Origin of the sequence: Bradyrhizobium sp. AUGA SZCCT0177 (assembly GCF_018130125.1) — a bacterium.
Taxonomy (GTDB): domain Bacteria; phylum Pseudomonadota; class Alphaproteobacteria; order Rhizobiales; family Xanthobacteraceae; genus Bradyrhizobium.
In genome coordinates this window covers 1-51277 of sequence record NZ_JAFCMA010000045.1, presented here as the reverse complement: position 1 = coordinate 51277, position 51277 = coordinate 1, and the positions used below count along the sequence as shown (strand labels likewise).

General features: G+C 62.8%; 52 protein-coding genes and 2 pseudogenes. 24 read left to right on the top strand and 30 right to left on the bottom strand.

The window, feature by feature from the left end; translation table 11 throughout:
* Nucleotides 1-347 precede the first annotated feature (347 nt).
* From JQ597_RS34160 to JQ597_RS34115, 10 genes are all read right to left on the bottom strand, one after another.
* Nucleotides 348-2042, bottom strand: a complete 1695-nt coding sequence (locus JQ597_RS34160; protein WP_212269805.1) for a GMC family oxidoreductase — start codon at nt 2040-2042, stop codon at nt 348-350.
* Between the two features lie 103 nt (nt 2043-2145).
* A complete protein-coding gene (gene ccoS, locus JQ597_RS34155; protein WP_212269804.1) occupies nt 2146-2307 on the bottom strand; it encodes a cbb3-type cytochrome oxidase assembly protein CcoS in 162 nt (53 codons plus the stop codon).
* Nucleotides 2304-4583, bottom strand: a complete 2280-nt coding sequence (locus JQ597_RS34150) for a cation-translocating P-type ATPase (protein ID WP_212269803.1) — start codon at nt 4581-4583, stop codon at nt 2304-2306. The genes ccoS and JQ597_RS34150 overlap by 4 nt, the downstream gene beginning before the upstream one ends.
* A 22-nt stretch (nt 4584-4605) precedes the next feature.
* Nucleotides 4606-5397: a DUF2189 domain-containing protein gene (locus tag JQ597_RS34145; protein ID WP_212269802.1), complete on the bottom strand. Its 792-nt coding sequence runs from the start codon at nt 5395-5397 to the stop codon at nt 4606-4608.
* A 19-nt stretch (nt 5398-5416) separates the two neighbouring features.
* Nucleotides 5417-5635: a hypothetical protein gene (locus JQ597_RS34140; RefSeq protein WP_212269801.1), complete on the bottom strand. Its 219-nt coding sequence runs from the start codon at nt 5633-5635 to the stop codon at nt 5417-5419.
* Nucleotides 5632-6513 carry a cytochrome-c oxidase, cbb3-type subunit III gene (ccoP, locus tag JQ597_RS34135; protein WP_212269800.1) on the bottom strand — a complete coding sequence of 294 codons (882 nt, stop codon included), beginning with the start codon at nt 6511-6513 and terminating at the stop codon, nt 5632-5634. Before ccoP ends, JQ597_RS34140 begins: the two co-directional genes overlap by 4 nt.
* Entirely contained in the window at nt 6504-6683 is a 180-nt protein-coding gene (locus JQ597_RS34130) for a cbb3-type cytochrome oxidase subunit 3 (protein WP_409363322.1), read from the bottom strand. Before JQ597_RS34130 ends, ccoP begins: the two co-directional genes overlap by 10 nt.
* A gap of 2 nt (nt 6684-6685) precedes the next feature.
* Nucleotides 6686-7417: a cytochrome-c oxidase, cbb3-type subunit II gene (gene ccoO / locus JQ597_RS34125; protein ID WP_212269798.1), complete on the bottom strand. Its 732-nt coding sequence runs from the start codon at nt 7415-7417 to the stop codon at nt 6686-6688.
* A gap of 6 nt (nt 7418-7423) precedes the next feature.
* Nucleotides 7424-9082 carry a cytochrome-c oxidase, cbb3-type subunit I gene (gene ccoN / locus JQ597_RS34120; protein ID WP_212269797.1) on the bottom strand — a complete coding sequence of 553 codons (1659 nt, stop codon included), beginning with the start codon at nt 9080-9082 and terminating at the stop codon, nt 7424-7426.
* A gap of 206 nt (nt 9083-9288) precedes the next feature.
* A complete protein-coding gene (locus JQ597_RS34115) occupies nt 9289-9660 on the bottom strand; it encodes a hypothetical protein (protein WP_212269796.1) in 372 nt (123 codons plus the stop codon).
* Between the two features lie 39 nt (nt 9661-9699).
* Between JQ597_RS34115 and JQ597_RS34110 the strand changes: the two genes are divergently transcribed.
* The 3 genes from JQ597_RS34110 (at nt 9700) to JQ597_RS34100 (ending at nt 11655) form a co-directional block, all read left to right on the top strand.
* On the top strand, nt 9700-10206 hold the full coding sequence (locus JQ597_RS34110; RefSeq protein WP_212269795.1) for a hypothetical protein: 507 nt from the start codon (nt 9700-9702) through the stop codon (nt 10204-10206).
* Nucleotides 10207-10225: 19 nt separating this feature from the next.
* On the top strand, nt 10226-11044 hold the full coding sequence (gene ppk2 / locus JQ597_RS34105) for a polyphosphate kinase 2 (protein WP_212269794.1): 819 nt from the start codon (nt 10226-10228) through the stop codon (nt 11042-11044).
* Nucleotides 11045-11121: 77 nt separating this feature from the next.
* A complete protein-coding gene (locus JQ597_RS34100) occupies nt 11122-11655 on the top strand; it encodes a hypothetical protein (protein WP_212269793.1) in 534 nt (177 codons plus the stop codon).
* A gap of 732 nt (nt 11656-12387) precedes the next feature.
* Here JQ597_RS34100 and JQ597_RS34095 read toward each other — a convergent pair.
* From JQ597_RS34095 to JQ597_RS37905, 4 genes are all read right to left on the bottom strand, one after another.
* The gene (locus JQ597_RS34095) at nt 12388-12558 is read right to left on the bottom strand and encodes a hypothetical protein (protein WP_154070762.1); all 171 of its coding nucleotides are present in this window, start codon (nt 12556-12558) and stop codon (nt 12388-12390) included.
* Between the two features lie 25 nt (nt 12559-12583).
* Complete coding sequence (locus tag JQ597_RS34090; protein ID WP_212269792.1) at nt 12584-12784, bottom strand: hypothetical protein; 201 nt, start codon at nt 12782-12784, stop codon at nt 12584-12586.
* 247 nt (nt 12785-13031) lie between these two features.
* Nucleotides 13032-13202, bottom strand: a complete 171-nt coding sequence (locus tag JQ597_RS34085) for a hypothetical protein (protein WP_212269791.1) — start codon at nt 13200-13202, stop codon at nt 13032-13034.
* Between the two features lie 4 nt (nt 13203-13206).
* The gene (locus JQ597_RS37905) at nt 13207-13359 is read right to left on the bottom strand and encodes a response regulator (RefSeq protein WP_249133066.1); all 153 of its coding nucleotides are present in this window, start codon (nt 13357-13359) and stop codon (nt 13207-13209) included.
* A gap of 781 nt (nt 13360-14140) precedes the next feature.
* On the opposite strand from JQ597_RS37905, the gene JQ597_RS34075 reads away from it, so the two are divergent.
* Nucleotides 14141-14377 carry a DUF6894 family protein gene (locus JQ597_RS34075; protein ID WP_212269789.1) on the top strand — a complete coding sequence of 79 codons (237 nt, stop codon included), beginning with the start codon at nt 14141-14143 and terminating at the stop codon, nt 14375-14377.
* A gap of 863 nt (nt 14378-15240) precedes the next feature.
* On the opposite strand, the gene JQ597_RS34070 is transcribed toward JQ597_RS34075, so the two are convergent.
* Together JQ597_RS34070 and JQ597_RS34065 are read right to left on the bottom strand one after the other, a co-directional pair.
* Complete coding sequence (locus tag JQ597_RS34070; protein WP_212269788.1) at nt 15241-16779, bottom strand: phytoene desaturase family protein; 1539 nt, start codon at nt 16777-16779, stop codon at nt 15241-15243.
* Between the two features lie 169 nt (nt 16780-16948).
* Nucleotides 16949-18151 carry a hypothetical protein gene (locus JQ597_RS34065; protein WP_212269787.1) on the bottom strand — a complete coding sequence of 401 codons (1203 nt, stop codon included), beginning with the start codon at nt 18149-18151 and terminating at the stop codon, nt 16949-16951.
* 369 nt (nt 18152-18520) lie between these two features.
* On the opposite strand from JQ597_RS34065, the gene JQ597_RS34060 reads away from it, so the two are divergent.
* Nucleotides 18521-19984 (top strand): glycosyl hydrolase 108 family protein, encoded by a 1464-nt coding sequence (locus JQ597_RS34060; RefSeq protein WP_212269786.1) that lies wholly within the window; start codon nt 18521-18523, stop codon nt 19982-19984.
* A gap of 66 nt (nt 19985-20050) precedes the next feature.
* On the opposite strand, the gene groL is transcribed toward JQ597_RS34060, so the two are convergent.
* Together groL and JQ597_RS34050 are read right to left on the bottom strand one after the other, a co-directional pair.
* Nucleotides 20051-21697, bottom strand: a complete 1647-nt coding sequence (gene groL / locus JQ597_RS34055) for a chaperonin GroEL (protein WP_212269785.1) — start codon at nt 21695-21697, stop codon at nt 20051-20053.
* A gap of 133 nt (nt 21698-21830) precedes the next feature.
* Nucleotides 21831-22127, bottom strand: a complete 297-nt coding sequence (locus tag JQ597_RS34050) for a co-chaperone GroES (RefSeq protein WP_192738881.1) — start codon at nt 22125-22127, stop codon at nt 21831-21833.
* A gap of 354 nt (nt 22128-22481) precedes the next feature.
* Here JQ597_RS34050 and JQ597_RS34045 point away from each other — a divergent pair, with 354 nt between their 5' ends.
* The gene (locus tag JQ597_RS34045) at nt 22482-22997 is read left to right on the top strand and encodes a hypothetical protein (RefSeq protein ID WP_212269784.1); all 516 of its coding nucleotides are present in this window, start codon (nt 22482-22484) and stop codon (nt 22995-22997) included.
* Nucleotides 22998-23193: 196 nt separating this feature from the next.
* Here JQ597_RS34045 and JQ597_RS34040 read toward each other — a convergent pair whose 3' ends face one another.
* Nucleotides 23194-23979, bottom strand: a complete 786-nt coding sequence (locus JQ597_RS34040) for a protein phosphatase CheZ (protein WP_212209639.1) — start codon at nt 23977-23979, stop codon at nt 23194-23196.
* Nucleotides 23980-24288: 309 nt separating this feature from the next.
* Between JQ597_RS34040 and JQ597_RS34035 the strand changes: the two genes are divergently transcribed.
* Nucleotides 24289-25098 (top strand): L,D-transpeptidase, encoded by an 810-nt coding sequence (locus tag JQ597_RS34035; RefSeq protein ID WP_212269783.1) that lies wholly within the window; start codon nt 24289-24291, stop codon nt 25096-25098.
* 139 nt (nt 25099-25237) lie between these two features.
* On the opposite strand, the gene JQ597_RS34030 is transcribed toward JQ597_RS34035, so the two are convergent.
* The 6 genes from JQ597_RS34030 to JQ597_RS34005 form a co-directional block, all read right to left on the bottom strand.
* Complete coding sequence (locus tag JQ597_RS34030; protein WP_212269782.1) at nt 25238-26059, bottom strand: DUF2076 domain-containing protein; 822 nt, start codon at nt 26057-26059, stop codon at nt 25238-25240.
* A gap of 130 nt (nt 26060-26189) precedes the next feature.
* Nucleotides 26190-27035 (bottom strand): ChbG/HpnK family deacetylase, encoded by an 846-nt coding sequence (locus JQ597_RS34025; protein ID WP_212269781.1) that lies wholly within the window; start codon nt 27033-27035, stop codon nt 26190-26192.
* A complete protein-coding gene (locus JQ597_RS34020) occupies nt 27032-28078 on the bottom strand; it encodes a glycosyltransferase family 2 protein (RefSeq protein WP_212269780.1) in 1047 nt (348 codons plus the stop codon). The genes JQ597_RS34025 and JQ597_RS34020 overlap by 4 nt, the downstream gene beginning before the upstream one ends.
* Nucleotides 28079-28262: 184 nt before the next feature.
* Nucleotides 28263-29240: an ATP phosphoribosyltransferase gene (gene hisG / locus JQ597_RS34015; protein WP_212269779.1), complete on the bottom strand. Its 978-nt coding sequence runs from the start codon at nt 29238-29240 to the stop codon at nt 28263-28265.
* Entirely contained in the window at nt 29237-30397 is a 1161-nt protein-coding gene (locus JQ597_RS34010) for an ATP phosphoribosyltransferase regulatory subunit (protein ID WP_212269778.1), read from the bottom strand. The genes hisG and JQ597_RS34010 overlap by 4 nt, the downstream gene beginning before the upstream one ends.
* 120 nt (nt 30398-30517) lie before the next feature.
* On the bottom strand, nt 30518-31294 hold the full coding sequence (locus JQ597_RS34005) for a 16S rRNA (uracil(1498)-N(3))-methyltransferase (protein ID WP_212269777.1): 777 nt from the start codon (nt 31292-31294) through the stop codon (nt 30518-30520).
* Between the two features lie 208 nt (nt 31295-31502).
* On the opposite strand from JQ597_RS34005, the gene JQ597_RS34000 reads away from it, so the two are divergent.
* Complete coding sequence (locus JQ597_RS34000) at nt 31503-32177, top strand: hypothetical protein (protein WP_212269807.1); 675 nt, start codon at nt 31503-31505, stop codon at nt 32175-32177.
* Nucleotides 32178-32187: 10 nt separating this feature from the next.
* Complete coding sequence (ubiA, locus tag JQ597_RS33995; RefSeq protein WP_212269776.1) at nt 32188-33114, top strand: 4-hydroxybenzoate octaprenyltransferase; 927 nt, start codon at nt 32188-32190, stop codon at nt 33112-33114.
* Between the two features lie 96 nt (nt 33115-33210).
* Here ubiA and JQ597_RS33990 read toward each other — a convergent pair whose 3' ends face one another.
* The gene (locus JQ597_RS33990) at nt 33211-33735 is read right to left on the bottom strand and encodes a DUF6101 family protein (RefSeq protein WP_212269775.1); all 525 of its coding nucleotides are present in this window, start codon (nt 33733-33735) and stop codon (nt 33211-33213) included.
* Nucleotides 33736-34004: 269 nt separating this feature from the next.
* On the opposite strand from JQ597_RS33990, the gene JQ597_RS33985 reads away from it, so the two are divergent.
* The 6 genes from JQ597_RS33985 to lpxK all read left to right on the top strand — a co-directional run bounded on the left by JQ597_RS33985 (nt 34005) and on the right by lpxK (nt 39602).
* Nucleotides 34005-35411, top strand: a complete 1407-nt coding sequence (locus tag JQ597_RS33985; protein ID WP_212269774.1) for a TldD/PmbA family protein — start codon at nt 34005-34007, stop codon at nt 35409-35411.
* Nucleotides 35398-36207 (top strand): inositol monophosphatase family protein, encoded by an 810-nt coding sequence (locus JQ597_RS33980; protein WP_212269773.1) that lies wholly within the window; start codon nt 35398-35400, stop codon nt 36205-36207. Before JQ597_RS33985 ends, JQ597_RS33980 begins: the two co-directional genes overlap by 14 nt.
* Before the next feature lie 91 nt (nt 36208-36298).
* Nucleotides 36299-36559 carry a DUF4170 domain-containing protein gene (locus JQ597_RS33975; protein ID WP_192738867.1) on the top strand — a complete coding sequence of 87 codons (261 nt, stop codon included), beginning with the start codon at nt 36299-36301 and terminating at the stop codon, nt 36557-36559.
* Nucleotides 36556-37269 carry a lysophospholipid acyltransferase family protein gene (locus JQ597_RS33970; protein WP_212269772.1) on the top strand — a complete coding sequence of 238 codons (714 nt, stop codon included), beginning with the start codon at nt 36556-36558 and terminating at the stop codon, nt 37267-37269. The genes JQ597_RS33975 and JQ597_RS33970 overlap by 4 nt, the downstream gene beginning before the upstream one ends.
* On the top strand, nt 37232-38572 hold the full coding sequence (locus JQ597_RS33965; RefSeq protein ID WP_212269771.1) for a 3-deoxy-D-manno-octulosonic acid transferase: 1341 nt from the start codon (nt 37232-37234) through the stop codon (nt 38570-38572). Before JQ597_RS33970 ends, JQ597_RS33965 begins: the two co-directional genes overlap by 38 nt.
* Nucleotides 38565-39602 (top strand): tetraacyldisaccharide 4'-kinase, encoded by a 1038-nt coding sequence (lpxK, locus tag JQ597_RS33960; RefSeq protein ID WP_212269770.1) that lies wholly within the window; start codon nt 38565-38567, stop codon nt 39600-39602. The genes JQ597_RS33965 and lpxK overlap by 8 nt, the downstream gene beginning before the upstream one ends.
* A gap of 113 nt (nt 39603-39715) precedes the next feature.
* Here the strand turns inward: lpxK and JQ597_RS33955 are convergent, their stop codons facing one another.
* Nucleotides 39716-39943: a DUF2093 domain-containing protein gene (locus JQ597_RS33955; RefSeq protein WP_211993604.1), complete on the bottom strand. Its 228-nt coding sequence runs from the start codon at nt 39941-39943 to the stop codon at nt 39716-39718.
* Nucleotides 39944-40183: 240 nt separating this feature from the next.
* Here JQ597_RS33955 and JQ597_RS33950 point away from each other — a divergent pair, with 240 nt between their 5' ends.
* Complete coding sequence (locus JQ597_RS33950; protein ID WP_212269769.1) at nt 40184-41026, top strand: dienelactone hydrolase family protein; 843 nt, start codon at nt 40184-40186, stop codon at nt 41024-41026.
* 185 nt (nt 41027-41211) lie between these two features.
* Here the strand turns inward: JQ597_RS33950 and xseA are convergent, their stop codons facing one another.
* Nucleotides 41212-42834, bottom strand: coding sequence for an exodeoxyribonuclease VII large subunit (xseA, locus tag JQ597_RS33945; RefSeq protein WP_212269768.1), 1623 nt, complete (start codon nt 42832-42834; stop codon nt 41212-41214).
* Between the two features lie 137 nt (nt 42835-42971).
* On the opposite strand from xseA, the gene JQ597_RS33940 reads away from it, so the two are divergent.
* From JQ597_RS33940 to JQ597_RS33915, 6 genes are all read left to right on the top strand, one after another.
* Nucleotides 42972-43985, top strand: coding sequence for an alpha/beta hydrolase (locus tag JQ597_RS33940; protein WP_212269767.1), 1014 nt, complete (start codon nt 42972-42974; stop codon nt 43983-43985).
* Nucleotides 43986-44007: 22 nt separating this feature from the next.
* A complete protein-coding gene (locus JQ597_RS33935; protein ID WP_212269766.1) occupies nt 44008-44556 on the top strand; it encodes a hypothetical protein in 549 nt (182 codons plus the stop codon).
* Nucleotides 44557-44558: 2 nt separating this feature from the next.
* Nucleotides 44559-44861: a winged helix-turn-helix domain-containing protein gene (locus tag JQ597_RS33930; protein WP_212269765.1), complete on the top strand. Its 303-nt coding sequence runs from the start codon at nt 44559-44561 to the stop codon at nt 44859-44861.
* On the top strand, nt 44815-45390 hold the full coding sequence (locus JQ597_RS33925; protein ID WP_349628933.1) for a DUF6622 family protein: 576 nt from the start codon (nt 44815-44817) through the stop codon (nt 45388-45390). The genes JQ597_RS33930 and JQ597_RS33925 overlap by 47 nt, the downstream gene beginning before the upstream one ends.
* Nucleotides 45391-45471: 81 nt before the next feature.
* A complete protein-coding gene (gene purD, locus JQ597_RS33920; RefSeq protein WP_212269763.1) occupies nt 45472-46746 on the top strand; it encodes a phosphoribosylamine--glycine ligase in 1275 nt (424 codons plus the stop codon).
* A gap of 97 nt (nt 46747-46843) precedes the next feature.
* Nucleotides 46844-47686, top strand: coding sequence for an amidohydrolase family protein (locus JQ597_RS33915; protein ID WP_212269762.1), 843 nt, complete (start codon nt 46844-46846; stop codon nt 47684-47686).
* An 18-nt stretch (nt 47687-47704) separates the two neighbouring features.
* Here the strand turns inward: JQ597_RS33915 and JQ597_RS33910 are convergent, their stop codons facing one another.
* Nucleotides 47705-48379, bottom strand: coding sequence for an HAD hydrolase-like protein (locus tag JQ597_RS33910; protein WP_212269761.1), 675 nt, complete (start codon nt 48377-48379; stop codon nt 47705-47707).
* Nucleotides 48380-48483: 104 nt separating this feature from the next.
* On the bottom strand, nt 48484-49134 hold the full coding sequence (locus JQ597_RS33905) for a GNAT family N-acetyltransferase (protein ID WP_283813478.1): 651 nt from the start codon (nt 49132-49134) through the stop codon (nt 48484-48486).
* Between the two features lie 154 nt (nt 49135-49288).
* Between JQ597_RS33905 and JQ597_RS37900 the strand changes: the two are divergent.
* Both JQ597_RS37900 and JQ597_RS33900 read left to right on the top strand, forming a co-directional pair.
* A pseudogene (locus JQ597_RS37900) lies at nt 49289-49936 on the top strand (GAF domain-containing protein); the annotation flags it as partial.
* Between the two features lie 63 nt (nt 49937-49999).
* A pseudogene (locus JQ597_RS33900) lies at nt 50000-50797 on the top strand (sensor histidine kinase); the annotation flags it as partial.
* Between the last annotated feature and the right edge of the window lie 480 nt (nt 50798-51277).

Sequence of the window (51277 nt, the reverse complement as noted above, 5' to 3'; positions counted from 1 at the left end):
GCAATAGAGGCCGTCTCACCGGGGAGAGCGCGTTATAAGCCGTAAAGCCATTGCGCAGGGAATGTCGGATGTTCTCCACTGCCCTGTATGCTCATGTGCAGTGTTCTTTGCACTATTCGCACATGAGACCGCGGGTGCAGCGCGCATCCGGCATTCCCTGCTCCCTTGTTTTGGGGAGAAACAGCATCAACCACTCGGGCGCATCGCGCCGCGGGATCGCGAACTCGTATCTGGAATTTGGGCGCCGTCATTGCGAGCGAAGCGAAGCAATCCATCGCGCGGCATCAATAAAGCAAAGCATTGCTTCGCTGCGCTCGCAATGACGACCAAGCTGTTTGAAATTCAAATCACTGCATCGAGGCCGCAATCTTCTCCGCCGACATCAGGACCGGAAAATTGGTGTTGGCGCAGGGCACGACCGGGAAGATCGAGGCGTCGACCACGCGCAGGCCCTGCACGCCCTTGACGCGGCCCTCGGTGTCGACGACCGACATCGGGTCCTCCGGCCGGCCCATCCGGCACGAGCACGAGGCGTGCCACACGCCGATGGTCCCCTTGCGCACGAAGCTCTCCAGCGCCTCGTCGTCGTTGATCACGTCGTCGAACGAAAAACCTTCGACCACGAAATTGTCGATCATGTAATGGCGCAGCGCCGCCGGACCGTCCATCAGGGTGGCGGCGATCTTGGTGAGGATCCTGTTCTTGTTGTTGACCACGCCGATCTTGCGCACGCGGTCGGTATAGGAGGCAGGGAAGGGCTTGTCGGTGACCGCCCTGACGGCGTCACTCATTTGCACCGCCGCCATCTTGCGGAAACCGCTCATCAGGCGATCGAGGTCGCGCCGGTCGGACAACAGGTTGAACTCGACGATCGGTTCAGCCGCCGGGTCGCGCGAGGCGAGCTTGACCTGTCCGGTTTCGGAATAGGTCTTGTTGACGAAGGTCAGCGCCGAGCCGATTTGCTCGCCGACCGCATGCCAGGCCGATTTGCTGAGCACCACGACGAACATGTCGCCCTGCGGCACGCCGGGCAGTCCGGACGAATAACGCAAACCGACCTGCATGTGACGCCTGGTATGCCCGTTCATGCGCGCGCCGCGGCGGACAAAGGAGGATAGCGAAATCGAGGGATGATCCATCAGGCGCTGGCCGACACCTTCAAGCCCCATCAGCACGGGAATGCCCATGTCCTTGAGGTGACCGACCGGACCGATGCCGGCGCGCAGCAGATGCGCCGGCGAATGGATGGCGCCGCTGCAGAGAATGATCTCGCGGCCGCGGAATTCCTGCTCCTTGCCGTCGACGACGGCCTTGACGCCGACGCACTGCGTGCCTTCGAACAGCAATTCCCTGACCTGCGTGTTGGTGGAGATCGTGAGATTGGCGCGCTTGCGCGTTTCGCGGTCGAGGTAGCCCATCGCGGCCGAGACGCGTTGCTCGGCCTGATTGGAATGCGTCACCGGGAAATAGCCGTCGACGAACTCGCCGTTCTGGTCCGGCAGGAATTGATGGCCGGCCTGCTGGAAGGCGTCAGCGAAAGCCTGCGAATGCTTCGTCCAGTGCTCCCGCGGGATCCGGCGCACCGGGATACGACCATCCTTGCCATGGAACGGCCCGTCGAAATCAAGGTCGCGCTCGACCTTCTTGAAGTAGGGCAGCACGTCCTTCCAGTTCCAGCCGGTGGCGCCCCGCGCTTCCCATTCATCGTAGTCGGTCGGCGCGCCGCGGTTGGCCATCTGGCCGTTGATCGAGGAGCCGCCGCCCAGCACCCGCGCCTGCTCGTATTTGCGCAGGGGAGGCCGTCCCTCGTTGGGATTGTTGTGGCTGACGATCTGCGTCGTGACCTTGAGCTCGGTCCAGTGGAAGCGCGGATCGAAATAGGCGGTGCCGGGATAGCTATCCCGAATCTCGGCCGGCTCGTTGCCGGGCGGCGTGTCCTGGCCGGCCTCGCACAGCAAAACCTTGTTGGCGCTTTTGGCCGACAGCCGATGCGCCATGACCGAACCAGCCGAACCGCCGCCTACGATGATCGTGTCATACACTTTGGCATTTCCTCTTGTTGTTGATCTTGTTGCCGGGGAAGGTAGCGCAGCTCCGCGTCCGGGTCACGCCGGCTGTCGCCGCCGTCCACGAGAGAGCGAATCGTCACGGATGTTCGGACGGGCGGTCGGTCTCGTCATGCAAAATCCGCTCGGCGGCCCCCTCGAGATCGTCGTACTGCCCGTTTTTGAGCGACCACATGAAGGCCGCCAGTGCGGTCAGGCCGATCCCGAGCGCGATCGGTATCAGATAGAAATAATCCTTCATTCGGCCGCCTCCATCATGGCCTTGGCCGAAAGTTGTGCATCCGCACCAGCGCGTGGCGCGATCTTTCGCGCCCTCCTGAGGCGTAGCGCGTTGGCGACCACCAGCATCGACGATGCAGACATTGCCACGGCTGCGACCAGCGGCGTCACATAGCCCATGATGGCGACGGGGACCGCGACCAGATTATAGGCGATCGCCAGGGCGAAGTTTTGCCGAACGAGCCGTCTGGAATTGCGTGCGACGGAAATAGCCTGAGGCACGGCGGACAGGCTCTCGCGCAAGAACACCAGATCGGCTGCGTTACGTCCGATATCCGCCGCGGTAGCCGGCGCCATCGAGGCATGCGCGGCCACCAACGCCGGCGTATCGTTCAAGCCGTCACCGACCATGAGAGTCTTCCGGCCCGAGGCTTCAAGCGCTGCGATGTGCGCGATCTTTCCGGCGGGCAACACCGCAGCGAAGCAGGGAACATCGAGTTGTCGGGCCATTGGCGCTACCGCGGCTTCACGATCGCCGGAAACCACCTGGACCAGCATGCCGGCGTGCTTCAGTTCGGTCACCGCCGTCGATGCATCCGCGCGCAAAAAATCCTCGAAACGAAATTCGGCCAGGCGGGTTCCGTCTTTGGAAAGCACGACGGACTCATCACCTGACGTCCGCCCGGCGTTGTCCGGGCTCGCAACTGCCCATTCCGGCCGGCCGAGCCGGTAAGTGATAATGCCGGAGCGCGCCTCAAGACCGAATCCGGGGTGCTCGGAGACTTCGTCGAATACGATGCGAGACGGCGGAAGATCGGCGGCGGCTTCGACCAGCGCGCGCGAATAGGGGTGGCGGGAGTGACTGGCCAGTGCAGCCGCAATCCCGGTTGCCTGCCGGTCCATGCTGTCAGATCCGAGCAGGCGAGGACGGCCCAGCGTCAGCGTTCCGGTCTTGTCAAACACGACCGTGTCGATTTCGGCAAGGCGCTCAAGGGCGCCGCCGTCCTTCACCATGATGCCGCTCTCGAACAGCCGCCGGGCCGCGACGACCTGCACCATGGGTACCGCGAGGCCAAGCGCGCAAGGACAGGTAATGATCAGAACCGCAATGGCGATCGTCAGCGCGCGGTGGATATCGCCGGTTGCGAGGAGCCAGCCGGCAAGCGCGAACAGCGCCGTGAGATGGACGATCGGCGCGTACAGACTGGCGGCACGGTCGGCGATGCGGCGATAGGCCGAGCGACCCTGTTCGGCGGCCTCCATCATCCGCACCATCTCGCCCAGGAAGGAATTGTCCGGCGTCGCCGTCGCGACGATGGTCAGCGGCCCTGTCAGGTTCAAGGTGCCCGCGCGCAGCAGGGATCCAATTTTCGCCGGCTCCGGTGTCTGCTCTCCGGAGACCAGCGAAGCATCCAGTTCGGACGTTCCCTTGGTAACGGTTGCGTCGACCGGCACACGTTCGCCTGCCGCCAGCATGATGGTCATGCCGGTCTGGATTTCGTTCACCGGAAGATAGACCTGCTTGCCGTCCGCTTGCAGCACCCGCGCGCCACGTGCCGCGAGTTGCGCCAGTCCCTTCACGGCCAGCCGGGCCCGTTCGCGCATCATGTGATCGAGCGTGCGGCCGATCAGCAGGAAGAACAGCAGCGAGATTGACGCATCGAAATAGGCGTGCGGCCCATGCTGCGTGGTGTCGTAAAGGCTCATGCCGAAGGCGAGCAGCACACCGATGGAGATCGGTACATCCATATTGGTGCGCCGATGCCGTAGAGCCTGCCATGCGGAACGGAAAAATATCCGGCCGGAATATGCCAGCGCGGGTAGCGCGATGATGGCCGACAGCCAGTGAAACAGGTCGCGTGTCTCGGACTCAGCGCCCGACCAGACCGAGATGGAAAGCAACATGATGTTGCTGGCAGCGAATCCCGCGACCGCCAGCGCGCGGATCAATTCCGACAGCTCACCGTTCCCGTCATCCGACTCGATGTCGAACAAATGGGCTTCAAAACCGGCCTGCTTGAGCGTTTCGAGGAAAGGCGGCGGAGCGCTTTCGGAGTGCCATCTGACGGTCACGCGCCTGGTCGAGAGGTTGACGCGGGCGCTTTCCACGCCGGCAAGCCCGCCGAGTGCCTTTTCGATGGTCCGGATGCATGCCCCGCAATGCACCGTGGGCACCGACAGATCAGTCTGGCGCACGCCATCGGCCACGATGCGGCTCGCGAGCAGGACTTCCTCGTCGGTCCCGGCCGCATCCCGAGCAAGCAATGCCGATTCGGCTCCCGGTGCGCAGCAACCCATCGCAGGAACTCCAACCGTCTCGTTATGCTCGGGACCGCATCGTTCGATAGGCGTGCCAGCTTCCGTGTCCCAGCACCGGGAAAACGACGATCATTCCCAACAGGCCGGTGACGATGCCGACAAAAATCAACGCAAGCATGATCGCCGCCCAGGTCAGCATGACCGGAAGATTGTTCCAGACCAGCGCCATGCTGGTGCCCATGGCGGTCAGCGCATCGGTGCGCTCGCTCAGCAGCATCGGAATCGAGAAGGCGCTGATGGCGAATGCGAAGGCCGCAAACAGGCCGCCCACCGCGCCGCCGACCACCAGCATCGCCCAACCGATCTCCGTCGTGAACAGCATCGGGATGATATGGTCGAGGCCGGGAAAAGGACGCAGGCCGAAAAACAGCGCATAAAGGATGACCGCCGCGCGCATCCACAATAGCGTCAGCCCAAGAAGCAGCACGCCTGCGAACAGAATCTGACCGCCTGAATCCGGCCTGACGAAGATCATGTTCCACAGGCTGACGGGCCTGCCTTCCTCGATGCGCCGGCTCTTTTCGTAAAGTCCGATTCCAATGATCGGCCCAGCCACCATGAAGCCGGCAAACGCAGGAAGCAGGATATAGTCGAGGCGCAGGGCAAACAGGCCGACGACGGTGACGACCGACACCAGAAATACCAGCACCCCGTAACTGATGCTGGCCGCCGGATTGATCTTGAAATCGCGCCAGCCGGCCGAGAGCCAGCCCAAAGCGGCTGCGGGGGCGACGTTGCGCTTCCAGGTTTGCGCTTGCGGCAGCGGCGGAACAACGTCCGGGATCGAAATCATCGCCGATCTCCCTGCATTCTCACCGCGGTGTGCATGACGACTTTGCCGCGCTGAATTTTCCGTCCCCAGGGCTGCCTTCGCCCTGGCGGACATGCGCAACGCACTCCGGTTGCGATGTGACCGCCATATAGACCAGGTGCGAGTTGGCGATCAGCACCAATAGCAGCCCGGCACCGACCGCGGCCCAAACAACGGCCTTTGTCCTGAACTGCGCCGTCGCTGCGCCGCTGTCGCTCATCGCTGCTCCCGACGAAGATCGAACAGGTAAAGCGTGAGAATCTTGCGGTCGAGCGGCGAAAGTCTTCCCTCCCAGCCTGGCATCTGGCCTTGCCGGCCGCTCCACACCGTCGTGTAGATCGATTCCGCGTCGCCACCGTAGATCCAGAGCCGATCGGTCAGATCAGGTCCACCGAGATCAGCCTTGCCCTTGGCGTCGTCGCCGTGGCAGGCGACGCAATTGGCGGCGAAGACGGCCTTGCCGGCGTCGATCTTCGCCGCGGGCACGTCCTTTGCGACAGCCGGATCGGAAAGACTGCGCACATAGTTCACGACGTTTTCGACTTCGTCCTTTTTGAGCATCTGATCGCGCCCGAACGCCATCATTTGCGACGTCCTGGTCTGCGGATGTGTCGAATTGATACCGACGCGGATGGTTTCGGAGATGCTTTCGGGATCGCCGCCCCAAAGCCATGACGCCGTCGTCAGGTTCGGAAATCCGTGGCCGCCCCGTGCGTTCGATCCGTGGCACGGCGCGCAATTGTCGCCGAACAGCGTCCGGCCGGTCTGCCGCACCCGTTCCATCAATTGTGGATCGGCCTGGATCTCCTTGAAGCTTTCAGCCTCGACGCGCCTGGTCCAGGCGCCGCGTTCGATAGCGGCCTGCTTCACGCTCTCCGTGACGACGTTGCGCTGGTCAATGCCGAGCAGGCCCTTAGTGTAGGTCACACCGAGCGGCCACGCCGGCATCAGCACCCAGTAGCCGACGGCGAACAACGCCGTCACGATCAAAAAGAAATAGACCGGTCGCGGCACCGGCGTGTTCAATTCCTTGATGCCGTTCCACTCATGACCGGTCGTCATGTAGCCGGTGTATGGATCGCGTTCTTCTACCGCCATGGCTGATCCCTGTGCGGCTTGTCCTCATGGTCGAGGATCGATTGCGCGGCCTCGTCGAAATGCTTTTTGTTCGACGGCCAGAACGCATAGACCAGCACGCCGATCGAGAGCGCGATCAGATAGAACAGGCCGAACGATTTCGAGAACCAAACCACAAAGTCATTGTCCATGATCAACCTCCCGCCGCGGCGACCGGCTTATGCGCAGCATCGGTCAGCTTGCCGAGAATCTGCAGATAGGCGACCAGGGCATCGAGTTCGGTAAGATTGCCCGGTTTGCCGTCGAAGGCCCTTACATTCGTCGCCGCGCCATATCGCTTGGTGACCCCTTCCGCGTAAGGCGTATCGGGCGCCGCCTGACCGTAGGCATCCAACCTCGCATTGGCGATCATCTCGTCGGTATAGGGGACGCCGACCTTGCGCAATGCCGCCAGGTGCGCGCCGAGGTCATCGCTCCGCAGTTCTGTGCGCCCGAGCCATGAATAATGCGGCATTACTGATTGAGGAACCACGTCGCGCGGGTTGTTGAGATGCCGCACGTGCCATTCGTCCGAATATTTGTTGCCCATGCGCGCCAGGTCGGGACCGGTCCGCTTCGATCCCCAGAGCATCGGGTGATCATATTTGGATTCGACGGCGAGCGAATACGGGCCGTAGCGCTCAACCTCGTCGCGCAAGGTCCGGATCATCTGGGAATGGCAGGCATAACAGCCTTCGCGGATGTAGATGTTGCGGCCTGCGATTTCGAGCGGGGTGTAGACCCGCATGTTCGGCGCGTCCTCGACGGTCTGATGGATCGTGAACAGCGGAATGATCTCGACCGCGCCGCCGATGCTGGCCGCAACGATGATGGCGAGCAGAAAGCCGATGGTCTTGCGCTCAAGCCGGTAATGCAGGTTGAACATGTGCGTTCACTCCGCCGGTTGAGGCGCGGTAGCGCCTGCGAGCGCGGGAACGGGGCGATCGGCCAGCCTTTGGTCGGCCGGCTGATCCACGGTTCGTATGGTCATCCAGATGTTGTAGCAGGCGACCAGCGCGCCGATCAGGAAGAAGAGGCCGCCGATGGCGCGCGCGATATAGTAGGGATGCATCGCAACCACGGATTCGACGAAGGAATAGGCGAGCGTTCCGCTTTCATTGTAAGTCCGCCACATCAGCCCCTGGATGATGCCGGAATTCCACATCGCAAAGACGTAGATTACCGTACCAGCGAGTGCGAGCCAGAAGTGCACTTCCACCAGCCTGGCGGAATACATCCGCTCGCGCTTCCAGAGCCACGGCACCGAGGCATAGATGGCGCCGAACGTGATCATCGCGACCCAGCCGAGGGCGCCCACATGGACGTGCCCGACGGTCCAGTCCGTATAGTGCGACAGCGAGTTCACCGAACGGATGGCCATGAACGAGCCTTCAAAGGTGACCAATCCGTAAAACACCGCCGCGACCATCATGAAGCGCAAGGTCGCGTCGTCGCGGACCTTGTGCCAGGCACCGTTCAGCGTGAGCAGCGCGTTGCCGGCCGAGGCCCATGACGGCACCAGCAGCATGACCGAGAACGTCATGCCGAGCGTCTGCACCCACTGCGGCAACGCCGTGTAATGCAGATGATGCGAGCCCGCCCACATGTACATGAAGGTGATGCCCCAGAAGCTGATGATCGACAGCCGATAGGAGAAGATCGGGCGGCCGGCGCGGACCGGCAGGTAGTAGTACATCATGCCGAGGAAACCGGCGGTCAGGAAGAACGCAACGGCGTTGTGGCCGTACCACCACTGCGTCATCGCATCCTGCACGCCGGAGAATGCCGAGTAGCTCTTGGCATGACCAAGTGACACCGGAATCGCCAGATTGTTGACGATGTGCAGGATTGCCACGACCAGAATGAAGGCCATGTAGTACCAGTTCGACACGTAGATATGCGGCTCTTTGCGGCGAACCAGCGTTCGCAAATAGATGATGAAGTAGGTGACCCAGACGATCACCAGCCAGATGTCCGCATACCATTCCGGTTCGGCATATTCCTTCGACTGCGTGACGCCCATCAGGTAGCCGGTTGCGGCGATGACGCAGAACAGATTGTAGCCGAGCAGCACGAACCACGGGCTCAACTGGTCGGGCAGGCGCGCGCGCGTGGTTCGCTGCAGGACATAGAACGAGGTTGCGATCAGGGCGTTGCCGCCGAAGCCGAAGATCACGCCGGAGGTGTGCACGGGGCGGAGGCGTCCGAAGCTCGACCAGGCTGCATCAAACGTCAGGTCCGGGTAGGCGAGTTGCCATGCGATCCAGTCGCCGACAAAAAGTGCCGGCACGAGCCAGACCATCGCGAGGATAATGCCCATCCGGCTGGGATCGTCGAAATAGCGCTCCAGCCGGTCGTCGCCGGGCTCCGGGTCGTAATAGCTGGAAATGACGCCGAACGCTCCCAATATGCCCGCCAGCAGCACGATGGCGCCATGAACGCCCAGCACGTTGTCCTGCGCGACGGCTACCATCGCCAATCCGCACACCGACACCGCAACTAGAATTATCAGCGCAAGCTGCCGTTCGTATTTTGTCAGTTGGGCAATCATGGGTCGCAGCTTTCTCCAGGAAGTGGGAAGCCGGCAAGTCAAGCACCATCGTGTGCCCTGGCTCGACGAAGGTCGGTCGGGCCAATAGGTGCAGGCTACTCCATCGTGGCAATCCGTCCAAATGAGTTTTCTGAGTCTTGTGGCTGATCAGCGGCAAGCCAGAAGGCTAAACGAGCGCAAGGAAAGCCTCAGCTTTCGCCCAAGTTTTAGGAAAGCTTGGGGGCTTGTCTGTGCAAGAACGGACCTGCGCAGCAAGCCCGGCGCATGTCCGTTTTTGCATAGTCAGGCGCATTCGTCCCCAGCGAACATTCCGTCACGCGAGACATAACCGCTGCATTGCCGGTGGCGATGGTCTGGAAGGAGTTTGACGCTGCGCCGCAGCAGGTTTCATCGATTGACCGAATGATCGATTGGGATTTAGCTCCACGTGGCCCCGAGATTGTTCGATTGACTAAGCCATAGCCGACCAAGCTCGATTTCACAAAGAGGTTGGCGAACATACCACGGGGGCGCGCAAAGAATGCGCCGACAAATACCGCCACACTGATGAAGTGCCTGAGATAGCGATTGTAGCGCATGCAGGACACCATCCTGCTCCTCAACCAAAGGAGTTCGACATGTCACAGTCAACGATCCAACAGGGTAGCTCGGATTCCGCTCAAGAGCTTGGAGACGAATCCTTCATGTCGGCCGCGGAGTTGCGCAACTACGTGATGAAGACCGAGATGGCCAAGGCGTCGAAAGACGTCGGTGATATGGCCGCCAAGGCGCGCGCGGAGCTCATCAGGTCGTTGATGGAACCAGTCGCGGTCACGCCTGAAAAGATTGCCGAGGTAAAGCGGCGGGTGCTCGGCCAACTGAGGGCCGCTGCATTAAAGGGTAACAAGGAAGTTCTGGTCATGCGCTTCCCGAATGCGCTGTGCTCGGACAAGGGGCGCGCGCTCAACAATCTGGAAAAGGGATGGCCGACCACCTTGCTTGGGAGACCTCTTCAAGCCTTCGAGTTCTGGCGCGACCACCTGCAGCCCCAAGGCTATGGCCTGAAGGCAATGATCGTGGATTGGCCGGCGGGCCTGCCGGGAGATGTCGGCTTCTTCCTGACCTGGGAAGAAGCGAAGCGGTGACAGCTGGGGGGACCGAAATATGAACCAGGTAGCCAGGAAGAACCGCAAAAGCGAGGAGACCAGCGCTCCGGTGCTCAAGCGCAAGGAGTACGAGGAGAAGTTGCGCAAGCTGCACGTCGAACTCGTCAAGCTTCAGGAATGGGTGAAGCACGAGGGCAAGAAGGTGTGCGTGGTCTTTGAGGGACGAGACGGCGCCGGCAAGGGTGGTGTCATCAAGGCCATCACCGAAAGGGTCAGCCCGCGCGTTTTCCGCGTCATTGCCATGGCCGCTCCGACGGAACGCGAGAAGTCGCAAATGTACGTCCAGCGCTACGTGCCGCATTTTCCTTCCGCCGGAGAGATCGTGATCTTCGATCGCAGCTGGTACAATCGCGCCGGGGTCGAACGGGTCATGGGTTTTTGCACGGAGGATCAGGCCAAGGGTTTCCTGAGGGTGGTCCCTAACGTCGAAAAGGCCATGGTCGAATCGGGAATCATACTTTTCAAGTACTGGCTTGAGGTCAGTCCGGAGGAGCAAACCAACCGGCTCGCAGCGCGAATCGACGACAAGCGAAAGATCTGGAAGCTGTCCCAGATGGATTTGGATTCCTATACGCGATGGGATGATTACACGCGATGTCGAGACGACATGTTCCGGGCGACCGACACCGCGTGGGCGCCATGGTTTATCGCGCGATCCGACAACAAGAGGCAGGCGCGACTCAACATCATCTCGCACCTGCTCTCCAGCATTCCCTACAAGAAAGTGCCCCGAGGGGATGTCAAATTGCCGAAACGCAAGGTTACCCCCGGCAAGCCGCTTCGTGGTTCTCTGAGAATCGTGCCGGCGGCAGATTGATGAACGTATGGTCTCATTTGGCGATACGCGTCGGCGCCGCTCCGATTGTGCCCCGTCGCTCATAAAGCAGAGCATTCATGATCGAATCCGATTCATCGGTCGCGGAACGAGATCTCCCTTGGAGCTTGGTGCATCCCGTAAACGACAACAACGGAGGATCCGACATGGCTGAAGCGGTTCGGAGCATAAGGCTTGGCCCGACGTATCGTATTCGTCTCGCGATCGGGATATTTGCCGTTTTGATAGGGCCGCTAATTGTTTCATCTGCAGCGCAGTCAAGGGATCTGACCGGGGCCTGGGTGACCAATGCTGGGGCGTGCAAGAAGATCTTTACAGGGGGTGGCGCCAAACTCACCTTCGCCAGGGACGCGGATGTGTATGGCAGCGGATTTATCTATGAGAAAAACAGGCTCCGAGGAAAAATCGCGACTTGCCAGATCAAGACACAGAAAGAAGACGGTGACGTGTTGCACCTCATTGCCAATTGTTCGACCGATGTCGCGCTCGCCACGGTTCAATTCAGCCTCAAGATTGACAATGAAAACCAGATAACCCGTCTTTTCCCTGGAATGCCGGAACTCAAGACAGAGTACTTTCGTTGCGCTCCATGAATGCGAAGCAGTGTTAGTCTGCCGTTTTACTGAGTTGAGTAATGGTCAAGCGAGCCAATTCTGAAAGCGGTCCGACCGGCGGCTGAATTTCACGGCCGTCTCACCTGGGCGTGTCGCGTGAAGGCGCTCACCTATGTCGGAAGTAGCTAGATTTTCAGCGATTGAGACACTGCGCGATGGACGCCGCGTTGAAATCCGCGCACTCAGGCACGAGGATCGGAGCGGCCTCGAACAAGCCGTCAGCCGTGCCAGCGCCGAGTCTCTCCGCCGCCATTTCTTTTCGGTAAGACGCCATTTTCCGAACAGGAATTGGAGTTCTTCTCGGACATCGACTTTGTCAGCCAGGTCACCTTGGCCGAGGCTGCAGTTGCGGCCTTCAACAGCGCGCAGGGCGGATTAGCGACAGCGTAATCCGCCGTCCGAACCAAGATAAGCGGATTGCGCCTCCGGCTAATCCGCCTACGGTCCAGGGATGATGGCTCTTAAAGCCTCGTCGCCTGCCGGCGTGATGCAGTACGATCGGCCGTCTGGTTGTTTTTCAATCCAGCCTTTCGCGAACATTCCCGCAATAACTTGCTTTCCTGCCGGATGCATCTGTTCTGGCCGAAGCCCGCGCGTAGGGCTCATCTTTTGTAACGCGGTGCGCTCCGTGGCGTGCGGAATGTGACTAGGCCGCGCCGGCATTCATTTCCCCTTCGCCTTCGGCCCCAACTCTACAAGCTCTGGGCATTGCTAATAGGTCAGCGGCAGCACTCGTTGCACAATCGCGCCGAGGCAAACGAGCACCACGAGCAACTTGAGCAGATTTGCCAGTCGGCCGTCGGTAGCGAACTTGTCGATCGCCCAAAAGCAGATTGCGCCGACGACGACGATAATTAAGACCCCAATCAAAACTGAAATCATGTTGCCCTCGGAGTGTTGTCGATTCCTATTTCGCCTTCGCCTTTAGGCCCAGTGCCACCAGGCGGCGGATGGCGTGCGCTCGGGTCAGCGTTTTGTCAGATGACGATGCAATCCAGGCATCAATTGCGACCAGTTCGGAAGGGTGCCAGCGCTCGCCAACTTGAATGCCCTTGCCAGTCGGCGGCGGCCCCCGTTTTTTCTTTGGTACCACGCCTGTCTTTGCCATAAACCATGGTACCATAGAAACAAGCCGGGTCGAAGCTGGAACTTCCGCTCCGGCGCTTGCCCGAAGAGGCCGCCAACTGAGGCCGCCTATCCGGGTTCGGAACTGACGTTGTTGCAGCCATAGCAGCGGAATATCCTCGCGGCTGGATGGGGTCCGAGGCCGCGAAGATCAGTCAAATGCTTCATAGGCTCGCCGCATTGCTCACAGGCGAGCGAAGGTGATTCGTCTGGCGGGGCCAATGCGTCGGTCAACGAAACGGGTTCAATTCAACGCCCGCCTCTACCTCCCGGAGCTGCTGAATTAGATCGTCGCGTCGCTTGCAAGGCGGAAGCGTTTCCATGTCCGCTCGAACTTTGCGAGCCAGATCGATCAGGCGTTCTTCAAGTGTCGTGCTGTAATCGAACTCGTGGCGCTGCATGGCTTTACTCCGGAGCCTTCAGTTCGCTGTATTGCCAGCCTGCCGTCTCCGACTTCATCGGATCGCGCGCGACGGTGCGCGTCTGCGTGTGATCGCACTTGGTGCACTCAAAGGTCCGGCTGTCGTAGCTCTCGGAGGCCGGGCTGATTCTGGCCAACATCATTCGGTTGGAGCACTTTGGGCAGCGGGGCCGCTCGATAGGAATTAGCGACGGTTCTGCACGGGCGTGAGGTTGGGGCATGTGATGCGTCCCTGCATCCGGCGGAAGTGCAACGTTCTCAGTCGCCGGTAAACCATCATGCCGCGTCGCAATACCAAACCGCTGGTCAAAACAGCTCACATCCAAGAATATTGGCCGGAGTCCGTTACGGCTCAGGTAGGCGTGCTGCCAACTTCTTCACGTCCGCCGTCCGGTCCAGGGCAAGTGCAGCAAATTGGAGTGCACAGGCCGCGCGGGGATAGCGACGCGCGGACCAAAGGCGCAATCAGCACCGGCAGCAAGATCACCGGCACCGTCGCAGCGCGATGGTGGAAAATGAAAGAGGCCGCCACCTGGGGCAGCCTCTCATAAAGCTATTGGGCCAATTGAGGCGCTGACCTTGCTTTATTTCTTAACGCGATTCCCCCGAACTCGTTCGGCTGGCGAGGGCGTGCCATTCAATTGCAATCTCGGCCCAAGCGGCCCGAGTATCAGGGTCGGTCGCCTCTCGCCCAAGCTTCTCGCACGCTAAAGCCTTGAGCCGGTATTTTTGTGCTGGATTGGTCATGTGCCACGCTCCGTGATGGGTGGGAGTCTGAAGCACTCTCTCACCGGTAGGTGCCCCAAAATGCGGTGATACGAGCAAACGTTTTCAGTTGTGGGGCGTTCCCCAGACCGGGGCGCGGCCCGATATCGGAACAATGCTGTCTGCAGCCGCTTGCTAATCTGGAGGTTGCCGATGCCCCGCTACTTTTTTGATGTTAAGAACGGCCACAGGCTTTTTGATTCATCAGGCTTTGTTTGCGATGACGATACCGCTGCAATCATCAGGGCGACGGTGCTCGCCGTAGGCGTTTCACTCGATAAGCCCGAGGACGATCCTGAACGGCGCATCGCGATAATCAATGATGCGGGACGGGAGATTGGCACCGTGCCGGTATATTCCAGGCCTTCATACGAAGACCCGACCCAATAAAACCGAGGCATCGTTTGCGGTGGCGTTTATTTAGCGAAAGGAATCCCGAGATTTCGGGCCTTCGCTCGAATGACCATTACCGAGCGCCTCAGCACAAGGGCCGCATCCTCAGCGGTTGATCCGGCGGCGATAAGCGCCGTCAGGTGCTCGATTTGAGCCAATGTCCATGTTCTGCTGCTGATACGCACCATCATTTATCCGCCCGTCTCGGGCAATTTGTCGCGAAAGAGAAGCCTTAGTACGTAGGGCAGATGGTAGTGCTGATCACAGTGCGCGCACAGGAATGCTGCGCCGCCAATTTTTGCCCGCACCAACCTCATGGGCGTCCAGCAGTTCGGGAAATTTGGAAAGGGTCTGTGGGTGGTCGAGGAAATGTTTTGCGGCATGAAGCTCCCGCGCTGCAATCAGGCGGGAGCACAACACTCTCAGTCACCGGTAACTGCCAAAGGCATTGCGGCGATACGGGTCTAATCGTTCAAGTTGTATACGGTTCCGGAATTGCTGGGGACATTGCGACTTGAATCAGTGTCAATGAGCAATTTTGCACAGCGGGGCGGAGATGTATGTGCTCGGTTTATAGTCGAACGCCGCGCCGGCCGCCGATCGCGACGTTCCCCAAGATGGCCCCGGCTCGGTCACTCCCCCGCGCTGGGGCCGTTTTATTTCGGTGCCGCGTCGTGACCGTCTAAAAACTGCTTGGCTTGTTCTCTGGCGGTGGTTTCGTCAGAACGAAAGACGAAGTGGCGGACGACGGCTTCCGCCTTCGCTCTTGAGCTACCGCGGACAAGTCGGGTGATCGCTCTACAGCGCTGCATCGGTCGCTCTCAATAAATTGCCGATTTACAGAAATTGCTCTTAAGATATTACGTCTCGCGCAAAATCATGTCGGCGCAGACACCGGCCGATTGCACGACGCCGGTGTAGCCGCCGAAACCGGCATAGGCGGATGCCAGATAAAGGCCTGATACCGCCGTGCGCGGCGAGCGGAACGGGTTGCTCCAGATCGTCGGCGGCGGGGTCGGCGCAAATCCGTAAACCGCGCCGTCGGGCGCGTTGAGATATTGCCGCACCGACAGCGCGCTGTTGAACGAGGATGCGACGACGGCTTCCGAAAGCCCCGGATAGATCGAGGAGAGATAGCGCACGATCGCCTCCTGCCAGCGCCCGCGCTTCTCGCGATAGGCGTCCATGTCGGCGGCGTCCCAGTTCGACAACAAATCGGGGCCGAGGATCGAGAGCACATAGGGCGGCGCCGGCACGCCGGAATCGATCGCGGCATAGTCCACCACCGACATCGGCGGCATGCGCTCGCCGGGCTCTTCCGCCATCAGCGCGGCGCCTTGCGCGTAGTCGGTCAATCGCTTCATCCAGGGCGGCAGCAATTGCGTGGAATAGGCGGCGATCCCGAATTCGCGTGGCGGTTTTTTTAGACCCAGCGTCAGCGCGAACAGCGAGGTCGAGGGCGCTTGCCGGGCATAACTTTGGTTCAGCTGTTCGGCGGCGTCCGCCTGCATCAGGGGTTCGAGCGCCGCGGGCGCGGCGTTACCGATGATCTGTGCGCATTGCACGGTCCTGGGATCGCTGCCGTCCTTGGCGGTGTGGGTGATGGACTTGGCGCCGTCGCCGAGCGCAATCGAGCTGACGACACGGCGCACCAGCACTTCGCCGCCGGCCACCTTGATGGCGCGGGCGAGCGCGCTGGAGAGCCGCTGCGAGCCGCCCTGCACGTAGCGGCCGCCGCTTTGCAGATAGCTGCCCTGCGCCATCGCGAAATAGATCCACCACAGCGTGGTGGGGTCGTCGTGGAAATAGGACAGGTTGGCGGCGAGGGCGCATTTGACGGCTTCATTGTCGCCGAATACGCGATCGAGCTTTTTCGAAAGCGACAACGGCCAGTCGCGCACGATCGGGATCAGGCCGGACAGCGCGCGCAGCGCCTGCCGCGGATTTTTCAGCGCCTCCCTGCCTTGCGAGATCGTGGCCATCGCGGACGCGATCCGCGCCATCTCGCCGAGCAGCTGCTCGATGCCGCGGCGCGCCTCCGGGAAGCGCTCGGTCAAGGCACGGCGCGCGGCGTCGAAATCGTCGGGCATCAGGAACGGCTGATCGAGCGGGCCGCCGCGCGCCTGGTAAAACGCGCCGGACGGAATCCATTTGACGGCGTCGATCACGCCGGCACGCGTCAGCACGTCATGTTTGGGGTCGCGCGGATCGTGCGGGTCGCTGGTCTCGTGCAGCGATCCCTCGACAAAGAGCTCGCCGGATTTGTAGCTCGACGCCGCACCGCCGACGGAATTGCTGCGCTCGACCACCAGCACCTTGCGGCCGGCGCGCGCCAGGATCGCTCCGGCCGTGAGGCCGCCAAGGCCGGCGCCGACAATTACGACATCATAACGCGCCATTCAGCCTGGAATCCTGAAACCCATGACGGACGGGTTGTTCATTGCCGCTCGGCTGCGGCATGTCAAATGCGCTGGCGGCATGGAGCGGTGCGTGGGAGGCTGCCTCAAGGATTAGAAGAGGACCAGAAGCCGATTAGAACCAATCGAGAAGAGAACGGCCGGAAAACCGCTATTTCCAGGCCGCTTTGTCGACGTCCCAGCGTTGGCCTTTGAACTCCCTGGCGAGGGCTTCGACCGAACCATTGTCGTCCTCCGGCTCGCCGCCTTCCTCCTCGCCGCCGGCGCCTTCGGACAGGTTCAGCTTGGGACCTGCGCCTTCGTCGATCGTCGATGTCACCGGACTCGAGATCCACAGCACCAGCCGGTCCGATGCGCCGGGCTTGTCGGGCGAGACCAGCGCGGTGACCTCGACGCTGTCGGTGAGGCCGAGCGCCGGGTAGATCTCGCTCGGCCGCTTGAAGGTCAGTGTCAGCTTGCCGGTGTTGGCGTTCCACGCCGCACCCGCCGCCTTGGCCGCGAGCGTCTTCGTCAACACCGCGGATACTGCGGCGGCGATCTTGTCCTTGTTGATCTTGTCGCCATCGCGCCAGTCGGCGGCGGCAAAACGGATGGTGCGGTCCATCTCGACGATGCCGGTGGTCCATCCCGCGGTGACCACGCCTGGTGTCGACCTGGCCTTAGCGATCAGGGCCGCTGACCGCTCCGGATCGGCGGTGAGATTGATGGTCTGCTCGCCGGCGCGGAGCGCGTCGCAGGAAATCGAGAGGCTGCTCAGGCCGAGCTCCACCTCCTGGCCCTTCAGGCTCTTGAGGAAATCCAGCGCCGCATCCAGCTTTACCCGCACGCCGATGGATTCCGGCGACACCTCGGTGAAATCCTTCGGTGCCGACGTGATGCCGTCATCGGTGGTCTGGTTGTCCAAAAACTCCTTCTCGCTGAGATCGGAATTGTCCGTCGAGGCCACTTCCGTCACCGCCTGACCGATGGTGATCCGGCCGCGGAATTCGAAGCCGTCGGCGCTGGCCTTGCGCGCGAGGTTCACGGTGACCGGCAGCTTGTCGCCGATGCTTTGCGTCGAGCCGGTCAGGTTCTGGCCGCTGACGGTGAGGTTGGCGACGAAGCGGTCCTTGCGGTCGGAGCCTTTTTCGACGGGGTAGCAGACGTCGAGCACGGCCGCGGTGACGGTTTTGCCCTGGCGGATCTCCTTGAGGACGACGTCGGCGTTGCCGCTCATCAATCCGTCGATCGAGGTGAAGTATCGGACTTCGCTGCCGCCGGGTGCTGGTGCTGCCTTGGAGGGAAGCTTCATCTGGGCAAAAGCCAGGTCCGAGGCCGTCACCAGACCGAACAGGCAGAGCAGGAGTGCGCGCATTGGAATTCCTCAAGGGAGAGAATCAGCGTCCGTCGTAAGTAGCAAACCTCAGTAGCGTTTTCGAGCGAAGTGGGTACCGGTTCGCGCCAGGAAAACGCGTCAAAACAAAGAGAGGAAGCTTGGTTCTGATTCCATCGGAACCGAGCTTCATGTCATTTCGCCAAACAAGAAGGCCGCCCGGAGGCGGATCGCCCCGAGCCCGGGGTAACGGGCCGGATTGTAGACCCGACTTCCACGATGCAACTGCCGAGGCCGCCCATCGAACATGGCGTGCGAGGGCCGGGACGGCAGAACCAGGGTGAAACCCGGTTGCAGCCTCGGGCATCTACAATTACAAACTTTACTGGTCCACCGTCGGTATCGCCACTCATGTCGCAACAAACGCAGAGCCCTTCGCAAGCCGCCCGCGACGCGAATCCGGAGAGGTCGGATCCGGCCACGGATGTGGTGGACGTCGTCATTCTGCTTCATGGAATTCGCACCCGCGCGTTCTGGTATGATCTGGTGCAGCCTATCCTGGGCGAGATAGATGGCACCGTCGTCAAGCCGCTTGGCTACGATTACTTCAGCGCCCTGCGACTGGTTTTTCCCTTTTTTCGATCTGGACCGGCACGGAAGATCGCCGACGATATTCGTGACATCAAATCAAGATACGATCAGAAGAACAAGCGCGTACGTATCTCGGTCATAGCTCACAGCTTCGGAACCTACACCATTGCAACGCTTCTTCGGCAAACGAGGGACATCGACCTGCATCATCTTGTTCTGTGTGGATCGGTGCTGCCAAATAATTTCAACTTCGACAGCATCAGCCGAAAAATTCACGGCAAATTCGTCAACGACGCCGGCGCAAGGGACGCTTGGCCGGTTTTGGCGAAGATTTCCTCATTCGGATATGGCGTTTCGGGAACGTTTGGCTTTCAGAGCGGCTTGATTGAGGACCGGTTCCACGATTTCGCTCACTCCGACTTCTTCAATAAGGAGTTCATCCGCACCTACTGGCTTCCGATCTTCGATCAGGATCAGGTCAACCATTCGTCATATGAGCGAAAGCCGTCCTGGCGCACACGCTTGATCAACCTTCTCGCCTTGGCGCCGCCCGGTATCCTGCTTGTCGGTTTAATCGCGGCGGCGCTGTATCTCGCTGTCCCGCCTTTGTATGCAACCTACAAGGAGACCGTCCTTTCGATACTCATCAATCAGATCGACAAGGAACGATCGAAGGTAAAGCCGGTGGCGGCCCCCCCTGCGGTACCGCCATCCACACCAAGGTCGACCGAAACCGTGGCGTCCGACGATGACATTCTTTCAAGAATCCTGAAATGGGAAGGCGGTTACGCGAGTTCGCCGCAGGACCCGGCTGGCCCGACCAACGCAGGCATTACGATCGCCCAATGGTCGACCTTTACCGGGAAACCCGCCGATGCCGACACGATCAAGAACCTGACGCGAACTCAGGTGATGGATTTTTACAGGGACAATTTTCTGCAGCGTCCTGGCGTACGATCCATCAAGAATCCCGCCGTCAGGGGCGCGTATGTGAACATGTTGGTCCAGTCAGGGCCAGTTCAGGCAACCAAGGCTTTTCAGACCGCTCTAAAGGGCAGCTTCCAGGTCAGCGTTCCGCTCGATGGTGTGCTCGGCCCTTTCACGGTCGCGTCGATCAATGCGGTTGGCGATCCGGACCTTCTGATCGAAGCTGCATCCTGTGCCTTGCTCGATGCGCTCAAAGCCTCACCCGTGTTCTCCGCCTTTGGAAGAAGCTGGACTCGAAGGCTGGCGGACTTTCTCCCGAAAGATCTCAAGGGCGTCTGCCCCGGCACTTTTCAATAGCATCGACAGGCGCAAAAAAAGGGCTGCCATTTGGCAGCCCTTTAAGCGTTCGTGCGGATCCTTGGCTTAGAAGCCCATGCCGCCCATTCCACCCATGCCGCCGCCGCCGCCGGGCATCGGCGCGGCCGGCTCCTTCGGCAGTTCGGCGACCATGGCCTCGGTGGTCACCAGGAGGCCGGCGACGGAGGAAGCGTCCTGCAGGGCAGTGCGCACCACTTTGGCCGGGTCGATGATGCCCTTGTCGACCATGTCGACATACTGCTCGGTCTGGGCGTCGAAGCCGAAGGTTTCGGACTTGTTCTCGAGGATCTTGCCGACCACGATCGAGCCCTCGACACCGGCGTTCTCCGAGATCTGGCGGACCGGAGCTTCCAGCGCCTTCAGCACGATGTTGATGCCGGCCTGAACGTCGGAATTGTCGTGCTGGATGCGGCCGACCGCCTTCTTGGCGCGCAGCAGCGCCACGCCGCCGCCCGGCACGATGCCTTCCTGCACGGCCGCGCGGGTTGCGTTGAGCGCGTCCTCGACACGGTCCTTCTTCTCCTTGACCTCGATCTCGGTCGCACCGCCGACGCGGATCACCGCGACGCCGCCGGCGAGCTTGGCCAGGCGCTCCTGCAGCTTCTCGCGGTCGTAGTCCGAGGTGGTTTCCTCGATCTGCGCCTTGATCTGGCTGACGCGGGCTTCGATCGCCGGCTTCTTGCCGGCGCCGTTGACGATGGTGGTGTTCTCCTTGTCGATCACCACCTTCTTGGCGCGGCCGAGCATGTTGACGGTGACGCTTTCCAGCTTCATGCCGAGCTCATCGGAGATCAGCTGACCGCCGGTCAGGATTGCGATGTCTTCCAGCATCGCCTTGCGGCGATCGCCGAAGCCCGGCGCCTTGACGGCGGCGACCTTCAGTCCACCACGAAGACGGTTCACCACCAGCGTCGCCAGCGCCTCACCCTCGACGTCCTCGGCGATGATCAAGAGCGGGCGGCCGGACTGCACCACGGCTTCCAGCACCGGCAGCATCGCCTGCAGGCCGGAGAGCTTCTTCTCGTGCAGCAGCACGTAGACGTCCTCGAGCTCGGCGGTCATCTTTTCCGCGTTGGTGATGAAGTAGGGCGACAGATAGCCGCGGTCGAACTTCATGCCCTCGACGATGTCGACTTCGGTCTCGAGCGACTTGTTTTCCTCGACGGTAATGACGCCTTCATTGCCGACCTTCTGCATCGCCTGCGCGATCATCTTGCCGATGGCGGCATCGCCATTGGCCGAGATGGTGCCGACCTGGGCGACTTCGGCGGAGGAGGCGACCGGCTTGGCGCGCTTTTCGATGTCCTTGACCACGGCCAGCACCGCGATGTCGATGCCGCGCTTCAGATCCATCGGGTTCATGCCGGCGGCAACCGACTTGGCGCCTTCGCGCACGATCGCCTGGGCGAGCACGGTTGCGGTGGTGGTGCCGTCGCCGGCGGTGTCGTTGGTCTTGGAGGCGACTTCGCGCAGCATCTGCGCGCCCATGTTCTCGAACTTGTCCTCGAGTTCGATCTCCTTGGCGACGGTAACGCCGTCCTTGGTGATGCGCGGGGCGCCGAAGCTCTTGTCGATCACGACATTGCGGCCCTTCGGGCCGAGCGTCACCTTCACGGCGTTGGCGAGGATATCGACGCCGCGCAGCATGCGATCGCGGGCGTCTCCGGCGAATTTAACGTCTTTGGCAGCCATTTGGATTTACTCCTGGAAATGAACCCTCATCCTGAGGAGCGGCCACTTGGCCGCGTCTCGAAGGATGAGTTTGTGAATGTCGGCCCTTCGAGACGGCAGCTTCGCTGCCTCCTCAGGGTGAGGGAGGCGGTGCTTAAACCAGCACGCCCATGATGTCGGATTCCTTCATGATGAGGAGTTCCTCACCGTCGAGCTTGACCTCGGTGCCCGACCATTTGCCGAACAGCACGCGGTCGCCGACCTTGAGGTCGATCGGGATCAGTTTGCCGGCCTCGTCCCGGCCGCCCGGGCCGACGGCCGTGATTTCGCCCTGCGAGGGCTTTTCCTTGGCGCTGTCGGGAATGATGATGCCGCCCTTGGTCTTCTCTTCGGCGTCGATACGCTTGACCACGACGCGGTCATGCAGTGGGCGGAATTTGGATTTGGCCATGAGGTTTCCTCTTTGGAAGGCTTGGTTTCAGGTCTGATTGCCATCAAAATGGCTGCTAATGCCGGGTATTCGACACCGTCCCGGGCGGGACGGCCAAACTCCTTACTTGCCTTAGCAATCGTCGCGTTTGAGTGCTAATGTGTGGCCCGGGGAATATGGCTTGGCGCCGATCCTGTCAAGCAAGGGGGGTTAAGGCCCAAAAAAGGTTAAGGCCTTGGTGAGGCCAATATAGGATGCTCCCTGAGAAACCAAATCGGAGCGACGGCGTAATTTGATGGACGTCATTGCTCCGGCACGTGTTTTACGGTTGGCTGCAGGACGGGTGCGGCCAAAAAACTTGTTTGGGGGAATGCGATGATCGGGTCCGGTACTGCGCGCGTGGTTGCCAATCTGGCGATCGCCTCAGCGCTCACGATGCTCTTGGGAGCGTGCAGCAGCATGAGCCTGCCGTCGCTGTCATCAAGTTCCGCGCCTCCGCCCGAGCCGGGTGTGGCTCCCGACATGCCGGCGACGATCCGCTCCGACGAGATCGTCGGCCGCTGGGGTCTCGCCTCGTATCAGAATCCGAACGACCGGGCCCGCACCGAAAAGATGGCCCGCGATCAGTGCAGGCAGCCTTATGTGATCACCGCCGGCACCTCCGGGGGCGTGGTCATGCATCTGGCCGACCAGGCGACCCCGCAGGAACTGCGCCTCAAGGGCTCTCCGAGCGGCAAGAATTATATCGGCCCGGCCGGACCGACCCCGGGCGAGCAGGACCGCGAGGTCGTCTCGTTCGACGGCCGCGTTCTGGTGACCCGCTTTGTCGACAAGGATGCCGGGGTCCGTTACGGCAACATGGTCTATGTCCGCTGCGCGCCGCGCGCCTGAGCCCTCCGTCATTCCGGGATGGTCCAAAGGACCAGACCACAGATGCGCAATTGCGCATCGGGGAATCTCGAGATTCCGGGTTCGATGCTTCGCATCGCCCCGGAATGACATTCTAAACCATAAATAAAAAACGCCGGCTTCGCGCCGGCGTTTTCGTATTCTCGGGATGACGCCCGCGTAGGCGCCAACTGAACCCTTAATCGAACAGCGCGTCGATGTCGTCTTGCGAGGCATGGCCGACGTCGCCGTCGAGCTTCGGACCGTTGAGCAGCTTGGCGTCGCCTTCACGGGTGTCGACGATCGGGGTCGCGTGCGCCTTCAGCGCGTCGACGCCACCCCAGATGTCCATCATGACGTTGATGTGGTTCTCGATGAACTTCATCGTGGTCATCACCTTGCTGATGCGCTGGCCGGTGAGATCCTGGAAGTTGCAGGCTTCGAAGATCGCGATGACGCGTTCCTGGATTTCCTCGCTGAGCAGCTTCTGCTGGTCCGGCGAAGTGTTCTTGGACAGCGCGGTCGCCGCCTGGTCGATCGCCTCGGTGGCTTCGAGAATCTGCTGCGTGGCCTGCTCGGTGCCGCCGACGACGGCGCCGAGTTCGCCATTGACCTTGGCCATTTCGCCGCCGTCAAAGCTCTTGCCGTGCAGGGTTGCGATTTCGCGCTTGGTGCGGTTGATGGCGTCGTGAATGAGGTCGAGTTCGACCTTGAGCTTTTCGCACTGCTCGATCTGGGCACGATAGGTTTCCAGCAGCGCCTGGGCTTCGGCAACCTCGCGCGCCACCGACGCTTCCGCCGATTCAGTCACGACGGAGCGGCCTTGACCGCCCGCGGCCATCTGGGCGCGGATCGAGCGCAGTTCGCTCATGATCTCGCGATGCATCGGGCCGATGTCGCCGCCTTCGGCAGCTGCGGACACCGGTATTGGCACATCGCCCAAAATGGCCTGTTCGATACGAAAACGTTTGCGACTAACCGACATGATGTATTCCCACCCCTTAACTCCGTGACCTGTTTTAGGCAGATGCGATTTAACGTGAGGTTCACGCGGGGAACACATCGCGGCGTAGTCTTCCGCGAGGCGCACACCAGGGATTAACCATGCGTGCCCGGCGTTCACTCAAAATAAACGCTACCGGACAAATCAGCGCGCAATCGGCGACGTGGTGAATCGAAACGCCGTTCCTGTTTACCAAACCGATGTGGTTTTGACCCTTTATTGACCACGTGCAACGGCGCCGCTCAGGCGTCGCCAAACGCTAACAGTGACGAAACAGTACAGAGTACGTCGATGTTCAGAAAAATGTCTCTCGCGCTCCTTGCGGGCGTGTCGTGCCTTGGCTTCTCCGATTCTGCCTTGGCGATCGACGCCTCTCCGCTCGCCGAACCCACCGTGATCTACGCCAATCAGCCCGCGCAGCCTGCGCCGGTACGCACCGCTTATGCCGAACGTTCGCAAATGGGCGGCGGCTTCATTGAATTCCTGTTCGGCGACGGGCCGGCGCAGGGCGGCCGCTATCAGCAACAGCAGCCGGTCTATCAGCAGCAGCCGGATTACGGATATGGCGGACGGCGCGGCACCCTGCCGCCGATGGATCCGCAACAATCGATGCGTCAGCAGCAGGAAGAAGCGGTCGAGCCGGCACAGCGCGCGGTCGATCCAAAGTACAACAAGCAGGTTGTCGACTACACCGGCAAGGAAGGTGTCGGCACCATCGTCGTCGATACGCCCAACAAGTTCCTGTTCCTGGTGCAGGGCGACGGCAAGGCGCTGCGCTACGGCATCGGCGTCGGCCGCCCGGGTTTCACGTGGTCCGGCGTCAAGACGATCTCGGCGAAGAAGGAATGGCCGGCCTGGACCCCGCCGCCGGAAATGCTGGCGCGGCGTCCCGATCTGCCGCGGCACATGGAAGGCGGTCCGCAAAATCCGCTCGGCGCGCGCGCGATGTATCTGGGATCGACGCTCTACCGCATCCACGGCTCCAACGAGCCCTGGACCATCGGCACCAACGTTTCGTCCGGCTGCATCCGGATGCGCAATGAAGACGTGATCGATCTCTACGGCCGCGTCGGCGTCGGCGCCAAGGTCGTTGTCATTTAAGCATAGCGTTTTCGAGCGAAGTGGGGATGCCGGTTCGCGTAAAGAAAACGCGTCAAAATTAGAGCTACCAAACCGACAAAAACAAGCGGCCGCTCGATTGAGCGGCCGTTTTCTTTTTCAGACATGACGTCGTTCAGGCTTAATCGTCGTCGCCGCCGCCGTCACCGTCGAAGCCGTCGGAGTCATGATCCATGTCGTCATAATTGTCGTCGTTCGATGTGTTGTCGAACAGCCCCGTGCGCGAACTTCCGGACGAACCGATGTCGTTGGCGCCGGCCTCCCGCGCCAGGTCGCCGCCGGATTGATCGCTGCCGCCCGGCCGCCGGTCTTCAACGCTGCCGCGATGACCGCCGGTATCGCCGCCGAAGGCCGCCTGCTGGTTGCCGCCGCCGCCCATCATCGAGCGGATGCTGCCGAGCAGCATCGATCCGCCGACCACGCCGGCCGCTGCTGCCGCTGCCGTTCCGAGGAACGAGCCGCCACCACCGCCGCCGAACGGCGGTTGCTGCTGCGGCTGACCATAGGCAGGCTGCTGCCCGTAGCCGGGCTGGCCGTATTGTCCGGGAGCTTGTTGTCCGGGTCCTTGTTGTCCCTGGGTCTGCTGCACCACCTCGCCGCTGTTCCAGACCGGGCGACCGCCCATGCCGGGCGAGCGGACGTTAGGTACAGAGCCGCGTGGCTGGCTCTGCCCGAAGATCGTGTCGCGCATCGAATCGAGGAAGCCGCCGGGTTGATTCTGTTCGCCCGCGTGTCCGCCTTCCAGTTGCTGGATGCGGTCGTTGGCGCGCTTCAGCGCCTCGTCCTGCACCAGCGCCGTCTGCACCAGCGCATAGACGGCATTGGGCGCACCACGCAGGCCCTGCATGATCGCGGACATGGCTTCGGGATCTCGCGGGGTGTTTTCCAGCTTGGCAAGGCGGTCGAAAAGATCGTCAATCAGTTGGCGTTCTTGCGGTGTCATGGCGTTCTCCATCGCGTCGAGTGCCTCGAAGCGCGGGGCAGATGTAGGGCGGGGTTTGTGTCGCAAGTAGTGGGAGCGCAGATTAAATTTCTGTATGCGACAAAACGACCGGCCGGTTTATTGAGCAAACTCAAGTCAGTGTAACATTGTTCCTTGCCAGCAGCGGCGGCAATTGCGCGCCGGCGAGAAACGCGTGCTCGCTTTCGCGCTGGGTGGTCATGGGATCGAGGCTGATGAGGGTTTCGTCGACGAAGCCCGGATGACACATCACGAGCCCGCCCTCCGGCATGCCCTGCAGGAATTGCCCCATCAGGACGCCGAAATCGGGCATCTTCGAAAAATCATAGGCGCCGGCAAAGGCCGGATTGAACGGGATACCGGCACGGGTGGCGAGCCTGCGAAACCGCGAGCTGAGAACATCGAGCAGCAGCGCCTTGGGCGCGCCGAGCCGTTTCGCCAGCGGCTGAAGGCGCCCGCCCTGGCGAACCCAGGCTCCGGGCGCGGCCTGCTTCACCGCGCGCAGAAACGCATCGCGCACCTGCGGGAAGAGTTGCGCATGCTGATGGGCGTCGACGAAATCCGGCGGCCGGCCGAACAGATCCTGGAACGCCGCCAGCTGATCCATCAATTCGGCATGAATCATTTCAGGGTCGAGCCGCCGCAACAGGCCCGATCGCAGCATCGCCGGCAGCGGCAGAAACATGCCGCCATCGGTCGGCCTGAAGTGCATCGTCAGCGGCCGGAATGGCGCGGTCAGCGTCGCATGCAGGCCGATGGCGCAGCGCGAGCTGCCGGCGGCGGCGTCCTGCAGCGCAGTGACCTCGCCGCGGCCGATCGCCGGGCCGACCACCATCATCGATGTCGCATTGAGCCGGCCCTGGCCGATCAGCTCGCGAATGGCGCGATTGACGCCCTCGCTGATCCCGTAATCATCGGCGCACAGCCAGATACGGCGCGGCGGCGCGGCATCGTTCATTCCGCGGCGGTCCGTTCGCTGACGCTTGCGGTGGTCGTTTCGTCCGCGCGCTTCTCGGAGTGTTCGGCGACGAAATAGATCGGACGGGCTTTCAGCTCCGACAGGATCTTGCCGATATATTCGCCGACGATGCCGATCATGATCAGCTGCACGCCGCCGATCGTCATCAGGCCGATCACGAGCGAGGGATAGCCGGGGACCTGCTTGCCCGTGGTCAAGACTTCCCAGAGAATGGTCAGGCCGAACAGAAAGGCGCCCACGGCGAGCAGCACGCCGAACAGGCTGGCAAAGCGCAGCGGCGCCACCGAGAACGAGGTCAGCCCCTCGATCGACAGGCCCACCAGCCGGCCGGCGCTGAAGGTGGTGACGCCGTGCGCGCGCGGCGCCGGCTCGTAATCGACGCGGATCTGGCGAAAGCCGATCCAGCTCGCCAGACCCTTGAAGAAGCGATTGCGCTCGGGCAGCTGCTTGAGCGCTGCCGCGGCGCGCGGCGACAGCAGGCGGAAGTCGCCGGCATCCTCGGGGATTTTTTGCCGTGCGCCGTAATTGATCAGCGCGTAGAAGCCGTGCACGGCAAGACGCCGCAGAAACGATTCATTGTCGCGATGCGCCTTTGCCGTATAGACGACGTCGTAGCCGTCATCGATCCAGTGGCTGACCAGCTTCTCGACCAGGGTCGGCGGATGCTGGCCGTCGCCGTCCATAAACAGCACCGCGCCGCGCCGCGCATGGTCGAGCCCCGCCATCAAGGCGGCCTCCTTGCCGAAATTGCGCGACAGCGACACCACCTGAACGTCGAGCGCGTCGGCCTTCAGGGTGCGCGCGATGCTAAGCGTGGTATCGGCGCTGCCGTCATCGACATAGACCACTTCGCTGGCGAGGCCGTAGCGCTGCCGCAAGGTCCTGGCGAGGCCGATCAGCCGCTCGTGCAGCAACGCGAGCCCGGCGGCCTCGTTATAGACCGGCACGACAATCGACAGCCCCCGCGCCGCGGCGCTCGCCGCGGTGGTGGACAGGCCGGAAACGTCAGAGCCAAGCGTCATAGATCAGGTTCCATCATGGACAACAGCATATGTTACTCGTCGCAAGCTGTCGCTACGATGAATGAAATCTATAGCGTTTTCGAGTGAAGTGGATACCGGTTCGCATAAGAAAACGCGTCAAGACAAAGACTGGAGCCTGACCGGTTCTGATTCAATCAGAACCGGTCAGGCTCCAGAACCCGCTTTATTGTCGCAAGAACGCCTCGAGGCGGGCGAACAGCGGGTTTTCCCGGTCGAGCACATAGTCGAGGGCAGCCACCGAAACCGTGTCGGCGCCGTGCTCGCGCAGGAAGCTGCCGAGCGCGTAGAGCTTCGACGGCGGGCAGTGCAGCGTCAGCATGCCCGACGAGGTCGGGCCGCCGAACGGGGCGACGACACCGAAGCGGTTATGCGCCTCGGTCAGCAGCCTGTCGTTGCAGCCGGCAAAGCGGGTGCGGACTTCGCGATATTTGCTGGCGCGGGCACGTGCGGCGATGTGATCGAGGATCACGCGCGCGGTCTCGCGCGCCCCGCTCGACCAGTCGGCATCCTTTGAGGCGACGAGGTTGGCCTGGCTGCGCAGGATCACGCCGTCGTCGAGCACCTTGAGGCCGTTGGCGACGAGGGTGGCACCTGTTGTCGTGATATCGACGATCATCTCGGCGGTGCCGACCGCGGGCGCGCCTTCGGTGGCGCCGGCGCTCTCGACGATGCGGTAATCGACCACGCCGTGGGTGGCGAAGAAGTTTCGGGTCAGGTTGATGTATTTGGTCGCGACCCGCATGCGCCGGTTATGCTGCGCGCGGAAACCCGTCGTGACGTCGTCGAGATCGGCCATGGTGCGGACGTCGATCCAGGCCTGCGGTACCGCGACCACGACATTGGCGCTGCCGAAGCCGAGATTGTCGATCAACAGCACGCGCTTGTCGGCGTCCACGATGCTTTCGCGCAAGAGGTCTTCGCCGGTCACGCCGAGATGCACCATGCCGCGGGCGAGCTGCGAGGCAATCTCGCTCGCCGAGAGATAGGCGATCTCGACATTGTCGAGCCCGGAGATGGTGCCGCGATAATCGCGGGCGCCGCGCGGCTTGGCGAGGCTGAGACCGGCGCGCGTGAAGAACGCTTCGGCTTCTTCCTGCAGGCGGCCCTTGGAGGGAACGGCGAGAACGAAGGGCGCGGTCATGATGCGTTCCCGACCGGTTTGCGGAGTTGCGTCAGGGCTTCGATCCAGACCGAGAAGCCGACCGCCGGGATCGGCGCCGCCGAGCCGAGCTGGGTCATCAGCCCGTCATAGCGCCCGCCTGCCACCAGCGGCTCGATGCCGTTACCCTTGCCGTGCAGTTCGAATTCGAAGCCGGTGTAGTAGTCGAGGCCGCGTCCGAAGGCGGTCGAAAAGCGCGTCAGGCTGGTGTCGATGCCGCGCGCCGCCATGAAGCCGACCCGGCTTTCGAGCTGATCGATCGCCGCCGTCAAATTGAGCTTGGTGTCCTCGGCCAGCGCGCGCAGTTGCGCGACCGCATCGTCGGGGTCGCCCGCGATGGCAAGAAAGCGCTTGATGGTCGCGAGCGCGTCGCGCGGCAGCGCGCCGCTCTTGAGCGTCGATTGTTCGAGGAAGCGGTCGGCGATTTCGGCAACGGTGCGGCCGCCGACATTGGTGGTGCCGGCGATCGACATCAGGTCGGTGACCAGCGCCAGCGCGGCCTTGCGGTCGGAGCCGGCAAGGGCTGCCAGCACGCCTTCATATTCGTTGCGGCCGGGGGCGGTCGCCAATGTCAGCTGCTCGATGTCCTGGGTGAGGCTGACCTTGCGGTTGAAATCCTTGATCAGCCGCCGCTTCCAGACCGGATAAAGCTCGAGCGCATCGATCAGCGCGGTGAACAGCGCGACGTCGCCGGTGCGGATTTCGACATCGCTCAGGCCGAACGCCGAAGTCGCCTCCAGCGCCAGCGCCAGCATTTCCGCATCCGCCGCGGCGCGATCCTGCCGGCCGAAGGATTCGATGCCGGCCTGCAGGAACTGGCTCGGCTGGCCGTCGCGATAACGGAACACCGGCCCAAGATAGCTGAAGCCAGCGGGCTGGCCGGCACGCCCCGAGGCCAGATAGTCCCGCGCCACCGGAATGGTGAGATCGGGACGAAGGCAAAGCTCCTCGCCGCTGGCGTCTGATGTCAGATAGAGGCTCTTGCGGATGTCCTCGCCGGAGAGGTCGAGGAACGGCTCGGCCGGCTGCAGTATAGCCGGTTCAGCCTGGACGTAGCCGGCCTGCGCAAACGACAAAAGCAGCGCGTCCGCCCATGTGGCGGACCCGGCGGCACCATCGATGGCGGCGGTTACGGTCATTTCGCGTCCAAATATCCCGAAAAACGGGTTCCAAGAGGTATCAAGCGTTTGTTGGCGGAGGCCTTAGCATGGCCGGGGCAGGGTTTCGACAGAGATTGGTGTCGTCACTTAACGCGGGGTTCAATGAGGCTTAACGCCCTCGGCTGGCTGACCCGGGCTGGTCCAGTCGCCGAGCGCGGCCTGCACCAGCGCCAGCGCCGCGACGCCGGCCGTATCGGCGCGCAAAATTCGGGGGCCGAGCGAAAGCCGCAGCGTTCGCGGCTGGCGCAGCAACAGCGCGCGCTCTTCCTGGGCAAATCCGCCTTCGGGACCGATCAGGATGTCGATGCCGTCAGCCGTTAACCCGTTTTGCAGCGCCTGCAGCGGCGAGGTGGTTTCCGCCGACTCGTCGCAGAAGACCAGGAGACGCTCCGGCTGGCGCTGGCTCAGAAAGCGATCGAGCGGCATCGGTTCGGCAACGTCGGCCAGGCTCAGGATGCCGCATTGCTCGGCGGCCTCGATGACATTGGCGCGCATCCGCTCGCCATTGACCCGCGAGACCTGGGTGAAACGCGTCAACACCGGCTGCAGCTTTGAGGCGCCCATCTCGACCGCCTTCTGCACCATGTAGTCGAGCCGGGCATGTTTTAGCGGGGCAAAGACGTAGGCGATGTCGGGCAGGCGATCCTGCGGCCGGTTCTGGATGAGGATCTCGAGGCTGTCGGGCCGCTTCCGCCCGATAATCTGCGCCTGCCATTCGCCGTCGCGGCCGTTGAACACCAATATCGATTCGCCGGCGGAAAGCCGCAGCACATTGCCGAGATAATTGCTTTGGTTCCGCTCCAGCGGGACCCTTTCGCCCGGGCTCAAGGCGGCATCGACGAACAGGCGAGGGGCACGAAAATCGAGTTCAGGCATCTGTGATTGTTCCGTTTCGCGCCCGTTTTAGCCTAAAGGGTTAGAATCCGGGGACAATTTAATGATTCGGTGCGGCCCAGCGCCGCGCTGCCGCCTAAATCCACGGGTTGTTAAGGGCCGGCAGGAATCGTAAAAAGCCCCGTCGGAATTGTGCTTCGATCGGAAGTCGCCCGGGCCCTGCTGGACCTTTGCCGGAGAAACACCTTTGATAATCCGCCGTCTCATTGTGCCCCTGACGATTGCCGTCGTGACCATTCACGCGGGGCAGGCCTTTGCGCAGACCCCATTTCCGGCGCCACTGCCCAACGGACAGGCTGCACCCGCAACCGCAAGCAGCGCGTCGCCGTTCCCGTCGGTGAACGGCGCAGCCCCCGCGGCGTCGGTGGGTGGTCCTTCACCGTTCCCGTCGGCGGGAGCCGCCCCGGGCGGGGGCTCGGCATTCGACCGTGGACCGCCGCCACAAGCCAGCGGCGCGGCGGATGCCTGCATGAAGGGCTTCGTTCCCTTGCGCGAGGACGCCGAGAAGCGCGGCAAGCTGATCAAGGCCGCCAGCGATCGCAAGGCGTCGCCGGACGAGGCCTGCAAGCTGATCGGCAGTTACAGCCAGGCCGAAGTCAAGATGATCAAATATGTCGAGACAAATTCCGCGAAATGCGGAATTCCGCCGCAGATCGCCGAGCAGCTCAAGAACGGCCACAAGAACACCGAGAAAATGCAAAAGCAGGTCTGCACGGTCGCCCAGCAGGGAGCACAGGCGCAGCGAGCGGCCGCGCCGAGCCTGAGCGAAGCGCTCGGCTCTTCGGCGGCGCTGCCCGAGGCGCAAACTGTGAAGAAGGGCGGCAGCACGTTCGATACGCTGAACGGCAACGTTCTCACCCGATGACCGCCTTCCGATGAGCGACCTCACGGCCCGCGTTGCCGACGCCACCGGCAACTGGGTCGATACGCGCGCGCCGTCCTGGTCGCGGCCTTATTTACGTCTCTCCCGTTTCGACCGGCCGATCGGCTCATGGCTATTGCTGATGCCGTGCTGGTGGTCGGCGGCGCTGGCCGCTGGCATCGCGCGCGACGCCAGTCAGTTGCTGTTCGTCATCGTGCTGTTCTTCATCGGCGCCTTCGTGATGCGCGGGGCGGGGTGCACCTGGAACGACATCACCGATCGCGACCTCGACGCCAGGGTCGAGCGCACGCGGTCGCGGCCGATCCCGGCCGGGCAGGTGAGCGTGCCGCAGGCACTTGCGTGGCTGGTGCTGCAGGCGCTGATCGGGCTCGCCGTGTTGCTGCAGTTCAACCGCTTCGCCATCATGACCGGCATCGCGTCGCTGATCATCGTCGCGGTCTATCCCTTCATGAAGCGCATCACCTGGTGGCCGCAGGTCGTGCTCGGCCTCGCCTTCTCATGGGGCGCCTTGATGGGATTTGCGGTCACGCTCGGACGCATCGATCTGACCGCGTTCGTGCTCTATGCCGGTTCGATCGCCTGGGTGATCGGCTACGACACCATCTACGCGCATCAGGACGCCGAGGACGACGCGCTGATCGGCGTCAAATCGACCGCGCGTTTGTTCGGTGCGGCGACGCATCGGGCGCTGGTCGTGTTCTATTCACTGGCAGTGGTACTGATCGGCGTGGCGATGGTGCTGGGCGGGGCGCGATGGCCGGCATGGATCGGGCTGGTCGCGTTTGCGGTTCACCTGGTCTGGCAAATCCGGCGGCTAGACATCAGCGATCCCGCATTGTGCCTGCGCGTTTTCAAATCCAACCGTGACGCGGGGCTGCTGCTGTTTGCGGGCCTGCTGGTGGATGCGGTGATGCGTTGAAGCGTAGGGTGGGTTAGCGAAGCGGTAACCCACCATCTTGATCTTCCGCGCAGCGGTGGGTTACGCCTTCGGCTAACCCACCCTACGAAAACAATCTCAATCCCTTGCGATGATCTCGCGCTCGCCCTGATGAATATTCGCCGGGTTGAGCAGATCGCCGGCGCGCCTACGCACCAGAAATTTCGGCCGGCGGGCGCGGATCGCGTTGTGGCGGCGGCGGCGCTGGGCCGGATCGCGGCGCTTGTCCTCCGGCAATTGCGGAAGCGCGAAGATCTCGCTCCACATCTGCCAGGCCGTTGAAAGCTCCTCGGCATCGGAACTGACGCCAAGCGGAATGTTAAGCGAGGGATCGCGATGCACCAGCACCAGCATCTGCGCGTCGTCGAGACCGCGCAAAGCGACGCCAAGGAAATCGCTGACGCGAACGTTGACGGCCATCTGCATGCCCTTGACGGCACGGCGCAGCACGACGCGTTCGCGGTGAAGTTCTATCTGCCGCACGCCGCCGTCGGCACGCGTGTCCTGCGCATCGAAGCGGAGCGGAAGGGAAAGAGGGTCGAGCCGCAATGCGCGGCCCGACCCGGCGGGATTGATCCCGCTTGTTGCTGTTTGACGCCTCACGGCTTTTAGTCTCCCCGCCGGAATTATGTTCCCGGTCGATGTGTGAGACCTTAGCCGAGCGGTTTCCGTTTTGGCTTAAAAAGGCTGGTTAACCCGAAGTCACCGGCGCCGCTTCTGCCCGCATGATTGACAAGAGCTTGGCGCGCATGATTGACGAGTCCTTGCTTTGAAGCCGAAAATGATTGGCTTTTGAGGCGTCAAAATGCTTGAAATCCCCGTGAATCAGGCACATCTGATGGGTCCAAAGATTTGCGTCCCAACTCGCTTCAATGTCAGGGATTTTGTTTGTGAACTCTTCACCATCCAAGCCTTCATCCTCCGCGACCTCCGACCTGTTCGACCAGTCGGCGCTCTCGACACTGGCGCAGCAGCTGGTCGAGGCCGCCAGGCGCGCCGGCGCCGATGCGGCTGATGCGGTCGCGGTGCGCGGCGTCAGCCAAGGCGTCGAAGTGCGCGATGGACGCGTCGAGGAATCCGAGCGTTCGGAAGGCGACGATGTCGGATTGCGCGTGCTGGTCGGACAGCGCCAGGCGGTGGTCTCGACCAACGACATCAGCGGCGATGGCATTTCGAAACTGGCCGAGCGCGCGGTCGCGATGGCGAGGGTCGCACCCGACGACAAATATGTCGGTCTCGCCGATCCTTCACTCCTGGCACGCGAGTTCGCCGATCTCGACCTGCTCGATCGCACGGTTCCCTCGACCTCCGAACTCGAACGCCGCGCCGTAGAAGCGGAGGCCGCGGCGCTTGCGGTCAAGGGCGTGACGCGATCCGGCGGCGCGTCGGCATCGAGCGGCATCGGCGGCATGGTGCTGGTGACTTCGACCGGGTTCCACGGCTCGTATCTGCGATCGAGCCAGGGCATCTCGATGACCGCGATATCAGGCGAAGGCACCGGGATGGAGCGCGACTACGACTACACGTCGGCGCCGCATGCCTCCGATCTCGCCGCGCCCGAAAGCGTCGGCCGCAAGGCCGGTGAACGCACGGTGGCGCGCGCCAATCCGCGCAAGGTCGAGACCTGCAAGGTGCCGGTCGTGTTCGATCCGCGGGTCTCGGGATCGCTGGTCGGCCATCTCGTCGGCGCCGTCAACGGCGCCTCGATCGCGCGCAAGACCAGTTTCCTGAAAGACCGCATGGGCGAGCAACTGTTCGCCCGGAACATCCGCATCATCGACGATCCCCTGCGGGTGCGCGGCTTGCGCTCGCAAACCTTCGATGCCGAAGGCGTCACGGTGAAGAAGCTCGCGATCATCGACGAGGGCGTGCTGACCTCGTGGCTGTTGGACACCGCGACCGCGCGCGAACTCGGACTGGTCACGACCGGACATGCGCATCGCGGCGTGTCGTCGTCGCCGTCGCCGGGTTCGTACAATCTGCACATGGAGGCGGGCGAGCCGACGCCGGCCGAACTGATCTCTGATATCAAGCAGGGCTTTTACGTCACCGATTTGATCGGCTCCGGCGTCAACGGCGTCACCGGCGATTACAGCCGCGGCGCGTCCGGCTTCTGGATCGAGAACGGCGAGATCACCTATTCCGTCAGCGAAGTGACGATCGCGGGCCATCTCTTGCCGATCTTCCAGTCGCTGACACCGGCCAACGATCTGGAATTCCGCTATGGCGTCAATGCGCCGACGGTGCGCATCGAGGGTTTGACGCTTGGCGGACGCTGATACGCTGGGCACGACAAAGGTGCGCGATGCCGCACTGCTGACGGAGACGGTGCGCGAGGCGGGGGCGCTGGCGCTGTCGTTGTTTCGCACTGAATTGAAGAACTGGACCAAGGGCGCCTCGTCGCCGGTGTCGGAAGCCGACATCGCCGTCAACGATCTCGTCGAAAGCCGGCTTCGTGCGGCAACGCCGGATTATGGCTGGCTGTCGGAGGAAAGCGTCGACGACGACGCGCGCCTCGGCAAGAAACTGGTCTGGATCGTCGATCCGATCGATGGCACCCGCGCCTATCTGGCCGGCCGCGAAGACTGGTGCGTGAGCATTGCGCTGGTGGCCGATGCAACGCCGGTGCTGGCGGCGGTGTTCGCGCCGGCGACCGACGAATTCTTCTTCGCGGTGCGCGGGCAGGGCGCCACGCGCAACGGCAAGCGCGTGCTCGCGACCGCGGGCACCGATCTGGATTTTTCCCGCATGGCCGGCCCCAAGCCGCTGGTGCAGCGGCTGAGCCCGTCATCCGATGAGATCACGCTGTTTCCGCGAATCGGCTCATTGGCGCTTCGGCTGTGCCGGGTCGCCGACGGCGGCCTGGACGCCGCTTTTGCGGGCGGTCAGAGCCGCGATTGGGACCTTGCGGCGGCGAATTTGATCGTGCACGAAGCCGATGGTAGGATGACGGCGCTCTCGGGGGACACGATTGAGTATAATCGCCGGGAGGTGACGCACGGGGTGCTGGTGGCTGCGGGACGTGATCGGCATGCACGCATTGTCGAGCATTTTCGAATCCGTCCGCTGCCCTGAACACGCCGGACCTGCGTCACGGTTCGTCACGCCACTCATCATGCGATACGCCTCAACAACCTTGCCGGGCACCTCGTTAGGAACAACCATCATGCCAGATAGTGCCCCGCCGCAACTGCTTCATCTCGTCATCGGCGGCGAGTTGACCGATCTCGAACACACGACGTTCAAGGATCTCGATCAGGTTGAGATCGTCGGCGTGTTTCCCAATTACGCCACCGCCCATGCGGCCTGGAAGGCGAAGGCGCAGCAGACCGTGGACAACGCCCATATGCGCTATTTCGTGGTCCACCTCCACCGGCTGCTGGATCCGGGGCAGGACACTAAGCAAGACGCGAAGCCTGCCCGTTGAAACGATTCCTTCGCGATTTGCTGCGCAGCAGCTGGCTTCAGCGTGCGCTCGGTGTGCTTGCGGCCGAATATCTGCGGCTGGTCTGGCTGACCAACAAGTTCAGCTACGAACCGGCTGACGTCTACGACCAGGTCGAGCCCGCCATGCCGGCGATCCTCGCCTTCTGGCACGGCCAGCATTTCATCACGCCGTTCATCAAGACCAAGGAGAGCCATCGCGCCAAGGTCCTGATCTCGCGGCATCGCGACGGCGAGTTCAACGCCATTGCGGCCGAACGGCTCGGCATCGGAACCATCAGAGGTTCCGGCGACCATGGCGGCGCGTTTCACCGCAAGGGCGGCGTCGGCGCGTTCCGGGAGATGGTGCAGGCGCTTGAGGATAATTGGAACGTTGCGACCACCGCGGACGTGCCGAAGCGGGCGCGGGTGGTGGGGCTCGGCCTCATCATGCTGGCGCGGGAGTCCGGGCGGCCGATTCTCCCCTTTGCGATGGTGACCAGCCGGTTCATCCGTTTGAAAAATTGGGACTCCTCCACCATCAATTTGCCATTCGGCAGGGGTGCCGTGGTAGGCATTGATGCGGTTTTCGTGCCGCCGGACGCCGACGCAGAGACCATGGAAAAGCTGCGCCAACAGGTAGAGACTTATCTGAACGAAGCGACCCGTCGCGCCTATGCGGCTGTCGGTCGTCCGGAGGCCGCCCTTGGTTAATTCGCTGCCGCTGCCGATGACGTTGCGCGTCTACCGGAGTCTGTCGTCCGCGATGGTGCCGCTGGCGCCTGCGTTCATCAACCGGCGGCTGAAGCTCGGCAAGGAAGATCCGGCGCGTGTCAGTGAACGCCGCGGCGTGAGCGCCGATGTTCGCCCGGTCGGGCCGCTGGTGTGGATTCACGGCGCCAGCGTCGGCGAGGTGCTGGCCTCCGCAGCGCTGGTCGAGCAGCTGCGGGCGCTGAACCTGCGCATCCTCCTCACCTCCGGCACGGTGACCTCGGCGGCGGTCGTCGCCAAGCGGTTTCCGCCCGACGTCATCCATCAATATGTCCCCTACGACTCGCCGCGCTATGTCGCGCGGTTTCTCGACCATTGGCGTCCGTCGCTGGCGCTGTTCATCGAGTCCGATCTGTGGCCGAACTTGATCCTGTCGAGTGCGGCGCGGCGCGTGCCGATGGTGCTGATCAACGGCCGCATGTCGCCTCGCTCGTTTCCGCGCTGGCGGCGTGTCTCCGGCACCATCTCGGCGCTGCTCGGCCGGTTCGAACTGTGCCTCGCGCAGTCGGAAACCGATGCCGACAGGTTTTCGACGCTTGGCTGTCCCAACGTCGTGACGACAGGCAATCTGAAGCTCGACGTTCCCGCGCCACCGGCGGACCAGGCCAAGCTGGAGCGGCTGATGTCGATGACGCGCGGCCGTCCGGTCGTCATCGCCGCCTCCACCCATCCCGGCGAGGACGAGATGCTGGCGGAGGCGCACAAGACGCTCGCCGGATTCTTTCCGAACCTTCTGACCGTGATAGTGCCGCGGCATCCCGATCGCGGCGAGGCGATCGCGCGCATGGTCGAGGCGTCTGGCCTGCACGCGTCGTTGCGTTCGCGCGAGGAACTGCCGACGGCTGCGACCGACATCTATGTCGCCGACACCATGGGCGAGCTCGGGTTGTTTTACCGGTTGTCGCCGATCGTGTTCATGGGCGGATCGCTGGTCGAGCATGGCGGGCAAAATCCGATCGAGGCGGTCAAGCTTGGTGCCTCGATCGTCCATGGCCCGCACGTCTTCAATTTCGGCGACGTCTATGAGGCGCTCGATCAGGCCGGCGGCGCGCGAAAAGCCGACACCCAGGAAGCATTGGTCAAGCAACTTGGTCAGCTGCTCGCCGATCCCAGGGCGCGCGAAGTATCGCTCAAAGCCTCCGAGCGCGTGGTCGAACAGCTCGGCGGCGCGCTGGATCGCACGATGATCGCGCTGGAGCCGTATCTGTTGCAGTTGCGGCTCGAAATGGGAGCCGCGAATGCGTGAGCCGCGCTTCTGGCACGGCCCGCCTTCCCTCAAATCCAATCTATTGACACCGCTCGCCGCCCTCTACGGTGCCATCGCCGCGAGACGGATGCAGCGCGACGGGCTGGATGCCGGCGTCCCCGTCATTTGTATCGGCAATTATCACGTCGGCGGCGCCGGCAAGACGCCGACCGTGCTCGCGCTCTCGAAGCTGCTGCGTGAGCTCGGCGAAACGCCCGTCGTACTCAGCCGCGGCTATGGCGGAAAATTGCGCGGCCCGGTGCGGGTCGATCCGGAACGGCATGCCGCCGCCGATGTCGGCGACGAACCGCTGATGCTGGCGGCGACGCTGCCGGTGGTGGTCGCGCGCCAACGCGCCGACGGCGTTCCGCTGGCGCGTTCGCTGGCGGCGTCGGTGATCCTGATGGATGACGGTTTTCAGAGCCCGGCGGTCGCCAAGGACACCTCGCTGATCGTGATCGACGCCGGCCGCGGCCTCGGCAACGGACAGGTGTTTCCCGCAGGCCCCTTGCGCGCGCCGCTAAAGCCGCAGCTGGCGCGCACCGATGCGCTCATCATCGTCGGCAACGGCACGGCGGCCGACCGCGTGGCGGCCGATATCGCCGCGCAGGACAAGCCGGTGCTGCGCGCGCGCCTTGTGCCGAGCGAAGCCTCCGTCGCCGCATTGCGTGGCAAGCGTGTGCTGGCGTTTGCAGGTATCGGCGATCCCGCACGGTTCTTCGGCACGCTGACGGCGAGCGGCGTTGACGTGGTCCGGCAGCACGCCTTCGCCGATCACCACGCGTTCTCCAGGGCCGAGATCGACAGCCTGATCGCCGAGGCCGGCCGCGACGCGCTGACGCTGGTGACGACGGAAAAGGATCTGGCGCGGCTGAGAGTCGGCGGCGGATTGCCGGATTGGGCGAAAGCGATCGTGGCGTTCGCGGTGACGCTGGAGTTTGAGGATGGCGCCAAGCTGAAGAGGTTCGTGACCGATCAACTCTTCAAGGCCCGCGAGAAGAAAATTCGCACGGCGTCGTCCCGGGCTTGACCCGGGACCCATAACCACAGTTCTACGTAGTCGTGCAGGGCTGGAGCTCCAGCCCACTTTAAGAATTGGCGACGGTGGTTATGGGTCCCGGCGTTCGCCGGGACGACAACAGATCAACCTTCCGTCTTCAGCGCGCCGGGAAAATGCCGTTGCAGGACGGCCGTCGGCACCGAATAGGCTTCCTGAAGATCGACGCTCCAGTATTTCAACTCGTCGAGCGGGATGCGCACGTCAGATATGGCGCAGCGCACATAGGTTCCCGGCGAGACCACGCGGAAATCGCCATCCAGATATTGCACCTGCGCTTCGCCATGTCCCGAGGGACCGAATTTATTCAGCACCGTAAACTCTCCGGCAGGTCGGCCAATTCTAGAGGGCCGACTAAAGTGTATTTTCCAAATCCGATCTATCACAGATAGGTTGGACTGTCCGCTCCCGAAACCCACCCGCAAAAAACCACCTGAAAAAACCACCTGCAAAAAAAAACCACCTGATTGTGATGAATTTTTGCCGATTGCGCGTGATAACCTCCTGATTATGTTCGCTTTGCCCCGAGCGCCATTTTGACCCGGCGAAATCAGATGCGCCCAGCGACGCTGCTATTCCTGACGCTGTTTGCCGCGGCCTGCGCCGCGGTGCCGCTTGCCGCTTCCGCCGCGCCGTTGCCGGCCCCCAGGCAGGTCGATATCCCCGCGCCAAAACTCAACCTGCACGCCCAGCTCTACAAGCCTGATGGCGACGGACCGTTTCCCACCGTGATCGCGCTGCATGGCTGCGGCGGCTTGAGCGGGCATTCCGAGCCGGTGCTGCCGCGCTACCGCGACTGGGTCGAACAATTGTTGAAGGCGGGACACGCGGTCGTGCTGCCGGACAGTTACGGCTCGCGCGAACTCGGCCCGCAATGCCGCGACAAGGAGCGCCGCGTGCTGGCGCGCCGCGAGCGGGTGGCCGATATCGTGGCGACGCGGCGATGGCTGGCGCAGCAGGCCTGGGTCGCGCAGGATCGCGTCAGCCTGATGGGATGGGCGAACGGAGCCAGCGCCCTGTTGTGGGCGGTGCGTCCGCAAGCCTGGCGCAATGACGGGCCGGATTTCCGCTCGGCGGTCGCCTTCTATCCGGATTGCCGGATTTCCGCCGGCCTCGGCTGGAGCGCGCGGGTGCCGACGCTGCTGCTGATCGGCGCCAAGGACGACGTCAGTTCGCCATCGGCCTGCCGCCAGATGGTGGAGGGTGCCCGCGGCCGCAGCGCGCTGGCGCGGATCGAAATCTATCCCGGCGCGCCGCACGATTTCGACCGCGCCAACCTGCCGCTCCGTGCGCTCAGCGGCGGCGACGCCGGCCAGCCGGAGCGCGGCCACATCGGCACCGACGCTGAGGCGCGCATCGATTCGCAAAAGCGCGTGGCGGAATGGCTGGCAAGGTGACTCTTACCCTCCCCTGGAGGGGGGAGGGTCGACGCGAATGAAATTCGCGGCGGGGTGGGTGACAGTCTTTCCAATCGATCAGTATCCGAGCGGAGGGACTGTCACCCCACCCCGTCTCGCATTTCGCTTCGCTTCACGCGAGCCGACCCCCCCCCTCCAGGGGAGGGTGAAGAAAGCGCGTTCCCCTAAAACAAACTTCCCTGATCGACCGGCTTGACCACGCGCTTGGGCGCAAGCGTCTTGGTTTCCCGGCGGGCAAGGGTCGGCTGGCTGGTCGGCGCTGATGTTGCCGCCGGCCGGTCCGCATCGGCCGTCGCCGCGACGCGGCCGTCGGCGAACTCGATCGACAAGGGCGCGCCCGGGCCGATCGACGCGGCGGCATGCACGGCATGGCCGTGTTCGTCACGCACGAGAGCAAACCCGCGCGCGAGCACGCCGCGATACGACAGCGCCGACAGCAACTGACCGCTATGCGCAACGCGGGCGTTGAGCCGCGTCATCGCGGTCAGCAGTGCGCGGCGCGCGCGCTCGGCAAGGCGTTGCGTGCGCTCGCGGTCGCGCGCGATCGCGTTACGCTGTGCCTGGGCGTTGGAAATTTTTGACGCTTTCAGCCTGACCTCGAGCCCGGCAAAGCGATCGCGCCGGTTGCGCAACAATGCCCGCGCAGAAAGCCTGATGCGCTCGCCGGATACGATGAGACGGTGCCCCGCCTGCGCGACCTGTCCGCGCAGCACCTTTAGCGTCAAGCCGGCGCTGAGCTGCGAGAAGCGGCGATGATGCGCGTTGGTGTTGGCTTTCAAGCCGCGGGGCAGTGATGCACCCGCGCTGTCCAGCCGCTGCCGCGGGATTGCCAATAATTCGCTGGCCGCGGGCAGGGCGCGGGCCGCGGCGCGCAATTCATTGCGACGGCTTTCCTGGCCGCGCAGCCAGCACACCATGGTGCGGCGGGCGAGGCCGGCAACCTCGACCATCAATTCGCTGCGCACGGGGACGGCCATTTCGGCCGCCGCGGTCGGCGTCGGCGCGCGCTTGTCGGCGGCGAAATCGATCAGCGTGATGTCAGTCTCGTGGCCGACCGCCGAGATCAGCGGGATCATGCTCTCGGCGGCGGCGCGAACCACGATCTCCTCGTTGAACGACCACAGGTCCTCCAGCGAGCCGCCGCCGCGCGCGACGATCAGCAGATCCGGCCGCGGAATTTTGCCGCCCTCGGGCAGCGCATTGAAGCCGCGGATCGCCGCCGCGACCTGCTCGGCCGAGCCTTCGCCCTGGACTTTCACCGGCCACACCAGCACGCGGCGCGGAAAGCGGTCTTCCAGGCGGTGCAGGATGTCGCGAATCACGGCGCCGGTCGGTGACGTCACGATGCCGATCACTTCCGGCAGCCACGGCAGCAATTGCTTGCGCGCCTCGTCGAACAGGCCCTCGGCGCCGAGCTTCTTCTTGCGCTCCTCCACCAGCGCCATCAGCGCACCGATGCCGGCGGGCTCGATGGCTTCGATGACGATCTGGTATTTCGACGAGCCCGGATAGGTGGTGAGCTTGCCGGTCGCGATGATCTCGAGCCCTTCCTGCGGCTTGAAGCGCATTCGGGAATGCACGCCCTTCCAGATCACGGCCTCGATCTTGGCGCTCTCGTCCTTGAGCGCGAAATAGCAGTGTCCGGAGGAATGCGGCCCGCGGAAGCCTGAAATTTCGCCGCGGACCCGGACATGGCCATAGGCGTCCTCCACCGTCCGCTTCAGCGACGAGGACAGTTCCGAGACGGTGTATTCGGGCGCGTTGAGCAGGGGTTCGGTCGCGGGCATCTCGTCCAATCGAATCAGGCTTTTGGAGCTTCCACGCAAGGTAGGGATTTCGGCCATCCCCGCCAATCTAGCTTGCGTTGCAGATAACTCTGTGTTATAGAGTTCTCTAAGATGAAACCAACCGATGAGGAACGACCATGTTCAGGCAGTTGGTACGCGGCAGCTTCAGCACCTTGAAATGGGCGCTCAGCGCCGTTGGCGCGATCGCTTTGCTGATCACGGGGCTGGTCGCCACGCCACTGACGCGCCCCCCGGAGCTGCAATCGATCTCGGCTGTCCGCGGCACGGTCGATCTCAGCACCTTGCCCGCGGTCGAGCGGTTTCAGGCGCGAGACGGCACTGCGCTCGGCTTCCGCCACTATGCCGCCAATGGCCCGGCGACCGGTCGCGCCGCCATTGTGGTGCACGGCTCCTCCGGGTCGAGCGGCGGAACTATCCACGCGCTGTCGACGGCGCTGGCGACCCGGGGCGTCGAAACCTGGGCCGTTGATATTCGCGGCCACGGCACGTCTGGCACCCGCGGCGACATCGGCTATGTCGGCCAGCTCGAGGATGACCTCGCCGATTTGGTCGGCATTATCCGCACGACCGCGCCCGCCAAGCCGCTGACGCTGGTTGGCCATTCCTCCGGCGGCGGTTTTGCGCTGCGCGTCGCGGGCTCGTCGATCCAGGACCTGTTCGAGCGTACGGTGCTGCTCGCGCCCTATCTCGGTCACGACGCCCCGACCGGCCGGCCCAATTCCGGCGGCTGGGCCAAGGCCGATGTTCCGCGCATCGTTGGTCTGTTCGCGCTGCGCAGCATCGGCATCACCTGCTGCGACGCGCTGCCGGTGCTGGCGTTCGCGGTGCCACCGAATTCCGAGAAGAACCTGGTCGGAACCTACAGCGACCGCCTGATGCGCAATTTCGCGGTCCGCGACCGCGATTTTCGCCGCGATCTCGCAGCGGCGAGGAAACCGATGACGATCATCTCCGGCGCCGATGACGAACTCATGTTCGCGGACAAGTACGCACTTTCTGTGCATGCGATAGCCCCCGCGGTTGACGTCAAGCTGATCGATGGCGTCAATCACATGGGCATCGTCAGCGTACCCCGCGCGGTATCTGCGATCGCCGAGGACGTCGCCACGCGCGGCATAACCGGGTCGTAACCGCGATCGAGGGGAAGGCGACATGATCGACAGCCAACAAGCTTCCGAGGCGCTCGCGGATATCAGGGAGATCGCGCGCCGCGTCCGCCAGTCGCGGATCTACAATCTGGCGAGCCTGCTCATGATCATGTGGGGCGCGCTGGTGTTCATCGCCAATGCCGCCTCGTTCGGCTGGCCGCGCCATGCCGGCTACATCTGGATCGCGGTCAATGTCGTCGGCCTCGGGGGCTCGTTCGTGGTCAGCGCCTTCACCCATTCGCGGACCGGCGTGCGCACCTTCGACCTGCGGACGCTGATGGCGTTCCTGCTGTTCTTCGCCTTCGGGCTCGCGACCTGCATGCTCGCCCATTTCGGGCCGCGTGAGCTCGGCGTGTTCTGGGCGATCTATTTCATGCTGTTCTATACCATCGCCGGGCTCTGGGTCGGCCTCGCCTTTGTCGTCATCGGCGTTGGCATCTCCGCGCTGACGTTGATCGGCTATTTCCTGGCCGGCAACTGGTTCGAGCCATGGATGGCGGTCGTGAATGGCGGCGGGCTCGTGCTTGGCGGCCTCTGGATGCGCCGGGAATAGCGATGGCCGGGCTCGACGACATCATCCACCAGCCGCTGCGCTTGCGAATCATGGCCGCCCTGAACGCGCTGCCGCCGGGTACCGGGCTCGAATTCGCCAAGCTGAAAAAGCTGACCGGCGCCACCGACGGCAATCTCGGCGCCCATATCGAGACGCTGTCGAAGGCCGGCTATGTCGCTGTCGACAAGGCCTTTGTCGGCAAGAAGCCGCAAACCACGGTGACTGCGACCGCGGCCGGCCGCGGCGCCTTCGCTCGCCATGTCGCAATGCTGCAGGAAATCATCGCGGCACAACCACCTGAATGAATTCGCGGCCAGGGAGCCCGACATGCAGACCGCCATTGCCATCCTCACCCACACGCCACCATGGGTATTCGTCCTGCTGGCACTGCTGATATGGCAGGGATGCATGGCGTTGCGGCCGCGCTCGCAGCCGCTGGCGCGGATGCTGATTGTGCCCGCGGTGTTTTTTCTGATGGGTCTTTCCCGGCTGGTGCTGGGCGGAAAATCGATCGGCCTGCTGCTGGTCTGGGTGGCCAGTGCGACCGCGTTCGCCGCGCTGGCGCTCTACACCGGGCCGCGGTCGGTGACGATCGACGGCGAAACCGGCCGTATCCTGCGCCCCGGCAGCGTGGTTCCCCTGATGCGCAACCTCACGGTCTTCATGCTGCAATATGCCGTCGCTGTCGTGACGGCGATGAAACTGGGCGCCATCTGGGAAGTGGCTGCGGCGGGGCAGGCGGTGTCAGGCGCCTGTGCCGGCTATTTCCTGGGCTGGACGATTGCATTGTTGCGCAGCTATCGGGCGCGCCTGGCGGTGCCGGCTACGCCCTAGCAAATCAGTTGATATCCCCTTGCAGACGGCGGGAGATTCGTGCGACCGACTGGCCATCGGTTCCCACATCTGGCTCCAGTCATGAACATCCTCCTGCTCGGTTCCGGCGGCCGCGAACACGCTCTGGCATGGAAGATCGCCGCGTCCCCGCTGCTCACCACATTGTGGTGCGCGCCGGGCAATGCCGGCATCGCCAAGGACGCCGAATGCGTCGCGCTCGACATCACCGACCACCCGGCCGTGGTCGATTTCTGTAAGGCGCACAAGGTGGATTTCGTCGTGGTTGGCCCCGATGCGCCGATCGCCGCCGGGGTCGTCGACGATCTCAACGCCGCCGGCTTCAAGGCGTTCGGCCCCACCCAGGCCGCGGGCCGGCTGGAGAGCTCGAAAACCTTCACCAAGAATCTCTGCCGCGACAACAACATCCCGACCGCGGCCTATGAGCATTTCACCGACGCAGCAAAGGCAAAAGCCTATATCCGCAAGCAAGGCGCGCCGATCGTGATCAAGGCCGACGGTCTTGCCGCCGGCAAGGGTGTCGTGGTGGCGATGACGGAGCAGGAAGCGCTTGATGCGGTGGACATGATGTTCGGTGGCGGTCTTGGTGACGCGGGCGCCGAGGTCGTGGTCGAGGAATTCATGGTGGGCGAGGAGGCCTCGTTCTTTGCGCTGTGCGACGGCGAACACGCGTTGCCGCTGGCGACCGCGCAGGATCACAAGCGCGCCTTCGACGGCGACCAGGGCCCGAACACCGGCGGCATGGGCGCCTATTCCCCGGCACCGGTCATGACGGAGGCGATGTGCACGCGCGTCATGAACGAGATGATCTATCCAACGCTGCGCGCGCTCAAAGCGATGGGATCGCCCTACAAGGGCGTGCTCTTTGCCGGCGTGATGGTCACGAAGGACGGCCCGAAGCTCGTCGAATACAACGCCCGCTTCGGTGATCCGGAAACCCAGGTGCTGGTGATGCGGATGATGTCGGATCTATTGCCGGCGCTGATCGCCAGCGCCGACGGGCAACTAAAGAATTTCAGCCTGCGCTGGTTCGATGATGTGGCGTTGACCGTGATCATGGCGACCAGGGGTTATCCCGGCAGCTATGGCAAGGGCTCGGTGATCTCTGGTCTCGACGACGCTGCGAAGATCGAGGGCGTCGAAATCTTCCACGCCGGGACGATCGAGAAAGACGGAAAAATTCTCGCCAGCGGCGGCCGCGTGCTCAACGTCTGCGCCATGGGCAAGACGGTGACCGAAGCGCAGCAGCGCGCTTATGCGGCCGTCGACCGCATCAACTGGCCGGAAGGCTTCTGCCGCCGCGACATCGGCTGGCAGGCGGTGGCGCGGGAGCGCTGACGCCGGCTGCAATCCGCGCAACGCTTCCCCGCGCTTTGGCCCACTGGACACGCACCTGCTGCGCTGTCCAAAATCGCCAAAACGGAGGAACTGCCCGATGGCGATTATCGATTCCCAGGTTCACGCCTATGAGGCGAACACGCCGAAGCGGCCCTGGGCCACGGTGCCGAACTGGCCCGATCACGTCACCGGTGACGAGATGGTGGCGGCGATGGACAAGGTAGGCGTCGACGGCGCGATCTTCATCTCGGCCTTTTCGATGTACCGCTACGACGCCAGCTATGCCGTGGAAGTGGCGCGCGCTCATCCGGGCCGGCTCGCCATCGTCAAGCCGGTCGATCCGGATGATCCCAACGTCGCCGACGTCGTCGCCGAGTGGAAGAAGACGCCGGGCGCGGTCGGAATCCGCATCATGCTGACCAAGGAGAACAAGCGCGAGCCCGGTCACCCCGGTCTCGACCGCATTGCACGCGCGGCCATTCAACATGATTTTCCGGTGAATCTGCTGTGCTGGGATAATCTCGACGCCGGCACGGCGCTGGTCGATCGTCATCCCGACACGCGCTTCATCGTCGATCATCTCGGCATTCTGCAGCCGCGCACGCCGCCCGCGCCGCCGCAGCCCTGGGCCGAACTGCCGAAAGTGCTGGCGCTCGCCAGGCGCAAGAATGCCGTGATCAAGGTCAGCGGTGCCTGCACGCTGTCCCGCGAGCCGTATCCGTATCCCGACATCTGGGATCCGCTGGCCCGCGTGTTTGAAGCTTGGGGTTTTGATCGTTGCCTGTGGGGCACCGACTGGACCCGCGCCTTTGCCGTCGTCAATTACGAGCAGGCCGTCACGCCCTTCCTCAAGACGGATCGCCTCAGCGACACCGAGCGCGCGATGCTGATGGGCGGTGCCTGCGCCAAGGCTTATGGCTGGTCACCGAACAAGGGTTAGCGCATTTCAACAGCGGCCCTAGCCTGCAGATTGCTTCCCATTGACCATCGAAAGAACCGCACGTGCGAGATCGACGGGGGAATCCACCAGCTGGTCTGCGCCGGCCGTCTCAAGTTCGTCCCTTGTGCCATAACCCCAGAGCACGCCGAGACCGCGCATTCCGACCGCGTGGGCGCCGGAAATATCATGCCGGCGATCTCCGACCATCAGGCTGTCAGACGGCGAAAGACCATGCCTGGACAGGATATGGGCGAGCAGCTCGGGCTTGTGATCCAGCTCGCCGCTCGGCACTGATCCATGGATGCCATCGAAGTAAGTGGCAAACCCCAGATGCTCCAGAATGCGGCTCGCGAAAATCTCCCGCTTCGAGGTCGCGAGATAGACCCGCAATCCGCATCGCTTCATCTCTGCAAGGCAGTTGCCAATTCCCGGATAAGGCACGCTGCCGAGAAACCCGCTTTCACCGTAGTGCTGACGATAGGCAATGACTGCTTCACCGACCCTGTCGTCTCCATAGCGCTGCAGCAGGGTTTGCATGATCTCTTCGAGGGGCGGCCCGATGATGCGTCTTATGTCGAGGGTTTTGTCCGGTTCATGTCCAAGGGCGCGCAGCGCCGCCAGGCAGCTTGCCAATATGCCGGGATACGAATCGATCAAGGTGCCGTCGAGGTCCAGAAGAACGGAGCACGTCATGATCCGAAGCTAGCGGCCAAAGCAAACCTGTACAAGTTCGTTTGATTTCGTTCCTGCGTCGGGTCATTCGCTGCAAGGCTATGCAGCGGCAATTCCCGTTCTGCTTATGAGCTCATTTCGATGTTGCGAGGTACTTGGGCGAAGACACAACTATCTCGAAGAGCTCCCTGCGGGGTGCGGCAATCGTTCTTGAGAATGCCCTCCAGGGCGAAGCCGGCCCGCGCTGCCACCGCGCGCGATCGCAGATTCATAGCATCACAGCGGATGTCGACCCGCACAAGACCGAGAGACCAAGCGAATTCGGTCAGTGCCAATACAGCTTCGGTGATGTAGCCGTGCCCGACCTTGTTGGTGGCGCACCAGTAGCCGATCTCGCTTCGCGGAACCGCCCAGTCGAACCGGAAAAGCGAGCAATTGCCAATGAAGGTGCCAGCGCGTTTCTCAAAAATTGAAAAATTCAATTCGGAGCGGTCTTCGAAGCCGGCCTCTCGTTTGTCGATCCTCTCCATGGTCTCTTGGATAGTGGGCTGTGTCCCTTGCGCCCAATCCATCCAACGTGAGAGTTCGGTCCAGCTCACGATGATGGCGGCATTCATTGCGGGCGCGTCGTCAGCCACGGCACCACGAAGATACAGGCGCTCAGTTCCCAGGCTACGCGAGATAGGGACATTCCCATCCGAGTTCAAACTTTTGCCCTTTCCCAAAGAGTTAGACTTCCGCAATGCTACCGTTGAGCCGCCAAACTCCAAGGGCATTGCTCGCCAAATTATCATGTCCCTTCCTGGTTGCAAAACCGACATCTGTCGCCAGGCTGCGATGTCCGAGGCCGACCCAAAGCCGCCACCGCCCCCATTTCCCGTTACTAGCCTAAGCCGATCCGATGGCTTATCTTAAGGCCCGGGGCAAGCAATGACACCACCACCTTCTGGAGCAGGCGGCGGATCGAAAAAGCCGCAAAGCCGTACGGCGAAGCCGCGAAAGCGCAGCATTGCGCCAAAGGTCGCGCGCGTCTCCAGGTCAGCGAAAACGGACGTCGAAAATCCGGCGCAAACCGAAGTCGAACAACTTGCCCTCGAACTTCAGCAAGCCAGAGAGCGCCAGGCCGCGACATCCGAGGTCCTGAGCCTCATCGCCGATGCGCCGACCGATCTTGCGCCGGTGTTCGACCGGATCGTCAGGAACGCAGCGCGGCTCTGCCAGAGCGTGCTGAGCGCCGTCTACCGCCGGGAGGGGGACCACGTCCACCTGGTCGCGCACGATCAGTTTTCAGCGGCATCGGTGGCGGCGGTGCGCAAAGCCTATCCGGCTCCGCTCACCAGCAAGAATCTGATCTCGGTGGCGATCCGCGAGCGGCGCGTCGTGCATGAGCCGGATGTGCTGGTCTCCGGCGGCTACAGCGAACTGCAGAAGACATCGGGCTATCGCAGCATCCTGATCATGCCGATGCTGCGCGACGAGGTTGCGATCGGCGCGATCGCGGTGATGCGGCTGGAGCCGCAATTATTCCCCAGGGCGCAGGTCGAGCTCTTGAAGACCTTTGCCGGGCAGGCGGTCATCGCCATCGAGAACACGCGGCTGTTCACCGAGTTGCAGGAACGCAGCCGGCAGCTGTCGCAATCGCTTGACGATTTGCGCGCCGCGCAGGGCAGTCTGGTACAGACCGAGAAATTGGCCGCGCTGGGGCGGCTGGTGGCGGGCGTCGCGCATGAGATCAACACCCCCGTCGGCACCAGCCTCACCGTGGCCTCGGCATTGATCGACAAGACCAAGCGATTTGAAGCCGATGTCGCCAAGGGCGACGTGCGCCGCTCGACGCTCTCGGAATTCATTGCGGCCAGCCGCGAGGCGGCGTCGCAGATCATGTTCAATCTTGGCAACGCGGTCGAGCTGATCCAGTCGTTCAAGCAGGTTGCCACCGATCGCAACGTTTCGGATCGCAGGCGCTTCGATCTCGGCGAGGTGACCGAGCAGGTCGTCAGGGGACTACGGTACGGGCTGCGAGGTCAAAATCTGACGGTCGCCGTCGAATGCGAACCCGATCTTGCCATGACCAGCTATCCCGGACCTTACGGCCAGGTGCTCACCAATCTGGTTCTCAATTCCGCGGCGCACGCCTTCCCGGACGGCGGCCGGGGATCGGTCCATATTGCGGCGCAGGCATCGGGCAAGGGCAATGTCGAGGTGCTGTTTTCAGACGACGGCTGCGGCATGACCCCGGAGGTCAAGCGCCAGGTGTTCGACCCATTTTTCACGACCCGGCGCGACCAGGGCAACACCGGCCTCGGGTTGCACATCGTGCACAACATCGTGACCAATCGTCTGGGCGGCCGGATTCATCTGGAAACCAAGCCCGGCATGGGCACGAAAATCCAGATCATCATGCCGCGCGAAGCGCCGCGGGAAGCGGCGGCGGAATAGGGTGTGCTCTCTCATCCGTCATTCCGGGGCGCGCGAAGCGCGAACCCGGAATCCATCAGGCCGCATGCGTTGTCGCCCAATGGATTCCGGGCTCTCGCTTCGCGAGCCCCGGAATGACGCAGGCAGATCTGCGACAAATTAACCCGTCGGGCTAAATTCCACTTTCCTCGTCGGGCAAATCAGCGGTTTGAATCGTCGCGTCCCGCCCGACAAGAGGGGCGTGCGCACGTCACGAACGCGCGGCGGGATGCGGTGGACGTTTGTTGCGCCTGACGACGGCGTATACAGGCGTACGGCAAAACCGTGTGGTCCTGGCGCCCGTTGCCGGCGTCAAGCTGTCGAAGAAGCGCGAGCGGAAACGGCAGCGACGGAGTCAACCCAGAACTCGTCTCCGGGGAGAGCGCGGCATAAGCCGTAAAGCCATTGCGCAGGGAAGGCCGGGTGTTCTCCGCTGCCCTGTATGCTCGTGTGCACTTTGTT

What these genes read in the sequence shown, in the direction of transcription:
- ccoS (WP_212269804.1), bottom strand. Translation starts at nt 2,307, where the DNA reads ATGAAGGATTATTTCTATCTGATACCGATCGCGCTCGGGATCGGCCTG.
- JQ597_RS34150 (WP_212269803.1), bottom strand. Translation starts at nt 4,583, where the DNA reads ATGGGTTGCTGCGCACCGGGAGCCGAATCGGCATTGCTTGCTCGGGAT.
- JQ597_RS34145 (WP_212269802.1), bottom strand. Translation starts at nt 5,397, where the DNA reads ATGATTTCGATCCCGGACGTTGTTCCGCCGCTGCCGCAAGCGCAAACC.
- JQ597_RS34140 (WP_212269801.1), bottom strand. Translation starts at nt 5,635, where the DNA reads ATGAGCGACAGCGGCGCAGCGACGGCGCAGTTCAGGACAAAGGCCGTT.
- ccoP (WP_212269800.1), bottom strand. Translation starts at nt 6,513, where the DNA reads ATGGCGGTAGAAGAACGCGATCCATACACCGGCTACATGACGACCGGT.
- JQ597_RS34130 (WP_409363322.1), bottom strand. Translation starts at nt 6,683, where the DNA reads ATGGACAATGACTTTGTGGTTTGGTTCTCGAAATCGTTCGGCCTGTTC.
- ccoO (WP_212269798.1), bottom strand. Translation starts at nt 7,417, where the DNA reads ATGTTCAACCTGCATTACCGGCTTGAGCGCAAGACCATCGGCTTTCTG.
- ccoN (WP_212269797.1), bottom strand. Translation starts at nt 9,082, where the DNA reads ATGATTGCCCAACTGACAAAATACGAACGGCAGCTTGCGCTGATAATT.
- JQ597_RS34115 (WP_212269796.1), bottom strand. Translation starts at nt 9,660, where the DNA reads ATGCGCTACAATCGCTATCTCAGGCACTTCATCAGTGTGGCGGTATTT.
- JQ597_RS34110 (WP_212269795.1), top strand. Translation starts at nt 9,700, where the DNA reads ATGTCACAGTCAACGATCCAACAGGGTAGCTCGGATTCCGCTCAAGAG.
- ppk2 (WP_212269794.1), top strand. Translation starts at nt 10,226, where the DNA reads ATGAACCAGGTAGCCAGGAAGAACCGCAAAAGCGAGGAGACCAGCGCT.
- JQ597_RS34100 (WP_212269793.1), top strand. Translation starts at nt 11,122, where the DNA reads ATGATCGAATCCGATTCATCGGTCGCGGAACGAGATCTCCCTTGGAGC.
- JQ597_RS34095 (WP_154070762.1), bottom strand. Translation starts at nt 12,558, where the DNA reads ATGATTTCAGTTTTGATTGGGGTCTTAATTATCGTCGTCGTCGGCGCA.
- JQ597_RS34090 (WP_212269792.1), bottom strand. Translation starts at nt 12,784, where the DNA reads ATGGCAAAGACAGGCGTGGTACCAAAGAAAAAACGGGGGCCGCCGCCG.
- JQ597_RS34085 (WP_212269791.1), bottom strand. Translation starts at nt 13,202, where the DNA reads ATGCAGCGCCACGAGTTCGATTACAGCACGACACTTGAAGAACGCCTG.
- JQ597_RS34075 (WP_212269789.1), top strand. Translation starts at nt 14,141, where the DNA reads ATGCCCCGCTACTTTTTTGATGTTAAGAACGGCCACAGGCTTTTTGAT.
- JQ597_RS34070 (WP_212269788.1), bottom strand. Translation starts at nt 16,779, where the DNA reads ATGGCGCGTTATGATGTCGTAATTGTCGGCGCCGGCCTTGGCGGCCTC.
- JQ597_RS34065 (WP_212269787.1), bottom strand. Translation starts at nt 18,151, where the DNA reads ATGCGCGCACTCCTGCTCTGCCTGTTCGGTCTGGTGACGGCCTCGGAC.
- JQ597_RS34060 (WP_212269786.1), top strand. Translation starts at nt 18,521, where the DNA reads ATGTCGCAACAAACGCAGAGCCCTTCGCAAGCCGCCCGCGACGCGAAT.
- groL (WP_212269785.1), bottom strand. Translation starts at nt 21,697, where the DNA reads ATGGCTGCCAAAGACGTTAAATTCGCCGGAGACGCCCGCGATCGCATG.
- JQ597_RS34050 (WP_192738881.1), bottom strand. Translation starts at nt 22,127, where the DNA reads ATGGCCAAATCCAAATTCCGCCCACTGCATGACCGCGTCGTGGTCAAG.
- JQ597_RS34045 (WP_212269784.1), top strand. Translation starts at nt 22,482, where the DNA reads ATGATCGGGTCCGGTACTGCGCGCGTGGTTGCCAATCTGGCGATCGCC.
- JQ597_RS34040 (WP_212209639.1), bottom strand. Translation starts at nt 23,979, where the DNA reads ATGTCGGTTAGTCGCAAACGTTTTCGTATCGAACAGGCCATTTTGGGC.
- JQ597_RS34035 (WP_212269783.1), top strand. Translation starts at nt 24,289, where the DNA reads ATGTTCAGAAAAATGTCTCTCGCGCTCCTTGCGGGCGTGTCGTGCCTT.
- JQ597_RS34030 (WP_212269782.1), bottom strand. Translation starts at nt 26,059, where the DNA reads ATGACACCGCAAGAACGCCAACTGATTGACGATCTTTTCGACCGCCTT.
- JQ597_RS34025 (WP_212269781.1), bottom strand. Translation starts at nt 27,035, where the DNA reads ATGAACGATGCCGCGCCGCCGCGCCGTATCTGGCTGTGCGCCGATGAT.
- JQ597_RS34020 (WP_212269780.1), bottom strand. Translation starts at nt 28,078, where the DNA reads ATGACGCTTGGCTCTGACGTTTCCGGCCTGTCCACCACCGCGGCGAGC.
- hisG (WP_212269779.1), bottom strand. Translation starts at nt 29,240, where the DNA reads ATGACCGCGCCCTTCGTTCTCGCCGTTCCCTCCAAGGGCCGCCTGCAG.
- JQ597_RS34010 (WP_212269778.1), bottom strand. Translation starts at nt 30,397, where the DNA reads ATGACCGTAACCGCCGCCATCGATGGTGCCGCCGGGTCCGCCACATGG.
- JQ597_RS34005 (WP_212269777.1), bottom strand. Translation starts at nt 31,294, where the DNA reads ATGCCTGAACTCGATTTTCGTGCCCCTCGCCTGTTCGTCGATGCCGCC.
- ubiA (WP_212269776.1), top strand. Translation starts at nt 32,188, where the DNA reads ATGAGCGACCTCACGGCCCGCGTTGCCGACGCCACCGGCAACTGGGTC.
- JQ597_RS33985 (WP_212269774.1), top strand. Translation starts at nt 34,005, where the DNA reads ATGTCAGGGATTTTGTTTGTGAACTCTTCACCATCCAAGCCTTCATCC.
- JQ597_RS33975 (WP_192738867.1), top strand. Translation starts at nt 36,299, where the DNA reads ATGCCAGATAGTGCCCCGCCGCAACTGCTTCATCTCGTCATCGGCGGC.
- JQ597_RS33965 (WP_212269771.1), top strand. Translation starts at nt 37,232, where the DNA reads ATGCGGCTGTCGGTCGTCCGGAGGCCGCCCTTGGTTAATTCGCTGCCG.
- lpxK (WP_212269770.1), top strand. Translation starts at nt 38,565, where the DNA reads ATGCGTGAGCCGCGCTTCTGGCACGGCCCGCCTTCCCTCAAATCCAAT.
- JQ597_RS33950 (WP_212269769.1), top strand. Translation starts at nt 40,184, where the DNA reads ATGCGCCCAGCGACGCTGCTATTCCTGACGCTGTTTGCCGCGGCCTGC.
- xseA (WP_212269768.1), bottom strand. Translation starts at nt 42,834, where the DNA reads ATGCCCGCGACCGAACCCCTGCTCAACGCGCCCGAATACACCGTCTCG.
- JQ597_RS33940 (WP_212269767.1), top strand. Translation starts at nt 42,972, where the DNA reads ATGTTCAGGCAGTTGGTACGCGGCAGCTTCAGCACCTTGAAATGGGCG.
- JQ597_RS33935 (WP_212269766.1), top strand. Translation starts at nt 44,008, where the DNA reads ATGATCGACAGCCAACAAGCTTCCGAGGCGCTCGCGGATATCAGGGAG.
- JQ597_RS33930 (WP_212269765.1), top strand. Translation starts at nt 44,559, where the DNA reads ATGGCCGGGCTCGACGACATCATCCACCAGCCGCTGCGCTTGCGAATC.
- JQ597_RS33925 (WP_349628933.1), top strand. Translation starts at nt 44,815, where the DNA reads ATGTCGCAATGCTGCAGGAAATCATCGCGGCACAACCACCTGAATGAA.
- purD (WP_212269763.1), top strand. Translation starts at nt 45,472, where the DNA reads ATGAACATCCTCCTGCTCGGTTCCGGCGGCCGCGAACACGCTCTGGCA.
- JQ597_RS33915 (WP_212269762.1), top strand. Translation starts at nt 46,844, where the DNA reads ATGGCGATTATCGATTCCCAGGTTCACGCCTATGAGGCGAACACGCCG.
- JQ597_RS33910 (WP_212269761.1), bottom strand. Translation starts at nt 48,379, where the DNA reads ATGACGTGCTCCGTTCTTCTGGACCTCGACGGCACCTTGATCGATTCG.
- JQ597_RS33905 (WP_283813478.1), bottom strand. Translation starts at nt 49,134, where the DNA reads ATGCCCTTGGAGTTTGGCGGCTCAACGGTAGCATTGCGGAAGTCTAAC.